Source organism: Shewanella sp. POL2, from assembly GCF_000282755.1.
GTDB lineage: Bacteria > Pseudomonadota > Gammaproteobacteria > Enterobacterales > Shewanellaceae > Shewanella > Shewanella xiamenensis.
The window spans coordinates 1-57671 of the sequence record NZ_AKZL01000021.1 but is presented as its reverse complement, the minus strand read 5'-3'; the positions used below and the strand labels follow the sequence as shown (position 1 = coordinate 57671).

Annotated in this window: 52 protein-coding genes, 4 tRNA genes and 1 riboswitch (1 of these 57 running past the window's edge); of the genes, 39 read left to right on the top strand and 17 right to left on the bottom strand. The window is 45.9% G+C overall.

The window, feature by feature from the left end; genetic code table 11:
• From SHEWPOL2_RS07790 to purM, 4 genes are all read right to left on the bottom strand, one after another.
• On the bottom strand, positions 1-917 hold the 5' portion of the coding sequence (locus SHEWPOL2_RS07790) for a M28 family metallopeptidase (RefSeq protein WP_037427508.1). Its footprint begins 757 nt before the window's first position; 917 of the gene's 1674 nt are visible here — the first part of the coding sequence; it begins with the start codon at positions 915-917; the stop codon falls past the left edge of the window.
• 185 nt (positions 918-1102) lie between these two features.
• Positions 1103-1849 (bottom strand): HAD-IIA family hydrolase, encoded by a 747-nt coding sequence (locus tag SHEWPOL2_RS07785; RefSeq protein ID WP_037419391.1) that lies wholly within the window; start codon positions 1847-1849, stop codon positions 1103-1105.
• A gap of 139 nt (positions 1850-1988) precedes the next feature.
• Complete coding sequence (gene purN, locus SHEWPOL2_RS07780; protein WP_037427506.1) at positions 1989-2633, bottom strand: phosphoribosylglycinamide formyltransferase; 645 nt, start codon at positions 2631-2633, stop codon at positions 1989-1991.
• Positions 2633-3670, bottom strand: a complete 1038-nt coding sequence (gene purM / locus SHEWPOL2_RS07775; protein WP_023267860.1) for a phosphoribosylformylglycinamidine cyclo-ligase — start codon at positions 3668-3670, stop codon at positions 2633-2635. Before purM ends, purN begins: the two co-directional genes overlap by 1 nt.
• Positions 3671-3997: 327 nt before the next feature.
• Between purM and upp the strand changes: the two genes are divergently transcribed.
• Positions 3998-4624 carry a uracil phosphoribosyltransferase gene (upp, locus tag SHEWPOL2_RS07770; RefSeq protein ID WP_023267861.1) on the top strand — a complete coding sequence of 209 codons (627 nt, stop codon included), beginning with the start codon at positions 3998-4000 and terminating at the stop codon, positions 4622-4624.
• Positions 4625-4813: 189 nt separating this feature from the next.
• A complete protein-coding gene (locus tag SHEWPOL2_RS07765; RefSeq protein WP_086024005.1) occupies positions 4814-6217 on the top strand; it encodes a GGDEF domain-containing protein in 1404 nt (467 codons plus the stop codon).
• A gap of 88 nt (positions 6218-6305) precedes the next feature.
• On the opposite strand, the gene SHEWPOL2_RS07760 is transcribed toward SHEWPOL2_RS07765, so the two are convergent.
• Positions 6306-7625, bottom strand: a complete 1320-nt coding sequence (locus SHEWPOL2_RS07760; protein ID WP_037427504.1) for a Na+/H+ antiporter family protein — start codon at positions 7623-7625, stop codon at positions 6306-6308.
• Positions 7626-7993: 368 nt separating this feature from the next.
• On the opposite strand from SHEWPOL2_RS07760, the gene SHEWPOL2_RS07755 reads away from it, so the two are divergent.
• Entirely contained in the window at positions 7994-8599 is a 606-nt protein-coding gene (locus SHEWPOL2_RS07755) for a peroxiredoxin C (RefSeq protein ID WP_011623136.1), read from the top strand.
• A gap of 75 nt (positions 8600-8674) precedes the next feature.
• Here the strand turns inward: SHEWPOL2_RS07755 and rnt are convergent, their stop codons facing one another.
• Complete coding sequence (gene rnt, locus SHEWPOL2_RS07750; protein WP_037427503.1) at positions 8675-9343, bottom strand: ribonuclease T; 669 nt, start codon at positions 9341-9343, stop codon at positions 8675-8677.
• A gap of 142 nt (positions 9344-9485) precedes the next feature.
• On the opposite strand from rnt, the gene motY reads away from it, so the two are divergent.
• The 13 genes from motY (at position 9486) to SHEWPOL2_RS07690 (ending at position 19216) form a co-directional block, all read left to right on the top strand.
• The gene (motY, locus tag SHEWPOL2_RS07745) at positions 9486-10355 is read left to right on the top strand and encodes a flagellar protein MotY (RefSeq protein ID WP_037419408.1); all 870 of its coding nucleotides are present in this window, start codon (positions 9486-9488) and stop codon (positions 10353-10355) included.
• Between the two features lie 689 nt (positions 10356-11044).
• Positions 11045-13225: a prolyl oligopeptidase family serine peptidase gene (locus SHEWPOL2_RS07740; RefSeq protein ID WP_037427501.1), complete on the top strand. Its 2181-nt coding sequence runs from the start codon at positions 11045-11047 to the stop codon at positions 13223-13225.
• Between the two features lie 169 nt (positions 13226-13394).
• Entirely contained in the window at positions 13395-13796 is a 402-nt protein-coding gene (ybgC, locus tag SHEWPOL2_RS07735) for a tol-pal system-associated acyl-CoA thioesterase (RefSeq protein ID WP_037427499.1), read from the top strand.
• On the top strand, positions 13786-14472 hold the full coding sequence (tolQ, locus tag SHEWPOL2_RS07730; RefSeq protein WP_037419415.1) for a protein TolQ: 687 nt from the start codon (positions 13786-13788) through the stop codon (positions 14470-14472). The genes ybgC and tolQ overlap by 11 nt, the downstream gene beginning before the upstream one ends.
• Positions 14472-14906 carry a protein TolR gene (tolR, locus tag SHEWPOL2_RS07725; protein ID WP_037419420.1) on the top strand — a complete coding sequence of 145 codons (435 nt, stop codon included), beginning with the start codon at positions 14472-14474 and terminating at the stop codon, positions 14904-14906. The genes tolQ and tolR overlap by 1 nt, the downstream gene beginning before the upstream one ends.
• The gene (gene tolA, locus SHEWPOL2_RS07720) at positions 14907-15941 is read left to right on the top strand and encodes a cell envelope integrity protein TolA (RefSeq protein ID WP_037427498.1); all 1035 of its coding nucleotides are present in this window, start codon (positions 14907-14909) and stop codon (positions 15939-15941) included.
• Positions 15942-15950: 9 nt separating this feature from the next.
• Positions 15951-17279 carry a Tol-Pal system beta propeller repeat protein TolB gene (gene tolB / locus SHEWPOL2_RS07715; protein ID WP_037419426.1) on the top strand — a complete coding sequence of 443 codons (1329 nt, stop codon included), beginning with the start codon at positions 15951-15953 and terminating at the stop codon, positions 17277-17279.
• A gap of 46 nt (positions 17280-17325) precedes the next feature.
• Positions 17326-17859 carry a peptidoglycan-associated lipoprotein Pal gene (gene pal / locus SHEWPOL2_RS07710; RefSeq protein ID WP_037419429.1) on the top strand — a complete coding sequence of 178 codons (534 nt, stop codon included), beginning with the start codon at positions 17326-17328 and terminating at the stop codon, positions 17857-17859.
• A 24-nt stretch (positions 17860-17883) separates the two neighbouring features.
• On the top strand, positions 17884-18633 hold the full coding sequence (gene ybgF / locus SHEWPOL2_RS07705) for a tol-pal system protein YbgF (protein ID WP_037419433.1): 750 nt from the start codon (positions 17884-17886) through the stop codon (positions 18631-18633).
• Positions 18634-18775: 142 nt separating this feature from the next.
• Positions 18776-18851, top strand: a tRNA-Lys gene (locus SHEWPOL2_RS07700).
• 54 nt (positions 18852-18905) lie between these two features.
• Positions 18906-18981, top strand: a tRNA-Lys gene (locus SHEWPOL2_RS07695).
• A 35-nt stretch (positions 18982-19016) separates the two neighbouring features.
• A tRNA-Lys gene (locus tag SHEWPOL2_RS22865) sits at positions 19017-19107 on the top strand.
• A gap of 33 nt (positions 19108-19140) precedes the next feature.
• Positions 19141-19216, top strand: a tRNA-Lys gene (locus SHEWPOL2_RS07690).
• Positions 19217-19492: 276 nt separating this feature from the next.
• Here the strand turns inward: SHEWPOL2_RS07690 and SHEWPOL2_RS07685 are convergent.
• From SHEWPOL2_RS07685 to acs, 3 genes are all read right to left on the bottom strand, one after another.
• Positions 19493-19753: a GrxA family glutaredoxin gene (locus tag SHEWPOL2_RS07685; protein WP_011072684.1), complete on the bottom strand. Its 261-nt coding sequence runs from the start codon at positions 19751-19753 to the stop codon at positions 19493-19495.
• 60 nt (positions 19754-19813) lie between these two features.
• Positions 19814-21586, bottom strand: coding sequence for a DEAD/DEAH box helicase (locus SHEWPOL2_RS07680; protein WP_037427496.1), 1773 nt, complete (start codon positions 21584-21586; stop codon positions 19814-19816).
• Positions 21587-21812: 226 nt separating this feature from the next.
• Positions 21813-23765, bottom strand: coding sequence for an acetate--CoA ligase (gene acs, locus SHEWPOL2_RS07675; protein ID WP_037427494.1), 1953 nt, complete (start codon positions 23763-23765; stop codon positions 21813-21815).
• A 175-nt stretch (positions 23766-23940) separates the two neighbouring features.
• Here acs and SHEWPOL2_RS07670 point away from each other — a divergent pair, with 175 nt between their 5' ends.
• Positions 23941-27378, top strand: a complete 3438-nt coding sequence (locus SHEWPOL2_RS07670) for a NahK/ErcS family hybrid sensor histidine kinase/response regulator (RefSeq protein ID WP_037427492.1) — start codon at positions 23941-23943, stop codon at positions 27376-27378.
• Positions 27379-27397: 19 nt separating this feature from the next.
• On the opposite strand, the gene bioA is transcribed toward SHEWPOL2_RS07670, so the two are convergent.
• Positions 27398-28756: an adenosylmethionine--8-amino-7-oxononanoate transaminase gene (gene bioA / locus SHEWPOL2_RS07665; RefSeq protein ID WP_037427490.1), complete on the bottom strand. Its 1359-nt coding sequence runs from the start codon at positions 28754-28756 to the stop codon at positions 27398-27400.
• Between the two features lie 122 nt (positions 28757-28878).
• Between bioA and bioB the strand changes: the two genes are divergently transcribed.
• The 4 genes from bioB (at position 28879) to bioD (ending at position 32911) form a co-directional block, all read left to right on the top strand.
• On the top strand, positions 28879-29931 hold the full coding sequence (gene bioB, locus SHEWPOL2_RS07660; protein WP_037427489.1) for a biotin synthase BioB: 1053 nt from the start codon (positions 28879-28881) through the stop codon (positions 29929-29931).
• A gap of 99 nt (positions 29932-30030) precedes the next feature.
• Positions 30031-31236 carry an 8-amino-7-oxononanoate synthase gene (locus tag SHEWPOL2_RS07655; protein WP_037427487.1) on the top strand — a complete coding sequence of 402 codons (1206 nt, stop codon included), beginning with the start codon at positions 30031-30033 and terminating at the stop codon, positions 31234-31236.
• Between the two features lie 97 nt (positions 31237-31333).
• Positions 31334-32161, top strand: coding sequence for a malonyl-ACP O-methyltransferase BioC (gene bioC, locus SHEWPOL2_RS07650; protein WP_037427486.1), 828 nt, complete (start codon positions 31334-31336; stop codon positions 32159-32161).
• A gap of 54 nt (positions 32162-32215) precedes the next feature.
• Positions 32216-32911, top strand: a complete 696-nt coding sequence (gene bioD / locus SHEWPOL2_RS07645; protein WP_037427484.1) for a dethiobiotin synthase — start codon at positions 32216-32218, stop codon at positions 32909-32911.
• A gap of 86 nt (positions 32912-32997) precedes the next feature.
• Here bioD and SHEWPOL2_RS07640 read toward each other — a convergent pair whose 3' ends face one another.
• The 3 genes from SHEWPOL2_RS07640 to pepE form a co-directional block, all read right to left on the bottom strand.
• Complete coding sequence (locus SHEWPOL2_RS07640) at positions 32998-33966, bottom strand: DUF3187 family protein (protein ID WP_037427482.1); 969 nt, start codon at positions 33964-33966, stop codon at positions 32998-33000.
• A gap of 666 nt (positions 33967-34632) precedes the next feature.
• Complete coding sequence (locus SHEWPOL2_RS07635) at positions 34633-36216, bottom strand: glucan biosynthesis protein G (RefSeq protein ID WP_037427480.1); 1584 nt, start codon at positions 36214-36216, stop codon at positions 34633-34635.
• Between the two features lie 371 nt (positions 36217-36587).
• Positions 36588-37298 (bottom strand): dipeptidase PepE, encoded by a 711-nt coding sequence (gene pepE / locus SHEWPOL2_RS07630; RefSeq protein WP_037427478.1) that lies wholly within the window; start codon positions 37296-37298, stop codon positions 36588-36590.
• Positions 37299-37583: 285 nt separating this feature from the next.
• Between pepE and htpX the strand changes: the two genes are divergently transcribed.
• Both htpX and SHEWPOL2_RS07620 read left to right on the top strand, forming a co-directional pair.
• Entirely contained in the window at positions 37584-38447 is an 864-nt protein-coding gene (htpX, locus tag SHEWPOL2_RS07625) for a protease HtpX (protein ID WP_037419467.1), read from the top strand.
• A gap of 325 nt (positions 38448-38772) precedes the next feature.
• On the top strand, positions 38773-39123 hold the full coding sequence (locus SHEWPOL2_RS07620; protein WP_037419470.1) for a cytochrome c3 family protein: 351 nt from the start codon (positions 38773-38775) through the stop codon (positions 39121-39123).
• A gap of 71 nt (positions 39124-39194) precedes the next feature.
• Here SHEWPOL2_RS07620 and SHEWPOL2_RS07615 read toward each other — a convergent pair whose 3' ends face one another.
• Entirely contained in the window at positions 39195-39941 is a 747-nt protein-coding gene (locus SHEWPOL2_RS07615; protein ID WP_037427475.1) for a cytochrome b/b6 domain-containing protein, read from the bottom strand.
• Positions 39942-40237: 296 nt separating this feature from the next.
• Here SHEWPOL2_RS07615 and SHEWPOL2_RS07610 point away from each other — a divergent pair, with 296 nt between their 5' ends.
• Positions 40238-40873: a LuxR C-terminal-related transcriptional regulator gene (locus tag SHEWPOL2_RS07610; RefSeq protein WP_011717426.1), complete on the top strand. Its 636-nt coding sequence runs from the start codon at positions 40238-40240 to the stop codon at positions 40871-40873.
• 171 nt (positions 40874-41044) lie between these two features.
• On the opposite strand, the gene SHEWPOL2_RS07605 is transcribed toward SHEWPOL2_RS07610, so the two are convergent.
• Positions 41045-42811 carry a PDZ domain-containing protein gene (locus SHEWPOL2_RS07605; protein ID WP_037427473.1) on the bottom strand — a complete coding sequence of 589 codons (1767 nt, stop codon included), beginning with the start codon at positions 42809-42811 and terminating at the stop codon, positions 41045-41047.
• A gap of 145 nt (positions 42812-42956) precedes the next feature.
• Between SHEWPOL2_RS07605 and hinT the strand changes: the two genes are divergently transcribed.
• From hinT to tsgA, 6 genes are all read left to right on the top strand, one after another.
• The gene (hinT, locus tag SHEWPOL2_RS07600) at positions 42957-43313 is read left to right on the top strand and encodes a purine nucleoside phosphoramidase (RefSeq protein ID WP_011623075.1); all 357 of its coding nucleotides are present in this window, start codon (positions 42957-42959) and stop codon (positions 43311-43313) included.
• Complete coding sequence (locus SHEWPOL2_RS07595) at positions 43310-43837, top strand: PaaI family thioesterase (RefSeq protein WP_037427471.1); 528 nt, start codon at positions 43310-43312, stop codon at positions 43835-43837. Before hinT ends, SHEWPOL2_RS07595 begins: the two co-directional genes overlap by 4 nt.
• Positions 43824-44288 carry a PaaI family thioesterase gene (locus SHEWPOL2_RS07590; RefSeq protein ID WP_037419481.1) on the top strand — a complete coding sequence of 155 codons (465 nt, stop codon included), beginning with the start codon at positions 43824-43826 and terminating at the stop codon, positions 44286-44288. The genes SHEWPOL2_RS07595 and SHEWPOL2_RS07590 overlap by 14 nt, the downstream gene beginning before the upstream one ends.
• A gap of 116 nt (positions 44289-44404) precedes the next feature.
• Complete coding sequence (locus tag SHEWPOL2_RS07585) at positions 44405-44797, top strand: YcfL family protein (protein ID WP_037427468.1); 393 nt, start codon at positions 44405-44407, stop codon at positions 44795-44797.
• Between the two features lie 289 nt (positions 44798-45086).
• A complete protein-coding gene (gene deoD / locus SHEWPOL2_RS07580) occupies positions 45087-45791 on the top strand; it encodes a purine-nucleoside phosphorylase (RefSeq protein ID WP_037427467.1) in 705 nt (234 codons plus the stop codon).
• Positions 45792-45841: 50 nt separating this feature from the next.
• Complete coding sequence (gene tsgA, locus SHEWPOL2_RS07575) at positions 45842-46996, top strand: MFS transporter TsgA (RefSeq protein WP_037427466.1); 1155 nt, start codon at positions 45842-45844, stop codon at positions 46994-46996.
• Positions 46997-47072: 76 nt separating this feature from the next.
• On the opposite strand, the gene SHEWPOL2_RS07570 is transcribed toward tsgA, so the two are convergent.
• Complete coding sequence (locus tag SHEWPOL2_RS07570) at positions 47073-47753, bottom strand: Crp/Fnr family transcriptional regulator (protein WP_037427464.1); 681 nt, start codon at positions 47751-47753, stop codon at positions 47073-47075.
• Between the two features lie 223 nt (positions 47754-47976).
• A riboswitch (TPP riboswitch) is annotated at positions 47977-48086 on the top strand.
• 53 nt (positions 48087-48139) lie between these two features.
• On the opposite strand from SHEWPOL2_RS07570, the gene SHEWPOL2_RS07565 reads away from it, so the two are divergent.
• The 8 genes from SHEWPOL2_RS07565 (at position 48140) to SHEWPOL2_RS07530 (ending at position 55606) form a co-directional block, all read left to right on the top strand.
• Positions 48140-50341, top strand: coding sequence for a TonB-dependent receptor (locus SHEWPOL2_RS07565; protein WP_037427462.1), 2202 nt, complete (start codon positions 48140-48142; stop codon positions 50339-50341).
• 102 nt (positions 50342-50443) lie between these two features.
• Entirely contained in the window at positions 50444-50704 is a 261-nt protein-coding gene (locus SHEWPOL2_RS07560; RefSeq protein WP_037427460.1) for a hypothetical protein, read from the top strand.
• A gap of 116 nt (positions 50705-50820) precedes the next feature.
• Positions 50821-51486, top strand: coding sequence for a nicotinamide riboside transporter PnuC (gene pnuC, locus SHEWPOL2_RS07555; RefSeq protein WP_037427459.1), 666 nt, complete (start codon positions 50821-50823; stop codon positions 51484-51486).
• A gap of 74 nt (positions 51487-51560) precedes the next feature.
• Positions 51561-52700 (top strand): phosphotransferase, encoded by a 1140-nt coding sequence (locus SHEWPOL2_RS07550; protein WP_037427456.1) that lies wholly within the window; start codon positions 51561-51563, stop codon positions 52698-52700.
• A 178-nt stretch (positions 52701-52878) separates the two neighbouring features.
• The gene (locus tag SHEWPOL2_RS07545; RefSeq protein WP_037427454.1) at positions 52879-53751 is read left to right on the top strand and encodes a DUF6279 family lipoprotein; all 873 of its coding nucleotides are present in this window, start codon (positions 52879-52881) and stop codon (positions 53749-53751) included.
• Positions 53752-53802: 51 nt separating this feature from the next.
• Complete coding sequence (locus SHEWPOL2_RS07540) at positions 53803-54396, top strand: DoxX family protein (RefSeq protein ID WP_037427453.1); 594 nt, start codon at positions 53803-53805, stop codon at positions 54394-54396.
• Positions 54397-54525: 129 nt separating this feature from the next.
• Complete coding sequence (locus SHEWPOL2_RS07535) at positions 54526-55074, top strand: NAD(P)H nitroreductase (RefSeq protein WP_037427451.1); 549 nt, start codon at positions 54526-54528, stop codon at positions 55072-55074.
• A gap of 34 nt (positions 55075-55108) precedes the next feature.
• Entirely contained in the window at positions 55109-55606 is a 498-nt protein-coding gene (locus SHEWPOL2_RS07530) for a GNAT family N-acetyltransferase (protein ID WP_037427450.1), read from the top strand.
• Positions 55607-55689: 83 nt separating this feature from the next.
• On the opposite strand, the gene astB is transcribed toward SHEWPOL2_RS07530, so the two are convergent.
• A complete protein-coding gene (gene astB / locus SHEWPOL2_RS07525; RefSeq protein WP_037419515.1) occupies positions 55690-57024 on the bottom strand; it encodes an N-succinylarginine dihydrolase in 1335 nt (444 codons plus the stop codon).
• Positions 57025-57355: 331 nt separating this feature from the next.
• Here astB and SHEWPOL2_RS07520 point away from each other — a divergent pair.
• Positions 57356-57671 (top strand): toprim domain-containing protein (locus SHEWPOL2_RS07520; protein ID WP_239642748.1); only part of this gene is annotated, 316 nt, incomplete at its 3' end.

Genomic DNA, 57671 nt, shown 5'->3' with positions numbered 1-57671 from the left:
GGAAGGGTGGCGACGACGTTATAGCTGTTGGCGTATTCCGCTTTGTTTTTAAAGGCGATGCTGGCCGTTTGCTCTAGGGATAAGCTAATTGGGCTATCGGCAGCGCGAGCCATGAGAGTAGGAAGTGATAGGCCAGCCTTTTCAAACAGTTTTGTGGCGGTATCTAAGGTTAACCAACCTTCAACTTGGACGCGGCTATCCTGCTCAGCTTTGCTGTGCACTAAATCCTGTTGTGGCCCCGTCCAACTGTTTTCGACAACAGACCAAGGATAAGATGCAGGCTCAGTATCGTGGATCAGCAGCGCGCCGAGTGCGCCTTGGCGGCTAGCTTCTTCAAATTTATAACTCCAGCGGCCGTAGTAGGTCATCGCTTTGCCATTAAATTTGCCTGAGTCTGGGCGGGCAAAACCGGGATCGTTCACTAAGATGACTGCGATTTTACCTTTCATATCCACATCTTGGTAATCGTTCCAGCCATATTCAGGTGCATTAACACCGTAGCCAACAAATACCAATGGCGCGTTTTCAATGTTAATACCACCGTTATCATGGCGACTACTGAGCACCAGATCTTGACGGTATTTAAAGGGTAATCCAGCTAGCGTGACTTGCTGTGCTTCATCTGCGGTATAGCTCACCATAGGCACAGGTTGTAAAAAGCTACCTTGGTAAGCACCTTTAAGTCCCATCTCTGCAAAGGCCTTGGATAAATAATCCAAGGTGAGTTTTTCACCCTGAGTGGTTGGGGCACGGCCTTCAAACTCATCGGAAGACAGGTTTTTAATATCGTCTCTAAAACGTGCTTCATTCATTTGCACGGGTTTCAGTGCGGCACTGCTGTTGGCATCGGGCTGGGCCGAGTTGGGGCTACAGGCACTGAGCAAGGCTAGTGCGCAAAACGGATACAAACGTCGCATAGGTTGATCCTACTGTTATTTTTAGGGCGTGTTTAACGCGAATATTGAAGGGGTATGTCGTGCCTTATCATGAAGCAAGCGACAATGGGGTACAAGGGAAGTCCAACGGCAAATATGTTACTTAATGTTAAGGTCAGTGGTGTTTCTCAGCACGCTAAGGTGCTGAGAAGCTGGCAGTTTGATGCTTAAACGACATCGATATCGCCGGCACAGGCGAAAACATGATTTGGGCGGAAAGGTTCTTTATCGATATCTTCAAGTTTACTTACGCCGCTGGTAACCAGAATGGTTTCAAGTCCGGCTTGGAAGCCCGCCAAGATATCGGTACGCATATTGTCGCCGATGATCACGGTATTTTCGGAGTGACCGTCAATATGATTGAGCGCCGAGCGGATAATCCATGAACTCGGTTTACCGACGTAGAAAGGCTTTTTGCCGGTAATACGCTCAATCGGTGAACACAGGGCGCCGCAGGCGGGGCTGTAAGCGGGGCCGTGAGTGTCGGGGTTGGTGGCGATAAAACGGGCGCCACGGGCGACAAATCCGGCGGCCTTATGGATCATATCCCAATTGTAGGAACGGGTTTCGCCAACAATCACAAAATCGGGATTAATGTCGGTAATGGTAAAACCAGCCTTGTAGAGCTCATGGGTGAGGGCGCCTTCACCGATAACAAAGGCTTTACTGCCCTCTTGGTGCTTTAAAAAGTCGGCGGTAGCCATGGCCGAGGTATAAAAACATTCCTCCGGGATGTCTATCCCCGCTGCGCTAAGGCGGTTTTGCAGATCTTTGCCTGTTTGTACCGGATAGTTAGTGAGAATGACAAGGGGATTGCCTTGCTGGAGAATGCGCTGGATAAATTTATCACTGCCGGGGATCAGCTTATTGTCGTGCAGGAGTACACCATCGATATCGCAGATAATATTTTTCATCTAATAATCTCTTTTATGCCGAACAAAATCACTTTTCGTTAGCTTATCTAATGCCACATTAGTCCATAAAACAATGGTTTTGTATGTCATAGCCCAAAAAAAAGAGACCTTTAAGGTCTCTTCTTCCAATATTCAGAGATTAATCGGGTGCGTAACCATTAGGTCCGATGAGCGTGCCATCAAGATAGGCTTGGCCGTCTTGCATTTTTAAGCGTTGATGGCTAAACCATTTCACCACTAGGGGGTAAATAGCATGCTCTTGCTCGTGGACACGCGCAGCGAGCATCTCTGCGGTATCGTCTTCATAAACTGGGACTTTCGCCTGTAAAATCACCGGACCAGCATCTAGCGCTGGGGTAACAAAATGCACACTTGCGCCATGTTCTGTTTCTTTGGCATCAATGGCACGTTGGTGGGTGTGTAATCCGGTAAATTTGGGCAGCAATGAAGGGTGGATATTGATCATGCGACCTAAATAATGATTCACGAATTCATCAGTTAGAATGCGCATAAATCCAGCCAACACGATTAAATCCGGTTGGTATTGTTCAATTGCAGCCATTAACCGTGCATCGTAATCAGAGCGAGATTCACCTGTGCGAGCAATCACGCAGCTGGTATCAATTTCACTATGATGGGCACGAACTAGGCCGTAGGCATCGGGTTTATTACTGATCACTCCGACAACTTCGGCTTGCAAATTATCGTCACAACCGTCGATAACGGCTTGCAGATTACTGCCATTTCCGGAAATTAATACAACTACACGACAGCTTTGGGGCATTACAGGATCTCCACTTGCTCTTCATTACCTTCGCGAGCAGCGATAGCACCGATAAGCCATGCTTGTTCGCCTTCCGCTGCAAGCAGCGCAAGTGCGGCATCCACTTTATCGGCTGGCAGCGCAACGATCATGCCTACACCACAGTTAAAGGTGCGGTACATTTCATATTCTGCAATGTTACCGTTTTCCATTAACCAATTGAAAACAGCTGGCCATTGCCATGAATCACCTTGGATAACGGCTTTGCAGTTTTCAGGCAGTACGCGAGGAATGTTCTCCCAGAAACCGCCGCCAGTGATGTGTGCCATTGCGTGCACGTCTGATGCTTCAATCAGCTTGAGCAATGATTTAACGTAAATTTTGGTTGGTTCTAACAGATGTTGGATCAATGGCTTGCCATTGAGATCCTGTTGAGGGTCCGCTTGGCTGACTTCTAATACTTTACGAATTAATGAATAGCCATTTGAATGAGGACCACTTGAAGCTAAGGCGATCAGTGCATCACCCGCGGCCACTTTACTCCCGTCAATGATGTCGGCCTTTTCAACCACGCCCACACAGAAACCTGCGAGGTCGTAATCTTCACCTTCATACATGCCTGGCATTTCAGCGGTTTCGCCGCCGATTAACGCACAACCAGATTGGAAACAACCTTCGCCGATGCCGTTAACAACAGAAGTTGCTGTTTCAACATCGAGCTTGCCTGTTGCGTAGTAATCGAGGAAAAACAATGGCTCAGCGCCTTGAACGATCAAATCGTTCACACACATGGCCACTAAGTCGATACCGACTGTGTCGTGTTTTTTGTAATCGATAGCTAAACGCAATTTAGTACCAACACCATCGGTGCCTGACACTAAAACAGGTTGCTTGTATTTAGTGGGTAATTCACACAATGCGCCAAAACCACCTAAGTTGCCCATTACCTCTGGACGACGGGTACGTTTAACAGCCGCTTTAATGTTATTTACCAGTGCATTACCAGCATCAATATCAACGCCAGCGTCTTTATAGCTCAGTGGGGTAGGAGTGCTCACGGAGGATCCTCTCGGGTACATCGTTATTGGATTTTTATGCGGCGGTATTCTATCAGCTTGTGCTAGGGGTCGAAAGTCATGATTTGGATTTATCAGTATCTCTGAAGTTTTTTTAGCTTCACAGGGGGATATTTCACATTTTCAATCTAGTGATTGGTCATAAAATAGTGTGTTAGTGGGCGTATCTTAAGCGATAAGTAATAATTCTTGCGATATTGCTCACGATTAGTCCGAATGGAAAAACTTTATGTTTTACCCAATAAACAAATCATCTAAAATCTGAAAAATTTGCCTAAGGTAATTCGCGAACAATAGTAGGAGAGAAAAATGAAAGTTGTCGAGGTTAAACACCCGTTAGTGCGTCACAAAATCGGCTTAATGCGTGAAGGTGACATTAGCACTAAACGTTTCCGTGAGCTAGCCGCTGAAGTCGGCAGCTTGTTAACCTATGAAGCTACCGCAGATTTCGAAACCGAAACTGTTACGATTGAAGGCTGGAATGGTCCGGTAGATGTGGATCAGATCAAAGGCAAGAAAGTGACTGTTGTGCCTATCTTGCGTGCGGGTTTAGGCATGATGGACGGTGTACTTGAGCATATTCCAAGTGCGCGTATTTCGGTTGTGGGTATCTACCGCGACGAAGAAACCCTAGAACCTGTGCCATATTTTGAAAAGCTGGCCAGCGACATGAACGAGCGTATTGCGCTGATCGTTGACCCCATGCTGGCAACTGGTGGCTCGATGATTGCGACTATCGACCTGCTGAAAAAACGCGGTTGCACGTCAATTAAAGCCTTAGTGTTAGTTGCCGCGCCCGAAGGACTCAAAGCCCTTGAAGCGGCTCACCCGGATGTTGAGCTGTATACTGCCGCAATCGACAGATGCTTAAACGAGAAGGGCTATATCCTGCCTGGTTTAGGTGATGCGGGCGATAAGATTTTTGGGACTAAATAATGTTCTGATGGCTTAAATGCTATCTCGATTTGACAAGGGGGCTTAGGCTCCCTTTTTGTTTTTTATGATTCCATTTTTGCCGACTCGTTCTACAGTTAACGATAAGATTAATTTTGACATAATGCGTTTTGCGCGGCGCAGTAGGTTTGCAATAAATCGATTTAACTCGGGTCATCATCGGGGATTATGATGGTTTCAAAACTAAGTTGGTCACTTGTTCGCCAATCTTGTTCATTGGCTACCTTGATATTTGTTGTGTTACTGCTGGTCCTTTTACCCTTGCGAATAGAGAAAGAACACAGGGCATTTGTCAAATTTGTACGGGCGAAACACGTGGTGCCAAGTTATTTAGAGTTGCTTGGTAAGAGCTTATCTTTACACGATATTATTGATTTTGATAGTGCGCTACTTACACCATTTAAGCTTGATTCCTCCCGCTTATTATTGCCTTCAGGCGGTGCTTTATCACCAGAAGAAGAGCTGATCCTGCGCTATTTTGACTATTTATATTCAAATAATAAGAATCCTGTCAGAAGTGCGTTTATATATATCGGTCTATACAAAAGTAATGCGCTATATTTTGCCTCCACGATTCCTGATGAGGTGAAAAGTCGCTTAATACACGAGAATTCTTTCACCAATGAGTTTTGCCAACGGCTGCATTATTGCAGTAAGGATGCCTCTGCTGACTCCTTAGTTGATGATATTGTGCTGTCCGTTCCTTATCGTGATGAAGTAACGGGAAACATTATTCTTTCTATGGCGGCGCCTATTTCATCCTCACATGCGCCTGAGCATCTTTGGGGAGATGTGATTGCTGATACATCATTTATGGCAACGGATTTTATGCAAAGAAAAGTGTTTGAAACTCAGAACTCGGCTTATGGCACTGAGATTGTCATTAGCGGAGATAGTTTTTGGACACGGATCACGCCCAACTTTCTGTTTTATGCTATGAGTAATCACTTAGATAATCAGAGTGTTTTAACATACAAAATCAGTACGTTAAGGTTTTTTATGCAATATCTGCCTCTTTGGTTATTGCTGTCGGGCTTAACAATTATTTTCCAACTTAAATTTATGCGTCTCAAGCAGTTACGTACTGAGCGTCAGCAATTTTCTGAAGCTATGCTGTTGGATCCATTTACGAAGACCTACAATAAAAAAATCTATGAAACACTTATTTTTAAGGCTGCAACTGCGTCTCAATATGCTGTGATTTGTATTGATGGCGATAAAATAAAAACGATTAACGACACCCATGGTCATCAATTAGGTGATTTGGCAATAATGCAAATTGTCGAAGCGATGCGAGCCGTTTTTCGAGAAAACGACATTATTATCCGTACTGGCGGTGATGAGTTTGTAGTGATTTTAGCCAACTGTCCTATTGATAAAGCACAACAACTTGCGGATAGACTTAAAGATAACATTCGGCAGCGACATTTTTTAAATATGCTAACTGTTTCTTGTGGTGTCGCAGATTCAATGGATTGCCTATCCTTTGAGGCGGTATTTCTGGCGGCAGATAAGGCGTTATACGCGGATAAGACACAAAAAAGATCCGATGATGAAAATGATGTTTTGCGGTAACGTTCTAATACTCAATGCTTAAATCCCTAGCATAAAAAAAGCGTGGCATTACCACGCTTTTGCTTATGTTTATATGTCTTTCCTACGCTTAGAGCACCATGGCGGCAATCCAACCAAATACTAACAGTGGAATATTGTAATGAATAAAGGTGGGGATCACGCTGTCGCGGATATGGTCGTGCTGACCATCGGCATTTAAACCCGATGTGGGACCCAATGTTGAGTCCGACGCTGGCGAGCCTGCATCGCCCAACGCAGCAGCAGTCCCGACTAACGCGATAGTTGCGGGTACTGAAAAGCCAAAACTTAGCGCCAAGGGCACATAAATGGTCGCAATAATCGGAATGGTCGAGAAGGATGAGCCAATACCCATAGTAATTAATAGTCCAACGACTAACATCAAAAAGGCGGCGAGGGCTTTATTGTCGCCAATCAGACTACTCAATGATGAAACTAGGGTGCCAACTTCACCAGTTTCTTTCACTACTGCGGCAAAACCTGCTGCGGAGATCATGATAAAACCGATATTGGCCATCATGCGTACGCCCTGAGTAAAGATATCTTGGTCAGCAACGTGTTTTAGTGCGCCAGAGAAACTAAAGATCATAAAGCCGACTAAAGCGCCGAAGATCATCGAATCAGTCTCAAGCTGTACAAATAAAGTTGCAAGAATTGCTAGCGCTGCGATAGCGATATTGCGCTTATTGAGCGTCTCTTCAGGCTCGGCACTGAGCACTTTAGTTTCATCGTATACCCTCGGCTTGCGATAGCTAACAAATACTGCGATCAATAAACCGACCACCATGCCCGCTGCGGGGATTAACATGGCAGGGGGGATTTGGTCACGCACAGCGACTAAGCCGTTGCTGGTGAGGTTTGACAGCAAAATATCATTTAAGAAAATACCGCCAAAGCCCACGGGTAAAATCATATAGGTAGTGACAAGGCCAAAGGTCAGCACGCAGGCGACCAAACGGCGGTCGATATGCAGCTTGGTCATCACATGCAGCAGTGGCGGCACGAGTATCGGAATAAAGGCGATATGGATCGGCAGGATATTTTGCGAGGCCATCGACATCACGAGCAGGGATAACAGCAGTAACCAGCGCACCCAATTAGTGTTGGTCGGATTAGGTTCTTGGCCAAGGCTTTTAATGATCGAGTTGGAGATCAGCGTCGTCAAGCCTGAATGGGATAATGCTACGGCAAATGCACCCAATAAGGCATAACTCAGGGCGATTTGTGCGCCGCCACCTAATCCTGTATTGAAGGCATCAATCGTTTGATGCAGATCCATTCCCCCGACTAAACCAGCAACGAGGGCGCTGATGGTGAGCGCTACCACTACATTCACCCTCGCCAAACTAAGGGCTAACATTAAACACACAGCAATGACGACTGCATTCATAGACAAATTCTTAATTCTGTAAACCAAAAGGGTTATTTTCGACTGCTAAGGCCGTGTCTGTCCAGTTTACCGAGCCTTAATCTGAAAAATATCTGAAAATGTGAATCCAGAGGGCTTTTAGTGTTAGATGAATGTGGGCTAAAGCGCTTATCAATGGCACAGATTGTTCTATCCTTAAGCAGTAACGTCAAAATGCCCTTGAAAAATGTGATATTGGTCTTAAATAGGTTGTAAGGCAAAACGCACGACTTATAATGCCTAAAGATTTGATTGGTAAGCGCTCTCAAATACACTCGCACAAATGTGCAAGCGTGTTTAAGGGATGTTTTACTTTTATAGTTAGTTCAACTCATAGATGGAGATATAAAATGAGCGTATTAGTAGGCCGTCCGGCTCCTGATTTTACTGCAGCAGCTGTATTAGGTTCTGGCGAAATCGTAGATAGCTTTAACTTAACTGCAGCCATCAAAGGCAAGCCTGCAGTGGTATTTTTCTATCCACTTGACTTCACTTTCGTTTGTCCATCAGAGTTGATCGCTTTTGATCACCGCATGGAAGAGTTCACTAAGCGTGGTGTTGAAGTGATCGGTGTGTCTATCGATTCTCAATTCACTCACAACGCATGGCGTAACACCCCAGTAGAAAAAGGTGGTATTGGCCAAGTGAAATACACTTTAGTTGCTGACGTTAAACACGACATCTGTAAAGCATACGATGTTGAGCATCCAGAAGCTGGCGTGGCTTTCCGTGGTTCATTCCTGATCGACAAAGAAGGTATGGTACGTCACCAAGTGGTTAACGATCTGCCATTAGGCCGTAACGTTGACGAAATGCTGCGTATGATCGACGCACTGCAATTCCACGAAGAGCACGGTGATGTTTGCCCAGCAGGTTGGGAAAAAGGCGACAAAGGTATGAACGCAAGCACTGAAGGTGTTGCGGCTTACTTAGCTGAAAACGCAAGCTCTCTGTAATTTGTAAACCTTTAGTTAGGTAAAAAGAAAGCTGCCTTTTGGCAGCTTTCTTGTTTTAGACAATTGTTGGTAAAGCTATGCTTCGCTATCCGAATCATCAGGTTCGTTGGTGGCTAAGAGTGGCCAGCCACCTAAAGATTTCCAGCGGTTGACGATATAACAAAAGAGTTCAGCAGTGCGCTCGGTATCGTAGAGTGCAGAATGGGCTTCTTTATTGTCAAAAGGGATGCCTGCCATAATACAGGCTTTTGCTAATACCGTATGGCCAATCGCTAATCCTGCCAACGTCGCGGTATCAAAAGTGGCAAACGGATGGAATGGAGAGCGTTTTAAGTCACAACGTTCAATAGCCTTACTCACAAAGCCATGATCAAAGGCTGCATTGTGCGCCACAATAATACTACGGTGACAATCAGATGCCTTTTGGGCTTTTTTAACGGCTTTAAATATTTCTAAAAAGGCTTCTTTTTCGCTGACCGCACCGCGTAATGGATTGGTGGGATCGATACCATTAAAAGCCAGCGCCTCGGGTTCTAAATTTGAACCCTCAAAGGGCTCAATGTTGAAATGCAGGGTTTTATCAATCCCGAGCACACCTTCATCATCCATTTTCAGTAGCGTGACGGCTATTTCCAGCAACGCATCGGTTTGAGAGTTGAAGCCCGCGGTTTCGACATCTATCACTACCGGAAAGTAGCCACGAAATCGGTGTTTCAATTTGTTTGCGTCGCAAATATCGCTCATTAAAGTACCCAAGAAAAATCACAGGGCGCTATTATGCTTAATGAACTAGGATGTGTCATGTTTGATTGCTGGTTTTATGAGCTAAAGGAACTAAAAAGTTTGCCGATAAAACCTCGTAACCGAATAAACACGAGTAAGGGCTATGTGGCGAAAACTGATATTAGTATCAATTTTATGCGTTCCAGCAACTGCAATGGCAGAGTTGCGCCACTATGTGGCCTCTTTGGGTGAATCCCAATGGCGAGTCAGTCAAAATAGTCCGATCGTGTGCCGTCTTGAGCATGATATTCCTTCCTACGGTAAAGCGATTTTTACCAGTGAAGCGGGTAAGCAATTAAATCTCAATTTCACTTTGGATATGTGGGTAAAACCTGATCAAGTGACCCAAGCCAAGTTGATGAGCCGAGCTCCCAAATGGCGACCAGGTGTGGTGTCAAAAGAAATCACTTCGTTACGTTACCAAAAGTATTTTAATGGTGAAGTGCCTAAACGCGCCGCGTGGTCCATGTTAAACGAGCTAAGCCGTGGTATGGAGCCGACATTTTACTATGCCGATTGGTATGATGAGTCCAATAAAATTGCTGTAGGGCTGTCGGCAGCGAATTTTGGCCGAAAATATGCTGAGTTTAAGGCGTGTTTATCGCACCTATTGCCTTATAGCTTTGAAGATATTGCTTTTACCGTGCTTAATTATGATGAAGGGGGAACGGATTTAACTCGCTTCTCACAGCAACAGCTTACGCGAATACAGGAATATTTGTCATACGATCCAGATGTAGAATTAGTATTAGTCGATGCTTATACCGATAGTTATGGTGGTCGTTCAGTGAATCAGAAAGTCTCGGACAAACGCGCTGAATCGGTAAAAGATTTCTTTGTCTCAAGTGGTATTCCGCAAGATCGAATTGTGACTGTGGGTCACGGCGAGCGGCGTCACGTGGCTTCAAATGATGATATTGAGGAAAGGGCGCTAAACCGCCGAGTTGTGATCCGCATTAGTAAGCCCCTCTAAATCAAAGCTTAACCTAACAATGCCAAGTCTACTGACTTGGCATTGTTGTTTATTGACGCTGTCTGTATTCGCCTCAAAATACTATGGCAATCTGTTGATTTAGATGGCAACACGCAGATAAGCGTCATTTATTGAGAGGCTCCAGTGGTTTTTATGTAACAAAAAATACTGAACGCCGATAAGTGTCGCTTGATGTTTGATTCTGGGTAAAAAAAAGCCCGCTTAATCTAAGCGGGCCGCAAAATAATGCATTTGCAATCAACAAATTGAAGGAAGGAAGTCAAGCATAAGAACCAGGGATGAACTGAAGTACTTAAAAGACATCAGTTTAAAAGTTCTTTGTTTTCAATATCCGCTAGCGGATATCTCCTGAAAACAAGCACATTTTAGTGTGTTGTTATTTGGCTAGCAAACGAGAAAAATTGCCTCGATACATTAGCAAAACTAATGATTGATTAAGTGATCTGCCTCACTTAAGTCACTATTTAGCATGATTAATAACTTGTCAGTCATAATTACTGCATAAAAATACACTTCAATAAGCTCATCATTGCTACCAGTTTGTTAAATCTTTCTTCTTCGCGAGAAAACCTCATCTTTTGCTACAGCATTGCCATGAAAAATTTTGCTTGTATAGTACTTGCTGCAAAAGAGCGTTAAGCCGGACATCACCAAAAGGACGATAAAAGATGGCATTAAGATTTCGCCTTGCCCAGCAAGGTTTATTAGTAGCCACATTGGGCATGGCGTTGGCCGCCTGCCAGAGTGGCAATACGCCAGAAGAGGCCGCACAGCAGGTCAGCGCAAACAAATTGGTTTACCCTGAAACGAGAAAAGACGCCTTAGTCGACACTCTTCACGGTGTTGCGGTGGCGGATCCTTACCGTCATCTTGAAGAAAACACGCCAGAAACCGAAAGCTGGGTAAAAGAACAACAGGCCTTTGGTCAGGCTTACTTGGCGAAGATCCCCAACAAACAAGCCGTGGTTGATCGTATCACTGAACTGTGGAACTACGAGAAGATTTCAGCCCCCTTCGAGAATGGCGATAACCAGTTTTATTACCGTAACGATGGTTTACAAGCGCAATCGGTCCTTTATGTAAAAGGCAAAGATGGCGTTGAGAAAGCCGTGCTCGATCCAAATAGCTTCTCAGCCGATGGTACCGTGGCGTTGTCTGGAGTATCGGTAAGTAATGACGGTAAGATTTTAGCCTATGGAGTGTCTAAGTCAGGCTCTGACTGGCAGCAGTGGCAGTTTATTGATATTGCCACGGGTAAAAAGCTTAAAGATGAACTCAGCTGGATTAAATTCTCCAGCGCGGTATGGGATAAGGAAAACCAAGGTGTTTTCTATGCCCGTTACGATGCGCCAGCGGGTGGGGATTTACTGGCCGATGTGAACTTTAATCAAAAAGTGTATTACCACAAATTAGGCACAGATCAGCGCCAAGATTTATTGATTTACGAACGCCCCCAAAACAAAGATTGGGGATTTGGCATCGATGTGTCTGAGCAGGGCGAATATTTACTGCTGTCGATTTCGCAGGGTACGGACAAACGTAATCGCTTTTTCTATAAATCACTGTTTGAACCTAAAGCACAGGTGGTGGAATTAATCCTTAACCTCGAAGCAGAGTATGAGTTTTTAGGTAATGACGGTTCGGTATTTTATTTTAAAACCGATTTAGATGCGCCTAACGGTAAAGTGATTGCCATTGATACCCGTAATAGTGAGAAATCGCAGTGGCAAACCATTATTCCTGAATCAAAAGATCCCATTAATAAAGTCGCCATTATCAATGACCATTTAGTCGTCAGCTATTTACACGATGTATTGGGACAATTATCGATTTTCAGTATGGGCGGCCAAAAGCGTCAAGATGTCACTTTACCAGGTAAAGGTAATGTCGCCGGGCCTTTCGGTAAGGCGAGCAAAGACTATTTCTACTATGTCTTTAACAGCTATATTCAACCCGAAACCACCTATAAGTTCGATTTTAAAACGGCAGAGTCGACCGTTGTGGCTAAACCTCAGGTGTCATTTAATCCCGATAATTATGTGTCTGAGCAAGTGTTTTATACCAGCAAAGACGGTACTCGCGTCCCGATGATGCTGTCCTACAAAAAAGGGCTGGTGAAGAATGGTCAAAACCCAACGCTTCTGTATGCCTACGGTGGTTTCGCGATTTCGATGACGCCGCGTTTTAGCCCCGCCAACATCGCATGGTTAGATATGGGCGGCATTTACGCCGTACCAAGTTTACGCGGCGGCGCGGATTATGGTGAAAGCTGGCATCAGGCAGGTATGTTCGATAAAAAGCAAAATGTGTTTGATGACTATTTTGCCGCTGCCGAATACCTGATCAACGAAAAATACACCAACACTACAAAGTTAGGCGCTTATGGCCGCAGTAATGGCGGTTTATTGATGGGCGCCGCGGTGACGCAACGTCCTGAGCTGTTTGCTGCTGTGCTACCAGCAGTGGGTGTGTTGGATATGCTGCGCTTCCATAAGTTTACCATTGGTTGGGCTTGGACTAGTGAATATGGCAGTGCAGATAATGCAGAGCAGTTTCCGGCATTATTAGCTTATTCGCCTTACCATAATGTTAAAGCGCAGGCTTATCCTGCAACTATGGTGATGACGGCTGATCACGATGATCGTGTGGTGCCGCTACACAGCTTTAAATTTGCCGCCATGATGCAAGAAAAACAGCAGGGCGATAAACCCGTGATAATGCGCATTGAGTCTAATGCTGGACATGGTGCGGGTAAACCAACCGCGATGAAGATCGACGAGTTTGCCGATATTTATAGCTTCCTGTGGCAAAGCTTTGGTTTGGCACTACCGCAAACCCTTGCAAAATAGCTAACTATGTTAATTAAATGGGGTCGTTTGACCCCATTGTTATTTACAAATCCCTCAATTGCGTTGAAACCCCTGCTATCCCTATCTATATCTTCATCGGGTCATTCACAAGTCTTGTTTCCCTAGGTATAGTAGCGTCAATTTTTCAACCAAAATCTACTGATTTCGCATGACGTTTAATTGGCCCATTTCAGTCTATTACGAAGATACCGACGCAGGTGGCGTTGTCTATCATTCGAACTATCTCAATTTTTTTGAGCGAGCGCGAACCGAATGGTTAAAAGCCTTAGGCGTAAGTCAGACTGCACTGTTGGCCGAGGACACGGCGTTTGTGGTTAAGCGGGCGGAATTGGATTTTAAAAAAGCCGCACGTTTTGAACAGAACCTTATTGTAGAAACTAAGGTCATAGAGTTGAAAAAGGCCTCGTTGGTATTTCATCAACGTTTGGTTGATCATCTGGGAGACTGTTATTGTGAAGGCACAGTGCTAGTAGCCTGTGTAGCCTTATCACGTATGCGGCCCCGAGCTATCCCCTTAAATATTGTGCAGGAGTTTGACAGTGCAAGCTGATATGTCGATTGTCGGGTTATTTTTACAAGCCAGTTTATTAGTGAAATTTGTTATGTTCACTTTACTTTGCTTGTCTGTAATGTCTTGGACGGTGATCTTACAACGCCGTAGTTTATTGACATCTGCAAAAAATAAATCGGCAAAATTTGAAGATAAATTTTGGTCAGGCGTCGATTTAAATCGTCTGTATAAAGAATTATCGGCTCGTCCAGATAATACGGGCTTAGAGTCATTATTTGTGACGGGTTTTAAAGAATATTCACGTCTAAATAAATTAAATAGCAAAGTGCCTGATGCGGTTATGGATGGTACTTCGCGGGCGATGCGTGTGACCTTATCCCGTGAATTAGAAAAGTTAGAAGCTAACTTACCGTTACTGGCAACCATTGGTTCGACTAGCCCTTATATCGGTTTGTTTGGTACGGTATGGGGTATTATGAATTCATTTATCGCAATTGGCTCGATGGAAAACGCAACATTAGCCATGGTAGCGCCAGGTATTGCAGAAGCACTGATTGCTACCGCTATGGGTCTGTTTGCGGCAATTCCAGCAGTTATCGCTTATAACCGTTTTGCGACTCAGGTTGAAAAGCTGGAAATCGGTTACGCTAACTTTATGGAAGAGTTTTCTAGCATCCTGCATCGCCAAGCATACAGTGAGAAGGAAGGCGTATAATGCAAGTCGGTTATCAGCGTAAACGTCGTCGCCCTGTTGCCGAAATCAACGTGGTGCCTTACATCGACGTCATGCTCGTGTTGCTGATTATTTTCATGGTAACAGCGCCGATTGTGACCCAAGGGGTGAAAGTGGAGCTGCCGCAAGGTGCGGCCGAAGTACTACCCGCGGATAGTAAGCCGCCGGTTGTGGCGTCTATTGATGCCGACGGTACTTATTTTCTTAATCAGGGCGGTTCCAATAACGAAGAAATGGAATTGGAAGAGTTAGCCACCGCCGTGGCGGCGATTATGGTGACTGAGCCTGAACGTCCAGTGGTGGTTAAAGCCGATAGAACTATTCCTTACGATAACGTGATCCAATTGATGGTGACCTTGCAACAGGCAGGCGTTCCCTCAGTCGGTTTGATGACGGATTCACCCAAGGAGAAATAGGTGGCGGATAATTCAAATGTTGCATTACCTCTGTCAATTTCAGCAGGTATTCATATTGGCGTGATAATTATTCTGGCCATTGGCATAGATTTCACCCATAAACCTGAACCTGTGCAACAAGTTAGCGCCCCTGCTGTAAAAGCTGTTATGGTTGATCAGCAACAAGTCGCTAATCAAGTTGAAAAGCTAAAGCAGGAAAAGCGCGATGCAGAGCGCCGAGAACGTGAGCGCCAAGCCGAACTTGAACGCAAAGCACAGGAAGCAAAGCAAGCCCGTGAGCGTGAACAAGCACAGTTGAAGAAACTGGCGGAAGAACGTAAGCAGCAAGAAATTGAGACCCAAAAGGCCAATGATGCCGCGAAAGCCGCGCAGGTGAAGCAGCAACAGGAAAAGGAAAAAGCACAAAAAGCCGAAGCCGATCGCAAGCAGAAGGAGCAAGAACGTAAACTTGCTGAAGATGCAGCTCAAAAAGCCGCGGAAAAACGTAAAGTAGAAGAGGCCGCTGCCGCGAAAGCTGAGGCAGACCGTAAGCAGAAAGAAACCGAAGCCAAGGCAAAAGCTGAGGCAGACGCTAAAGCCAAAGCAGAGGCAAAAGCCAAGGCTGATGCAGAGGCGAAAGCAAAAGCCGAAGCTAAGGCAAAAGCAGATGCTAAGGCGAAAGCGGATGCTGAAGCCCGTGCTCAGCAGGAGCAGGAAATGGCTGATGCGTTAGCCGCCGAGCAGGCAGCCTTATCGCAAACCATGAATAAGCAGATGCAAACGGAAGTCGGTAAGTATACCGCTATGATTAAATCAACGATTCAGCGTAACCTTGTGGTTGATGAATCGATGCGTGGTAAAACGTGTACTGTTTCTGTGCGTTTAGCGAATGATGGATTTGTGATTAGCAGTCAGACACAAGGTGGTGATCCGAATGTGTGTCGTGCAGCTAAAGCGGCGATTTTAAAAGCGGGTAAGTTACCAGTGTCTCCAGACCCTGCGGTATATAACTTGATGAAAGAAATTAACTTAATCGTTGAACCAACGTTTAATTAAAGGAGTCCCATGAAAATTTTGGCAAAATGGTTAGCATTGGCAGTTCTGCTTTGCACTATGCCGGCAAAAGCGGCGCTGGATATTGTGATTACCGAAGGTGTGGATGCAGCGCGACCAATCGCGGTGATGCCATTCCAATGGCAAGGTGCTGGTGCGCCACCACAGGCGATTGCCGATGTGGTTATGTCTGACTTAGTGCGCAGCGGTACGTTTAAACCTCTCGATGAATTAGGGTTACCTCAACGTGGTATTGGAGCCTTAGCACAGTTTGATGCCAATGCTTGGGCTAATGTTAGTGCAGAAGCCGTTGTGGTTGGTTCGGTTAAGCCTTACGGCACGGATCAGTTTTTGGTGAGCTTTGATCTTATTGATTTGGTTAAAGCACAAAACCAAGCACTAAAAGGTCCTGCAAGTCCAACTGAATTTTTGATGGATAGTCGTCAGACAGTGATTTCTGCGACCCAGTTTCGTCAGTATGGCCACCGTATAAGTGATATCGTTTATGAAAAATTGACCGGTATTCGTGGTGCGTTTTTAACGCGCATTTCTTATGTATTGGTTAACCACAGTCAAAAAGCGGCTTATTCATTAATGATTGCTGACTATGATGGTTACAATGAGCAGATGTTATTGCGCTCTCCTGAGCCTTTGATGTCACCCGCGTGGTCACCCGATGGCCGTCGTTTAGCTTATGTGAGTTTTGAAAACAAAAAAGCCGAGATTTTTGTTCAGGACCTATACACTCAAGTGCGTACTAAGGTGAGTAGTTTCCCTGGCATTAACGGTGCGCCTTCTTTCTCGCCCGATGGTAAATCATTGGCCGTGACCCTCTCTAAGGATGGTCAACCTGAGATTTATGTCATTGATATTGCCACTAAGGCGATTAAACGTATTACCAACCACTATTCCATCGATACTGAGCCTTCTTGGTATCCTGATGGCAAGTCATTGTTGTTTACCTCCGAGCGTGGTGGTAGACCACAGTTATATCGTGTAGATTTAAATTCAGGCAAAGTGACCCGTGAAACCTTTGAAGGTGAATGGAATTTAGGTGGTTCAATTACCCCTGATGGTCGCAGCATGATTTTTGTGAATCGCACAAATGGTAAATTTAATATTGCACGTATGGATTTAAGTACGCGCTTTATGCAGGTGCTGACATCGACACGTTTGGACGAGTCTCCAAGTGTGGCCCCTAATGGTACTATGGTGATTTATGGCACTACGTATCAAGGCAAGCAAGTTTTAGCAGCTGTTTCTACGGACGGACGCTTTAAAGCGAGATTACCGGTAGGTCAGGGCGAGGTGAAATCACCTTCTTGGTCTCCGTTTCTCTAGTGTATTAGTTTGATTTATTAACATTTAATTTTATAAGGAACAAGTAATGGATCTGAACAAGTTGTTAAAAGCTATGTTGGTAGCACTTCCAATTATGGCTATTAGTGCGTGTAGCTCAACTTCTGAATCAGAAACTGATGCTATGGGCTCTACAAGCGGTTCTGGTAGTGAACTCAATGGTGGTGTTCAAACGGGCGGTATTGGTGGAATGTTGTCGCCTGAAGAGCAACAACGTCAGCAACTCGAGCAGTTGAGAAAAGAGCACATTATTTACTTCGATTTCGACCGCAGTGAAGTTCAAACTGAATATGCAGCTGTCCTCGAAGCCCACGGTACTTATTTAGTTGAGCACCCAAGTGTTCGTGTATTGATTGAAGGTCATGCCGACGAGCGTGGCACGCCAGAATACAACATCGCATTGGGTGAGCGTCGTGCTAAAGCTGTTGCTAAATACTTACAAGGCATGGGTGTACAACCTAGCCAAATGAGCATCGTAAGCTATGGCGAAGAGAAGCCACTTGACTTCACTCGTACCGATGAAGGTTTTGCTAAAAACCGTCGTGCAGTTTTAGTTTACTAAGATTGAATTACGGAGAGTAACGAGATGAAACGTGCCGTCTTAATTACGGCAATGTTCTTCGGCGCAGGAGCTGCAATTGCAGCTCCTGCTCCTGTTGAAGACCTTGCTGGTGGTTCAGGTGATGACAGACTTGCTCGTTTAGAGCGCATTGTAAAATCGAGACAACAAAGCGAAATTGATATGCAGCGCCGTCTGGATACTTTGCAGCAAGAAGTTCTCGACTTACGTGGTTTGACTGAACAACAAAATTATCAAATAGAGCAGATGCAGCAACGCCAGCGTCAGCTTTATGATGAAATTGCTAATTTATCTTCTAAAGCAGCGACTCCAGCCGCTTCAGTGCCTTCCACTCCTGCCGCTGCAGCAGCAACCGCGAATGCGGCCGCCAGTAGTTTAAGTGAAACGGCCAGCTACGAAAGCGCAGTTAATCTCGTGCTGAAAGAGCGTAAGTATGATGATGCAATCCCAGCCTTTCGCGCTTTCATTAAACAATATCCAGATTCAGTTTATGCCGCCAATGCTAATTATTGGTTAGGACAATTGCTGTTTAATAAAAGTGAGTTTGCTGAAGCTAAGCAAGTTTTCAATACGGTCGTGACCCGTTTTAGTGATTCCAACAAACGTGGTGACAGTTTAGTGAAGCTTGGCATGATCGCAGAGAAAATGGGCGATAAAGCTGGTGCAACTCAATATTACCAACAAGTAGTAAAAGACTACGCCAACAGCGCTGCAGCACGCATTGCCCAGCAACAACTGGCTGCAATTAAAGCGTAATTAACTAAAAAACATACTCTTAGTCTGTTTTTCATGCAAACGACAAAAAATTGGGAATTTACGCTTGCATGGGGAAATGAAAAAGGTATTATAGGCGCCCTCGGAACGGCGAGGTCGTTCGGGGCGCAAAATACCAGTATATGGGTCGTTAGCTCAGTCGGTAGAGCAGTTGGCTTTTAACCAATTGGTCGAAGGTTCGAATCCTTCACGACCCACCACTTACTCTAGTAAATAGAATAAGTTAACGGTATTTGAAGTGTAGTAGATTAGATGGGTCGTTAGCTCAGTCGGTAGAGCAGTTGGCTTTTAACCAATTGGTCGAAGGTTCGAATCCTTCACGACCCACCACTTTTCTGGAAGTGTAAAATTCAGAATTTTTAGATGAGTCGTTAGCTCAGTCGCTTATGTTATAAAGCTAGGGCAGTTGGCTTTTAACCAATCAATCGAATGGTTTAAATCCTTCATGATTCACCACTTATTGAAGTGTAAAATCAGCGTTCACTAGATGGGTCGTTAGCTCAGTCGGTAGAGCAGTTGGCTTTTAACCAATTGGTCGAAGGTTCGAATCCTTCACGACCCACCACTCTTTATCTCTCCTAGTAAAAATCTTCTTTCGCTACTCATCACTAAAAATCTTAATTAATTTCACTGCATTTTCTAGTTTGCTCATAGACTTATTGTCAGTTTTTCTCACGTGTTAAATGCTCCATATTGGCTGCAGATAAATAATAACAACTGGGGAAACACAAAATGGAACAAGCAAAATTGAGGTTGCTTTACTCTGCAACATTATTGATGTAACAACTGATGCAAAAGTAAAAAAGGAGACCTCAGGTCTCCTTTTTATCTCGTATTAGGGTTAACCCAACAGATTGTTATCACGAACATATTGCTCGAAATCGGTGCAACCACCTACGTGTTTTTCATCAACGAATATCTGGGGCACCGTTTCGACTGGCTTGCCGACAGTCTTCTCGAGATCTGCTTTAGAAATCCCTTCGGCGTGGATATCTACATATCTAAATTTAAAGTCATCACGTTTTTCAACGAGTTGCTCTGACAGTTGTACTGCTCGCACGCAATAAGGACAGCCAGGACGGCCAAAAATAACAACGTACATAATAGCTCCTTAGGATTACTTTAAGCGTTTTATACCATAGCGCTAACCGAATTGATAATGTCAGATGTGTTTATTTTCAGTTTGATAGCGGCCTTGGTAATCGAAATAGCTTTCGAGCAAATCCCAGCCTTTTTTGTGCTTTTTAAGCAGTAACAGATCTGGCATCCGAAAGGCGGCACTATCGGCAATCAGCTCAGACACTTTTTTGTATTGGTTAGGTTTAATGCCTGGCGTGCGACTATGGGGGAAAATAAACAGCGCATACAAGGCACGCCATTGGGCGGGTGTTTGCAGCTTAAAGTGCCGATTAAACTCATTTCCGTCAATGTCTAGATATTGCACCTTAAGATCGCCTGCATCATCCATTAACGTCATATGCTGGCAGCGGAACAGATGATGGTGTTGCTTATTCAATACTTGCTTAAGGCGTTTATCGGGGTCGATTAAGGTCGAATGGCAATGCTGGCAAATACGCGCCGCAATGTCGTTCTCTTGTCCGCAATCGGGACAGGATTTAGACCTAAATCGAAAGTCACATTGTTGCTTTTGCCCATGATGCTCGACAATGCCCTGACAGCGACGGCCAAAGTGCTCGATAATATCGCCATCCTTGTCGGTTAATCCCCAAAAGATATTGGCAAACTGGCAGACAGGGCAATGCACTTGTACCGGAACCGACTTACTATTGGGCTTAGCTTGGCCGACTTCTGGAAAATACAAATCATAACCATTGGCCGCGTAATCAATCACTAAACAATCTTTTTTACCTTCACAGATCCTAAGGCCTCGGCCAATCATTTGCTGAAACAAACTCACCGATGCGGTGGGGCGTAAAATCGCAATCAAATCCACATGGGGCGCATCGAAGCCAGTGGTTAATACCGCGACGTTGACGAGGAACTTAAGCTCCTTCGCTTTAAAGCGCTCGATAAGCTCATCACGTTCATTATCTGGCGTTTGCGCCGTGACGATTGCTGTTTGCTCCCTGTGATCCTTGTTGAGCTGGCTGACAATTTCTTCAGCATGGCGCACTGTCGCGGCAAAAATAATGATCCCTTGGCGATGATGACTCAGTTCAATCAGTTGCTTCACAATCGCCGTTGTCGCGCGTCCGGCGTGGTTCAGCAGCGCATTAACTTGGGCCTCGGGATATTCGCTATTGTCATTGGGCTTGATTTGGCTGAAGTCATATTGGGCACTTAACCCATCGAACAAGGTGGGCGCAGTTAAATAGCCTTGCTTAATCAGCGGACGGATGGGAAGCTCGAAAATACACTGCTCGAAGACCCCAAGCTCGGGCGAGCCGACTTTGCCGTGGTAGTGGCGTTTATAAATCCAGCCAGTGCCCAGTCGATAAGGGGTGGCAGTCAGGCCTAATAATTTGAGCTTTGGATTACGCTGCTGTAAATGACTTAATATCTGCTGATATTGGCTGGTTTTTTCGAGGCTGACTCTGTGGCATTCATCGATAATCACTAGCGAGAAGGGCTCATCGAATTGAGTTAAGGCGCGCACGGCGGACTGGATACTGGCCACGACGGTTTTGCCGTCAGTCGATTTTTGATTTAACCCAGCGGAGTAAATGCTGGCCTCAGTCGTCAGTAATCCCACCTTTTGCGCGTTTTGGGCAACCAGTTCCTTCACATGGGTTAAAACGAGCACTCGTCCTCTGGCGATGCGGGCAAGCTCGGCAATAACGATACTTTTCCCGGCACCCGTGGGTAGGACTAACACGGCGGAATCGGTGCTTTTTTTGAAATGCGCGATGGCGGCATCGACGGCTTGTTGCTGATAATCCCTGAGGGTAACGCTTGGGCTGGAATTAACTGACACGCTGCTAGCTATTCTTGGTCGACTGAGTTTAGCGCCAAGCTTAACACAGAACAAAAAAATGCCCCTTGGTTGGAGGGGCAACTAAGAGAAAGGGGCAATCAGGCACTTTCTCAACAGGGTTTACTTGATTAAAAGGAACACTTGCTAAAACGGACAGGTGTTCAAATGAACAGGGGCTAAAGCCACACTTAACCGTGATAAATCACGATTAAGTGTGGGACAACGATTACTCGTTGCGATTCAAGCGAGTTTCAATCAAGGTTTCAATCACAGCTGGGTCGGCCAGTGTTGATGCATCCCCTAAATTGGTTACTTCGTTCGCGGCAATCTTACGCAGGAAGCGGCGCATGATTTTGCCAGAACGTGTCTTAGGCAATCCTGTTGCCCACTGGATAAGATCCGGTGTTGCTAAGGCGCCAATTTCCTTGCGAACCCATTGGCGCAGCTCTTGGCGAAGTTCTTCGCTTTCTTCTGTACCGCGGGTTAAGGTCACATAAGCGTAAATACCTTGGCCTTTAATATCATGGGGATAGCCCACAACAGCAGCTTCAGCGACCAGTTCGTGTGACACCAGTGCACTTTCCACTTCGGCGGTACCTAATCTGTGACCTGAGACGTTAATCACGTCGTCCACGCGGCCAGTGATCCAGTAATAACCGTCTTCATCGCGGCGAGCGCCGTCACCGGTAAAGTACATGCCACGGAAGGTTTTAAAATAGGTCAGCACGAAACGTTCATGGTCACCATATACGGTACGCATTTGGCCTGGCCATGAGTCGAGCAGCACTAAGTTTCCTTCGGTTGCGCCTTCTAAAATGTTACCCATGTTGTCCACGAGCGCCGGTTGTACCCCAAAGAAAGGACGAGTCGCCGAGCCGGGCTTAGTATCAGTTGCGCCTGGCAGTGGGGTGATCAAAATACCGCCTGTTTCAGTTTGCCACCAAGTATCGACAATCGGGCAATGCTCGTGGCCGATGACCTCGTGGTACCAACGCCAAGCTTCTGGGTTGATGGGTTCGCCTACAGAGCCCATGATGCGCAGTGAGCTGCCATCGTACTTATCAAAATGTTGTTTACCTTCGGCCATTAGTGCACGAATAAGCGTTGGTGCAGTATAGAGAATATTGACTTTATGGCGGTCAATCATCTCGCCTAAACGCGCAGGGCTTGGGTGGTTAGGAACACCTTCGTGGATGAGTACCGTTGCGCCGTTGGCAAGCGGGCCATATACCATATAGGAGTGACCAGTAATCCAACCCACATCAGCAGTACACCAGTAAATCTCACCGGGTTTGTAATCGAACACATACTCGTGGGTCATGGAGGCATACACCATATAACCACCAGTAGTGTGCAATACGCCTTTTGGATTACCCGTTGAACCTGAGGTATAGAGTAAGAACAGCGGATCTTCTGCGCCCATTTCTTCGACAGCGCAATGTTCGGATGCGGTTTCAACCAGTGAATGCCACCACACATCGCGACCTTCTACCCAGTCAATCTTGCCGCCAGTGCGTTGAAGCACAATGACTTTCTCAACACTGGTCACATCGGGATGTTTTAACGCATCGTCGATGTTGTGTTTGAGCGGAATGGCGCGGCCACCACGCATACCTTCATCGGAGGTGATGACGATTTTGGATTTACCATCGATAACCCGAGAGGCGATAGAATCGGGTGAGAAACCACCAAAAACAACGGAATGCACAGCACCAATGCGAGCGCAGGCCAGCATCGCGACGGCGGCTTCTGGCACCATTGGCATATAAATCGTGACGATATCGCCACGGCGTACGCCTTGGCTGCGTAGCGCGTTGGCAAATTTACATACTTGAGTGTGCAGTTCACCGTAGGTGATTTTGCGTTGTTCGTTGGCGTTATCGCCTTCCCAAATAATGGCAACACGGTCGCTGTGCGCCGCCAAATGGCGATCTAGACAGTTTGCCGATGCGTTTAGGGTGCCGTCATAGAACCAGTTAATCGATAAATTATGATCGTCAAAAGTGGTTTTTTTGATTTTAGTGTATGGCTTTATCCAATCGATGCGTTTGCCGTGCTCTCTCCAGAAACCCTCTGGATTGACAATCGACTCTTGGTACATTGTTTTATATTGATCGTTATTTACAAGTGCATTGGCAGCGATATTGCCGGAGACTTTGTAGAGAGACTGCGAGCTCATAGGGCTTCCCTTTCGAAAAATTGCGTGGTCTGAGTATGGTATGCAAGAGGGAGTCAACTCCATTAGACCTTGGTCTAGTTTTAAAATTTCCTTTATATTTAGGCTGTTGCACTCGAAAATCTGGCTAGATTTCAGCCATTATTTATCGCACAATAATGGAAAAAAGAGCAAAAATATGAATCTCACCTTAGTCGTCGCCGTTATTGCTATTTGTTATGTATCACTTTTATTCCTTTTAGCCTGGGGGGCGGAGCGCTGGTTTAGCGGCGTGACCAAGAAGCTGCAAGTGGTCATTTATGGCTTAAGCTTGGCGGTTTATTGTTCTTCTTGGAGTTTTTTAGGCACGGTTGGACAGTCGGCTAAGGATTTTTGGTCGTTCATTCCGATTTTTATCGGCCCAATTCTTATCTTCACCTTAGGGTTTGGCATGTTGCGCAAGATGGTCCTCGTGTCCAAGGCGCAAAATATTACCTCGGTCGCCGACTTTATTGCTGCCCGTTACGGTAAATCGCAAACCTTGGCGGCCATTGTTACCCTGATAGCGTTGTTTGGCATCATGCCTTATATTGCGCTGCAACTTAAGGCGATGGTGTTCAGCCTAAATCTATTTCAACCCGCGGATGACCCCTTAAATGGCATTATGATTGCGCTACTGATCACCGCGCTGTTAGCCATTTTTGCCATTCTTTTTGGCACTCGTAAGCTCGATGCTACCGAGCATAATCCCGGGATGATGCTGGCTATCGCGTTCGAATCTTTAGTTAAACTCGCGGCATTTTTGCTGGTAGGGATGGTGATTAGCTTTGGCGTATTTGACGGGTTTGGCGATATTTGGCAGCAGGCGAGTGATAAAGCGTTAATTCATCACCCAAACCCCCGTATTGAAACCTTGATGCCTGAACTACTTGTCGGTATGGCGGCATTTTTGTGTATGCCGCGCCAATTCCATGTGATGGTGGTGGAATGTGCCGATGAGTCTGTTTTGTCTAAGGGACGTTGGTTGTTTCCGCTGTATTTGGCCTTATTTGGTCTATTTGTCGGGCCACTGGCATTAGCGGGTAAATTGATCTTGGGCGATAGCGTTGCCGCTGATACCTATGTGATTAATTTACCGCTTGCGTTAGATCATCCACTGCTGGCGGTGATTGCGCTGTTAGGCACCTTATCTGCGGCGACGGGGATGGTGATTGTGGCCGTGGTGACAATCAGTGTTATGGTGAGTAACGAATGGCTTGTCCCTGTGATGTTACGTACTGGCAATATCCGCGAGAAAAACTTCAGCCAGTTTTCGCAGATGCTACTAAATGCCCGCCGCCTAGCGATTATCATCATCCTTGGGTTGGGCTACGGCAGTTATCTGGCGCTGGCTGACAGCGACTCGCTATCGCATCTGGGGATGCTGTCCTTTGGTGCTTTTGCCCAACTTGCACCCGCGTTAGTGGGTGGACTCTACTGGAAACACGGTAATCGTGCAGGGGTGTTTTTAGGACTCAGTGTGGGTTTTAGCTTGTGGTTTTACATCATGCTCAGTGGTATGACGGGTAACCAAAGCCCAGCGACATTAATGTCTAGTAATTTCGACCTATTAGATGCTATTACACCGAATGTGCGTGATGCGCTTACGGCGTTATTTGCCAATATTGCCTGTTATGTGTTGGGCTCGATTTGGTTCAGGGCCGGGGTGGCCGAGCGTATTCAGGCCAGTGCTTTTGTCAGCCCTGGTAAGCTTAAAAATAATGCCAATAAGAAAAGCGGCCCTATCTCGCAGCAGGATTTATTGATCTTAGCCAGCCGCTTTGTGAGTCCAACCCGCGCCTATGAAAGTTTTAGTCGATTCTCTACCGAAGCGGTTAAAAGTGACAGTTGGCATAAGGCCGCGACTCCAGAACTGATTGCTCATACCGAGCGTTTACTCGCTGGTGTGCTCGGCGCTTCGAGTGCTTCTTTAGTTATGGATTCGGTCTTACAAGGGCGTGACTTGGCCTTAGATGAAGTCTTTAGCCTTGTGGATGAAGCCTCATCCAAAATTATGCTCAGTCAAGATATGCTGCGCGGCGCTATCGAGCATGCCTACGAAGGGATGAGCGTGATCGACAGCGACCTTAACTTGGTTGCATGGAACTACAAATATGTCGAGTTATATCAATATCCTGAAGGCTTTTTACAGCAGGGTATGCCTATCAGTGAAGTGATCCGCTTTAATGCCGCCAGAGGTTATTGTGGTGATGGCGATATAGAGCAACAGGTTGAAAAACGTGTGCAGCATATGCGTAATGGCACACCCCATACTTCAGAGCGGCAACGTAAAGACGGTAAAGTGATTAAAATTCAAGGTAATCCCATGCCCGATGGTGGTTTTGTGATGACCTTTACCGACATTACCCAATATCGTGAGCAGGAACGGGCGTTGCTCGAAGCCAATGAAACGCTCGAGTCGCGTGTTAAAGAACGTACCTACGAACTAGCTCTGCTAAATAGTGAGTTACTTGAGGCCAAAGCACAGGAAGAAATGGCTAACGCCTCTAAGAGTCGCTTTTTAGCGGCGGTGGGGCACGATTTAATGCAGCCACTGAATGCGGCAAGATTGTTTACTGCGTCGTTATCCCAATACCCTAATTTGGATCGCGAGGCACGCACCACCTTATCCCATGTGAATAGCTCGCTCAAAACCGCTGGCGAGTTGCTCACCGACTTATTGGATATTTCTAAGTTGGATTCTGGCATGGTCGAAGTGAACCGCCGCGACTTTGCTATATCTGAGCTACTCAATGGCCTGTCGGTCGAATTTGAGGCGATGGCGGCGGACAATCAAATTCGCTTTAAGATGATCCCTTGCAGCGCGACGGTGAATTCTGATCCTTCTTTGCTCAGGCGCGTGCTACAAAACTTTTTAACCAATGCCTACCGTTATGCCCGTGGTGGGCGAGTGCTGTTTGGTTGCCGTCATCGCGGCAGCGAATTGGAGATCCAAGTACTCGATACGGGCTGCGGAATTGATGAGCATGAAACTCATGAAATATTTAAAGAATTTAAACGCTTAAATAATCCACGTAGTAAAAGTGTCAGCGGTTTAGGGTTAGGGTTGGCGATTGCCGATAGGATAAGCCGGGTACTTAATCACAGTATTCAGGTGTCTTCGCAATTGGGGCGTGGCTCGGTGTTTTCCATTACGGTTCCCTTAGGGGAAACCGTGCGTCAGCCGCAGGTGAAGGCATTGCCATCGTTATTACAACCGTTATCAGGGATTAAAGTATTGTGTATCGACAATGAGGAGGCGATTCTTGCGGGGCTTGAGAGCTTACTCAGTCGTTGGCAGTGTGAGGTGATTTGTGCCAAGGATTTAGCAGACGCGAGGATTAAGTTAGGCCTTAAAGGCGTGGCGCCCGATATCGTGTTAGCCGATTTTCACTTGGATGATGGTCAAAACGGCGTTGATGCGATGGATGGGATCCGCGCACTTTATGGCAAAGAGTTACCGGGCATTTTAATCACAGCGAACACTCGCAAAGAGCTGGTGGAAGATGTGCAGCGCCGCGGTTATCACTATATGGCCAAAATGATTAAACCGGCGGCGCTGCGGGCATTGATATCAAGCCTGGTCAAGAAGGCTTAATAACTTGCAGCCATGGCGATTAGCCATGGCTGATGCAGATGTTTTGGCCTCGACTTGCGTCATCCGAAGTGGTTTTCGGTGGTGTAATGGTGGCCGCGACTTGCTTCATCGCCTGAGTCAGCTGTGTGAGCTGAGCAGGGCTTATCACATAGGGCGGCATAATATAAATCAGGTTGGCAAAGGGTCTAACCCATACGCCTAGGTCGACAAATTGCTGCTGCAGCGCCGCGGTATTCACCGCTTGGTGCATTTCGAGCACGCCGACCGCGCCAAGCACGCGCACTGCTTTTACGCTGGGAATATCGATGGCATCGGCAAGCTCGCGCTGCATTTGCTGCTCGATGGCAGCAACCTGCGCTGGCCACTCCTGCTGATTGATCAAATCTAAGCTGGCGCAGGCGGCGGCGCAGGCGAGGGGATTGCCCATAAATGTGGGGCCATGCATAAAGACGCCTGCGGGCGATTGGCTAATGCCTTGGGCGACGTTATCCGTGCATAAGGTGGCGGCAAGACTGATATAACCACCTGTTAATGCTTTGCCTAGGCAGAGGATATCCGGCGTGATGTCGGCATGTTCGTAGGCAAATAACTTACCGGTTCGGCCAAAACCCGTGGCGATTTCATCGAGGATAAGCAGCACATTATATTCATCACACAGGGCACGCAGGCCGCGTAAATACTCGCTGCTGTAGAAGCGCATGCCCCCTGCGCCCTGCATAATCGGTTCGATAATCACGGCAGCAATGTCTTGATGTTGCTCGCGCAATATACGCTGCATGGGTGCTAAATCGTCTTGGTGTAACGATTCACCAAAGGGCGTTTGCGGCGCGTCAACAAAACATTGTTTAGTGACCGCCTCGCCAAACATGGTATGCATGCCACCTTCGGGATCGCAGACACTCATGGCAGCAAAAGTATCGCCATGGTAGCCCTTCTTCACGGTAAGGATGCGCTGTTTTTGGGCTTTTTGCGCTAAAGGTAAATCTTGCCCCTGCCAATATTGCAGCGCCATTTTGATGGCAACCTCAACGGCAATGGAGCCTGAGTCGCACAGAAAGATTTTAGTGAGGGGCTCGCAGGTCATCGCCAACAGTTTTTTACAGAGTTCAATGGCGGGCTCGTGGGTAATGCCGCCAAACATGACATGGCTGAGTTGGTGCAGCTGCCGCTCCATCGCCGTTAATATTGCCGGATGACCATAGCCATGCACGCAGGCCCACCAAGAGCTGGTGCCATCAATAAGTTTACGGCCATCGACCAATTCCAGCTCGCAGCCTTGGGCACTGTGTACCCCGAAAACAGGAAGTGCACGAGTCATGGAGGTATAAGGGTGCCAAATATGGGCGCTATCAAAATCCAAGTCGAGTAAATTGCGCATAAAAGCTCACAGTGTTGATTGAAAACTAATCAGTGGTAAACCTGTATCACTGGTTGGCGTTGACAGTTTAAGGGCTGAGGTTATCCTAGCCAAGGTAAAATACAAAAATAAAAGGGTGTTCAATGTCGCAGTTGCAAGTTCGTCATGATTGGAAGCGGGAAGAAATCGAAGCCTTATTTGCGCTGCCGATGAATGACTTATTATTTAAAGCCCACAGTATCCACCGTGAAGTGTACGATCCTAACGAAGTGCAGATCAGCCGCTTACTGTCGATCAAAACCGGTGCTTGTCCTGAGGATTGTAAATATTGTCCGCAGAGTGCGCGTTACGACACTGGCCTTGAAAAAGAGCGTCTATTAGCGATGGAAACCGTGCTCACAGAAGCGCGCAGTGCCAAAGCCGCGGGTGCTTCGCGTTTCTGTATGGGCGCCGCCTGGCGTAACCCGAAAGATAAAGACATGCCATACCTTAAGCAAATGGTGCAAGAGGTGAAAGCCCTCGGCATGGAAACCTGCATGACCTTAGGGATGTTAAGCGCCGAGCAAGCCAACGAGTTGGCCGATGCGGGCCTTGATTATTACAACCACAATTTAGATACCTCGCCTGAATATTACGGCGATGTGATCACCACCCGTACCTATCAAAACCGCTTAGATACCTTAAGCCATGTGCGCGCATCGGGCATGAAAGTCTGCTCTGGTGGTATTGTTGGCATGGGCGAAAAGGCCACAGACCGGGCGGGTTTATTGCAACAACTGGCGAATTTACCTCAGCATCCGGATTCTGTGCCCATTAACATGTTGGTCAAAGTAGCGGGCACCCCCTTCGAAAAACTCGATGATTTAGATCCGCTGGAGTTTGTCCGTACCATCGCCGTGGCACGTATTTTAATGCCTAAGTCCCGTGTGCGTTTATCGGCGGGCCGTGAAAACATGACTGACGAACTGCAGGCTATGTGTTTCTTTGCGGGCGCTAACTCGATTTTCTACGGCTGTAAGTTATTGACTACGCCAAACCCAGAAGAAAGTGATGATATGGGCCTGTTCCGCCGTCTGGGCTTACGCCCTGAGCAGGGCGCAGCCGCGACTATCGATGATGAGCAAGCAGTATTAGCTAAAGCTGCGGCTCACCAAGATAAAGCTGCGTCTCAGTTTTATGATGCGGCTGCGCTATAACCACAGTGTATAAATGCGCTTCGTTAAGCGTTGGAGCGCTTTACCTTCTAAAGGATTTATGGCGCTTACGTTTAGCAAGAAAATCCTGAGCAAGAGAATATGAGTTCACCACTCGCGTCAAAACTGGCTTCAAAAATCCGCGCTCGTCAGCAAGCCTTAGCAGGGCAAGGTTTGCTAAGGCAGCGTCAAGCATTATCAACCGATGCCGAGCTAAGTGACGCTGAGCCGCAGTTTTGCTTTGAGGGGCAAACTTATCTTAATTTCAGCAGTAACGACTACTTAGGGCTTTGCCGTGCGCCCGAATTAATTGCGGCGCTACACCGCGGCGCACAGCAATATGGTGTCGGCAGCGGGGCATCGCCACTGGTGACGGGCTACAATGAGGCGCATTTAGCGCTGGAAACCAAGCTGTGCCAGATAACCGGATTTGAGTCAGCGTTACTCTTTAGCTCAGGGTTTAGCGCTAATAGTACGCTCTGTAAAACCCTGTTCGATAAGCAAGATGTTGTGCTGGCGGATAAGCTGGTTCACGCGTCTATTATCGATGGTTTGCGCGATAGTGGCGCAGATTTTAAACGCTTTTTGCACAACTCAACTGAGAGTGCCGAGCGGCTGTTAGCCAAAAACACGGTTTCAGCGCTGATCACTGAAAGTGTATTTAGCATGGATGGCGATATTGCGCCGATTGCGGCGTTATCTGCACTTTGCCGCGCGCATAATGCGTGGTTGATTGTCGATGATGCTCATGGTTTTGGCGTGTCTGATATTTTTAATCAGCCAGCTGCCAACCTTATCGATATCCAGATAGTGACTTTTGGCAAGGCATTAGGCTGTCAAGGCTCAGCAATTCTGGGTAGTCGTGAGTTGATTGCGTTTTTAGTGAGTAATGCGCGGGAATATATTTATTCAACTGCACTGTCACCGGCCAATGCTGCGCTAGCTTTGGCCGCAGTTGAACACTGTGAAGCTCATCCTGAACTTAGGCAAAATTTGCAGCGTAATATCTCGATTTTTAAACAGTTATGCCAAGATGCCGATATTCCGCTTCTTGGTAGTGAGACCGCGATTCAACCTCTGATCATTGGCGATGCCGAGCAAACCTTACTGGTTTCGCAAAAGCTAAAAGCCATGGGGATTTGGGTTGGGGCAATTCGTCCACCAACCGTGCCCATAGGCTCAGCAAGATTACGTATTACTTTGAGTGCATGCCATAGCGAGGCGGCAATTCGGCGCTGCGTTAACGGGATTGCCCAAGTGCTGACCGAAGTTGCACTACCTAGGGTATCTGAGCGTCCTGCGCGATAAGCCAATGTTTTCGATACTGCTTATGGCCGACGATTCGATGGCTTAGTCTTGAGAGTTGAAAGATCAGCGTTTGATTTAAAAGTGAGAATAACCAGAGATGTCCATGCCGCTTGGCGTTAGCCTTAATCCCCATGAGCCCGCAGATCAGCTCTCGCATATTGCCGAGCGGTTTTCAGCAGCAGCCAAGAGCTATCAAGAGCATAACTGTTTGCAGCGTTTAAGCGGTGCGAGTTTGTTGCAGGGATTTGTAGCCAAGGGCGCAATTCTTGATATTGGCGCAGGGCCGGGGACTGATTTCGCTAACCGAGCAATGGGCGAGGAGATGAGGGTTTATGCACTCGATATCGCTTTGGGCATGCTGCAACAGCTTAACGCGACTTACCCTTATCAACAGTGTGTTTGCGGTAATGCCGAGCAATTACCCTTTGCCGATGCGTGCATCGATAATATTTACTCCAATTTAGCTCTGCAGTGGTGCCATGATTTTTCGGCGGCAACCAGTGAAATGGCCAGAGTCTTAACATCGGGTGGAGAAGCTCACCTGAGTATCGTGGCGGCAGGCAGCTTGGCTCAGTTATCTAATCTTGGTTTGAGGGTCAACAGTTTCTTATCTCTTGAAAGCTTACAAGCGGCATTTGACGACACAGATTGGCAATTTCTTGATGTGAAACTCATGCCAATGACCGTCTATTTTCAAGATCTTAAAGCCTTACTCTATTCCATTAAAGGCGTGGGCGCATCGGTGCAATCCTCAGTACAGAGCCTAACTTCTTCTGAATCCGATGCCCATTTAGGTAAATTGCGTGGCCGCCACGATTGGCAGGCTTTACAACAACGCGCAGAGCAATTTCGTGAGGCTCAGGGCCTGCCTTTAACCTATCAGATCGCCCAATTTCGTGTGCGTCGCCAAGGCGGCTCGGTATAAATCTCTAGCAACGGTTTGGCGCATAGTTGGCCAACAGATTAACAGGTAAAAGGCATGTTTTTTGTAACAGGAACAGATACCGATAGCGGTAAAACCTTAGTATCGACTGCACTCTTGACCGCATTCAATCGTGAAGTTCTGCGCGCAGGGTTTTCGCGCTCAAGTCTTGGGGTAAAGCCTGTTGCCTCAGGCTGTGAAATCACTGAAAAGGGTTTGCGTAACAGTGATGCATTAAAACTGATGTCGGCTTCATCCCTTAAACTGAGCTATGAGCAGGTGAATCCGATTAGTTTTGAACCTGCGATTGCACCGCATATTGCAGCAAAACAGCAGGGAGTTAATTTATCCCCCGAGGCGATTTTGGCCAAGCTTGATCGTGCGGCGTTTGCGCAGGCGGATTTTTGTTTAATCGAAGGAGCCGGCGGTTGGCGTTTGCCTTTAGGGGAAGGGCGCTACTTATCTGAGTTGGTACAACAGCTTAATTTACCCGTCATTCTTGTGGTGGGAATGAAACTCGGTTGTCTAAATCATGCGTTATTAACTCAAGAAGCGATATTAGCCGATGGCTTAACGGTCGCAGGTTGGGTGGCAAACTGTGTCGATCCCAATATGAGTGTGTTCGATGAAAACTTAGCGTCGCTTAAAGAGATGATGGTATCGCCTTTTCTCGGGTGTATTCCACATCTTAAGCAGGCGGATGCGGAGCATGCCGCCAATTTTATGAATATTCAGCCCTTATTGATGAAATAAGCTTATTCAAATAATAAGTTTGATATCAAAACAGAGGCAATATCGCCTCTGTTTTTGTTAGTTAGTGTAGATTTAATTTATTGTGTCTAAAACTTAACGCGATAGCCAATATTAAAGGCAATATCGGTGCTGTTATCCATATTGAAATAGTTTTCAACAATAGAGAATTCTATTGCACTGGTATCTAAATAGTAACGGTAGCCGAGTAATATTTCGTTCGAGGCTTTTGAAAAATCATTTTCGGTTTCGAGTAAGCCCTGATAGTGATGTAATTCAAGTAACCAGCCATGGCGACCCGTTAAATATTCATAACCGAGATTGACGGAATAAGCATGATTATCGTAGCTTATCCCCGAAAGAACCTCATTACCCTGCCTAAAACTAACAGCTGCGGTAGAATGAACATGATGTTTTTCATAACGAAAGCTGTAATTAAGCTGTAACGCTTGTTCAAAGCTTTCATCTTCAAAGGGGCCTGAGTCGACATAGTTATAATATAGGCTGCCTCCTAAAGATAAGCCCTGATATTGGTTTTCAAACAATTGGTAGCCAACATAAAGTATGACGACATTATTGAGGTTTTCGCCTGAAATATCTTGTTGATTAACGGCATCTTTAGAAAATATTTGATTTTGATGTTTAGCGGCATCTTCACGACCATTTTGACTAAAACCAAATGCATCATGAAACCACATAGTTACTGAGTCTAAGTGATTATCGCCACTAAAACGCCAGTGATAACTGGTATCTATCATCCATTTATCATTGACTTGCCAAGTCAGTCCTCCTTCAAGGGTGTTGTGATAGTAATCGGCAAAATAGTCATCGGTTTCAGCCCAAACACTGGCTGCACTTGCGGATAAGTGCAGCTCTTTTTGACCTTCAGGTAACGAAAACCCTGATCTTAACATCGGTGTTAAACTGCCTGCTTGGGCCGGTGATTGCGCATAGCTGCGTAAAGGACCATAGTCACTAAAATCGACGGCAGTTGCCAAGACATTCTGGGTAAACAGTAACGAAAGCGTGAGAACTGATTTCAAGTGTGAAAATGGCATAGCATAAATATCCGTCTAGATGATGAGTCAGCTAGATTTGATAGGTTGAAGAAACTTAGCATTATCAAGCGAGATTAATGGAGAATATTAAGATGAATGTTAACCTTTATCGCCATGTTAGCATCTTGTTTACATGTTAAATCAGCAAATAGCTGAGTAATACTAAGGCTAGCCAAAATGCTCGCCCAATCATTGGTAATAAATAATATAAGATAATTAACGTACTTGTAATTAACAATATTGTCGTTGGCTTACGAAAATACGCAGCATTTAATGTAGGTAACTTCATTTTTTCTCTAACATATTGATGATGCGAAAAATAACTAAACACTGAATAGGATGAGCACAATAGGTAGATATCTTATAAAAACGTAGCTTGTGTGAATATTCAGTTTTTTTGAGAGGCTAATATAACGTCGTAGGATTGGGGTGTAAATGTTATGAGACGCTAAATAGGATTCAAAAACAGGAACTGAAAATCCCTATTTTTGTTAGAGATAAATAATCCTACTTATTCCGAAAAATACTGTGGTAAGTCATCGGAAATATTAAACTGCTTAACTGTAAGGTTATTAATGTGAGTGTGGAAATATTGATTTTACCCATAAAAAACGCCGGATTTCCGGCGATTTTTATGGTGTTAAGCAAAAGTCTTAGTTTATCGGCCTAGGGCCAATCATCACTGTTCCAGCGATATAGCCAAGTAGCGGCGACAGGTTTTTCATCTTTACGCAATTGAATGCGCAATTCTGCCACATTGGTACTTTCAGGCTCAAACGTAATGAAGATCCGAGCACCATTAATTTCAGGGTGAGCTACTATCCGAGATGAGAGAATTTTACCCTTACTGATACTGGCATCAATTGTAATTTTTTCAATATCTTGTGGCTTGATATTGCTGTAGTCGATAAGGAGTTCTTTGCCTTTGGCCTGTTTTTGTCCCTTAGAGCTACGAATTACCCGTGCTTTGTTTGTAAAACTTGGGCTGTCATTAGACGCTGTAATGCGGTAGGAATAGCGATAGGGCTCAGCCTGCTTTAATCCCCCCTGAGGTTCCCAATAGGCGACGATATTATCATTGGTTTCGGCGCTTGATGGAATTTCAAGCAGTATTAATTGCCCTTTACCCCAATCGTTTAATGGTTCAATCCATGCAGAAGGACGTTGTTGGTAGTTCGCACCAAGATCTTGATAGTAGTCGAAGTTACGATGGCGTTGGATTAAACCAAAACCCTTAATATCTTCGTCACCAAAGGCACTGATTTGCAGTTTGTTTGGATTATTGAGTGGTCGCCATAAACGCTCACCGTTACCTCGATCAATTTGTAATCCTTCAGAGTTATGCACTGCAGGACGATAATCGGGTTTGTCAGGCGTATCTAAACCACCATAAAGAAACATGGAGGTCAGTGGTGCTAGGCCAACGTGGGCGATATCTCGGCGCGGAAAGAGGGTGACATCGACATCAACACGTGTCGGTGCTCCAGGATAAATACCAAAGCGATAGGCACCTGTAACACTCTGACTATCTAGCAATGCGTGTACCACAATCGCTGTTTGATATTTAGAGGGCCGCTCTATCCAAAAACGTTTAAATAAGGGATATTCTTCACCTTTAAGTTGGGCAACATCAATGGCTAACCCGCGGTTTGATAATCCATAGGTTTGGCCCTTGGATAATGCACGAAAATAGCTTGCCCCTTGAAACATAATGAACTCGTCTTTGACTTCATCGTCATTGATAGGGTAATGAAGTCGAACGCCTGCATATTGTCCTACCTGCGTGAGCAATTTCTCAATGGTATCATTGGGCACACTAAAGGAAGATTCTGTTAACTCGATAGGAAAAGCTCGGCTGTTTTCAACGACATCAATATCCACCAAATTTTTGTATAAAAAACCGGGCGCAAAAAGTTGCACTGAAAACTTAGTGGGTGTTCCGCCCCAAATCGCAGCGTTTTCTTGATAATTGATCTTGCCATAAGTGGCGTAATCTAAGTCGATCAGTTCCTTCGGAGCCTTTCTAGCTTCTTTGAAGGGTTTTTGAGCCAGTTGCTGTGCTAACTCAACGACGGTGTCATGGGAGAATGCCTTAGCTTTTTTATCATCGCTTGCATTGGCGGCATAGGCGGGGGCTAAACTACTGATGCTCATTATGCCGGCCAGTATAGACCCAAAAAAAAGTGTTAATTTGGTCTTTTTATGACCGTTCATCGGGGTTGAATGGTTCAATGTTGAATGCAGTCGCAAAATGAAAACTCCTCACTTGGATGGACCAAGGGTAAAAAAATACTCCTGTGCCTTGGTCATAACTCCCTAATTTTAAATAACTTAGAAAATTTGTTTCAGAATGTAGCTAGGGGTAAATGCAAAAATTAATCTTGTTTATCAAGGTGTTCGACAACGAAATTAGTGCAGATACTTAAGTGGTGCAAGTTTTTTCTCCTGCGGGAGATATGCCGATCCTTGCATGATGAAAGGATATTGATAGCGGGCAAGGTCAATAAATCAGTCTAGTTTTTGTCGCGTTCAACTCTTAAAGGAGCGGCATTTGCATGTTAAGTGGTTAGCTTAGTGTGAATGTTACCCTATTTACCACGATGAATGCCGCTAACGAGATCTTATTTTAGCAAATGAGATAAATCGCTACCTACGGGAATAGGGAGCTCCTGCTGTTCGCCACAGAATAAATAGGCAGGATTATCACCCAACATTGATAAAGTGTCTCCCTGTCGCCATAGCGCACTGCCTTCAACAATGCCAATGACGGGCGTGTTCGGATCGACACGGGTAAATTCGAGTAATCGCTGAGCCCGAGTTTCACCGTTATGTCCTGGAGCACGGTAGTTTGAATAATGTGGATTTACCTGAAAAGGCACTATGTTTAGGGCCGCGAATGATGGCGGTTCAATGATCGGCATATCGTTAGTTGTACGAATGCTTAATCCAGATACATTTGACCCTGCGCTCCAACCAATGTAAGGCTTACCGCTAAGGACTTCATTACGAATAAGCTGCACAAGATCGTACTTATACAACTCATGCAAAAGATGAAAAGTGTTGCCGCCACCAATTAAAATACCGTCGGCATCTTTAATCGCTTGGCGCGGATCAGGGTGTTGATGAATACCACTAATATCGAGTTTAAGCTCACTGAGTCCCGTCACTACAGAGGCTAAGTAGGTGTCGTAGCTCATGCTTACCCCTGCATAAGGAATAAAAATCCATTTTTGTGCGTGAGCGGTGAGTGGTTTGATAAAAGGCAGCGCATGGGAAAGATAAGGCGTGTCACCAACACGTGAACTGCTTAGCAGTAGGGCATTAACGGTCATTTTTTATCCTTAAATCTCAGAATGTGCAGGCATGTTAACAAAGTTTAATTACGATAAACATAGATAAACACACATGAATTTGGCTGTAACACTGACAGCGCCTAGATTTAAGTTTGGCTTAATAGACTGTCCCTAGACTCACGAGCCATGAAAGGCTGTGTCTAAATTGAGAGAAAAATAAGCGATTAGAAAAACTCTTACCTTTACCCCTTGAATTTCGATTAATTGGACATATTATGTCTTTGAACAAAATAAATGGCACCTTTGTGCCGTAAAGGAGCTGATATGAAGCGTATATTTTTATTGATTGCGACTAACCTAGCCGTGTTGCTAGTAGCCTCAATTGTAATGTCTATTCTAGGCGTGAATACGTCTACTATGGGTGGACTCTTAGTGTTCGCTGCGATTTTTGGATTCGGCGGAGCCTTCATCAGCTTAGCGATTTCAAAATGGATGGCGAAAAAGACCATGGGTTGTGAAGTAATCACCACCCCACGTGATAGCACTGAGCGTTGGTTAGTGGAGACGGTTGCCCGCCAAGCCCAGCAAGCTGGGATTAAAATGCCAGAAGTGGCAATTTACCAATCGCCGGAGATGAATGCATTTGCAACTGGCCCAAGTAAGGACAACTCATTAGTTGCCGTGAGTACAGGTCTGTTGTATGGCATGAGTCAAGACGAAGTCGAAGGCGTACTTGCCCACGAAGTAAGCCACGTCGCTAACGGCGATATGGTCACTTTGACCTTAATTCAAGGCGTGGTGAACACCTTTGTAATCTTCGCGGCGCGTGTTGTTGCAGGCATCATCAACAACTTCGTCTCGAGCAATGATGAAGAAGGCGAAGGTTTGGGCATGTTTGCTTATATGGCAGTGGTATTTGTTCTTGATATGTTGTTTGGTATTTTGGCATCAATTATCGTGGCTTACTTCTCACGTATTCGTGAATACCGTGCCGACGAAGGTGCAGCTCGCTTAGCGGGCAAGCATAAGATGATTGCAGCACTTGAGCGTTTACGCCAAGGCCCAGAAAGCTCAGCAATGCCAGCACAAATGTCTGCTTTTGGTATTAACGGCAAGCGTTCAATGGCTGAGTTAATGATGAGCCATCCACCTCTAGAGAAGCGTATTGCGGCTTTACAAACTCGTTAATTGAGTCCAAACGTTCACCAAAAGGAGACCTAGGGTCTCCTTTTTTATTAGGGCTTTTCTTTTGCTGATGATTAAGCTAGGGAGGCTTTTAGTTGTAATTGGTAGGTTGTGACAATGTAAAACTCTTATATAAGCATGTGGTTACATGATGCAGCGCACATTTTACCCTTGAGTATATTGATAAAGTTACTTTGCATAAGATTGTGTTGCTTATTACTCAATCCTTAGCTAAGTTAAATCGAGTCGTGCTATTTACATTGGTTGCAAGATGGAAGTCACCCCTGACAAGAATTTCCACTGTCAATCACCATTGGAGGATACAATTGTGAGCAAAAAACTATTAAGTGTGCTTTTCGGGGCAAGTCTTGCAGCGCTAGCGCTGTCGCCAACCGCATTTGCCGCGGATCAAAAATTATCTGACTTCCACGCTGAATCTGGTGGTTGTGAAAGCTGTCATAAAGATGGTACGCCATCTGCTGATGGTGCCTATGAGTTTGAACAATGCCAAAGCTGCCATGGTAAGCTTTCTGAAATGGACGCAGTACATAAGCCACACGATGGCAATTTAGTCTGTGCTGACTGCCATGCGCCACACGATATGAACGTAGGTCAAAAACCTACCTGTGAAAGCTGCCACGACGATGGCCGTACTCCGGCATCTATTCTGAAGAAGTAAGTTTGACTTCAGATTGAGCTTGATAAAAACGCCAGCAAATGCTGGCGTTTTTTATGCTCATTGAGTTGACCTCATTCGTCCTTCGGTTGTCCTTGAATAAGCTTTTTGCCTGAAAACATGGCTGAGATAATGCCAGGTTGGCGTTTGACTTCGGTGTAGATTACGGCAAAAACATGCAGCATGATCAACAGTATCAATAAATACACTGCATACACATGTACCTCTCCTACAAGACCTTTTATGGGTTTTATCACGTTAGCTTTATCGGTATCGACGCCCGTAGCATCGTAGGGTTGTAGGCTACTCGGATCAACATTGGTGGCCGCAAGGTACTGTTGGACTGCACTTCCCAGGGGTGGATAGTAAATATCGGTACCGGCGCGGATCAGCCCAGTAATCATAATTGTGACTAATAAGAGCATGATAGCGAGTACGGCGAATTTCCCCTTAGGATTGTGGCCTAGATACTGGGGATTTTTACCCGCGGCAAGTTCTGCTTTATAGGTTTGTAACTCGGCCTTGCTATTGGCATTGGGGAACATATGGCTAAAGCGGGCGTATTTATTGCCCATAAAACCCCACACTAAGCGGATCAGTAAATTAATCGCAAAGCCATAGCCAATGATGACGTGCAGGGTCTTAAGCCCGATTTTACCGGAGAGTTCGGTTATACCTAAGTCGCTGCGAAACATCATTATACCGCCCACGATAAGCAGGGAGAGTACGAGGATGACATTAATCCAGTGGAACAGACGCGTAGGTCTGTCCCAGACGGGGTAGGATTGTATTTCAATAGGGCTTGGTTGCTGGCTGGACATGGTATTTCCTTATGTTTTGTATTGATTTGATCTTACGCCTTTCTGTTAAAAATAGCGCATTATTTTCAGTTTAAATTAAGCCTTCTGCTTGACAATGATTTGTCCTAAAGTTGTAGAAGTTTTTGATTTGCGTACGGTAAATATTTTTTACGTAAGTCTTTTGAATCTGTTTTATCTAATGCTAATATCGTGTGCACGATAGACTTGGAAGTCTATTGAACGGATGTTGAAGTGGTATTGAGAGATGTTTCTCCTCTCAAAATAAATAATCGTTAACCAGACAGGGAGTGAGCAGGATGTTCAAAATATTACATTGGATTGTAGTGTCAAGATCGCAAGTTCTGATGGAATTGCTTGCAGGCCGCTGGCCGCAGGAGTTTCTGGTGAAGCTGTCGCAAGTCAGTCCAGATGAAATGTGCGATCAAATCAAAGATAACCAAGCCTCTATGGTGGTGATTGACCTTTCCACCGTCGATCTTCAAAAAGCCTATCAATTTCAACGCTTGCTTGCCCGTGAACACCCGAGTGTGCGAGTCGTCTACATTCAATTCCCTAAACAGGTTGATGCCCGTTTTTTAATGCAAGCCTCGACTACGGCAGGGGTGTTTTATCTGGATGCAGGACTGACTGAAATCAGCCTTGGCTTGTCTAACATCCTGCGTGGACACAGAGTGATCCCCATCCAATTGGTGAATGGGGTAAATGATGACTTTGGATTGTTCGAAGACACTGAGCCATTAACCATCCGTGAGCGCGAAGTGTTACAAGCCCTGCTGTCTGGTAGCACTAACCTCGATATCGCGAATCAATTATTTGTGAGTGAGAGCACCATTAAGACTCACTTGTACCGTGTGTTCCGTAAGATTGGTGTGTCAAGCCGTGGGCAAGCCATTGCATGGGCGCAAACCTACTTACACGATGTGGTGGTGTAACGCGTTGTTGATGGGGCCGCGAAGCCAATATTCAATTGAACAACTTAAGAATCAAATAAAAAGGGGCAATCGTCGATACGATTGCCCCTTTTGTGCTTTATGGGTTAAGGACTATTGCATTAAAAACTAATGCATTAAAAATTAGTGCATTAAAGGCTAATAGATTAAAGATCAACGACCTAACCAAGCCTGCAGTTTGTCTTTATCTGTGATACTTAAGGCAACCGTATCCTTAGGCGCCTCTGCAATAATCAGTTCTCCCGTCATCAATTCATCGCGTCTAAACCAATGCAGGCTTAAGCGTTGTCCGATTGGGTATTGCTGAAGCTGAGCTTCAAATTGGGCTGTTACCTGTAGATTATCCGCCGCAATTAAGATATCTCCGGCACTTAAGCCTGCAAGGTGCGCAGGGCTACCTTGGGCGACAGTCGTCACTTTAAGGCCCATTGGCGCAGCTTGCGTTTTAGCGCCAAAGGCAATCTCATACCCTTTGGCCGTACCACCGCCGACATCCTGCGCACCATTGCTCGCGCGTAAGGTCAACTCAACCCCAAACTCGGCAAGTAGCGGTGCCAGTGGGATATCGTCGGTATTGTCTAAAAAGGCGAAGAGATGTTGGCAATCGCGCCCCAGTAAGCGTTCAACAATCCTTTGATGGCATTCATCAGTGGTACCACGATTTTGCAGGGCATATTCTTGCCACAGAATGGTCATTAGATCATCGAGATTGTGTTTACTCTTAGTTTCGCTTCTTAGGGTTAAATCGAGATACAAGGCAAACAGGGCGCCCTTAGTGTAATAACTGATAATGGCGTTTTGGGCGTTTTCATCCTGTTTGTAGAACTTAGTCCAAGCGTTAAAGCTCGAGTCCTTAATGCTTTGTTTAAAGCGGCCTTGACTGCGATACACCCTTGTAAAGGTTTCGCTCAGCATATCTAAGTAGCTTTGTTCATCCACTAAGCCTGCGCGATAAGTAAGGAAATCATCATAATAGGAGGTGATGCCCTCATAGGCCCACAGCTGCGGCGTATAGGTTTCCGCCTCGAGTTGATAGGGCAAGAAGCATTCCGGCTTGATGCGCTTAACGTTCCAGCTGTGGAAATATTCATGGCTGCAGAGCGATAAATAAGTGCGGTAGTCGTTATTTATCGGCGCATCCATCGACAGCGGTAAATCTTTGCGTGAGCACATGAGTGCTGTCGATGCCCTATGTTCCAAACCACCAAAGCCATTGTCGAGTACTGTCGTCATAAACAGATAACGCTCAAAGGGCGCTGGCGTGCCAAACAGCTTGATTTGATACTCGCAAATCGCCTTTAAATCTTGGCAGAGTCTAGGCATATGGGCGCGGTGGCGACCGTTTAACACGATATCGTGTCTTACGCCGCAGGCTTCAAAACTGGCGTGGGTGAATAGCCCCATCTCAACTGGATGATCGATAAGTTCGTCATAGCTTTGCGCGCAAAACTCACCAAAGGCAAATTCATCACCGCTGTTGCGTGTCATGCTGGTGGCAAGGCGCCATTCATTTAGGCTCGGCTCGGTCGGCGCCGCCATAGTCACTGTGTGTAAGCCTGCCTCAAAGCCGTGGGCGGCTAAAAATACACTGCTGCCGTTAAAGAAACCGTGGGTCATATCCAGATGCGCAGTGCGTACCGACAGGTCCCAAGCATAAACTTGATAGGTTAAGATCAGTTGCGTGGACTGATGTTCGACCGACCAGGTTTGTTTATCCAGTTGAGTGAGGTGGAGCGCCTCACCATTATCGCCAGTGGCTTTAAGATCGATAATATTCTTGGCAAAATCCCGCACCATATAACTGCCGGGAAGCCAAGCGGGCAGGCTAAAAACTTGCTTAGGGTGGGGCTTTTGTACCGTCATGGTAACGGCGAACAAGTGCGCCTTGGGATCGATGGGAATGATGTGATAGTGGATCATAATTTATCCTGTAAAACCGCTGCGTTTTAATGGGCGTCATGCTGCCAAAAATACGCACAACAGGCAAATGAAACGCAAAATATCTGGAGACACAAAGTGTTGAATTGCTAGTATACTATCCCAATTAACCCAAGGAGGACTCCCCATGGCCGAAGAAACCATTTTCAGCAAAATTATCCGCCGCGAAATTCCCGCCGACATTCTGTATCAAGACGAGCTGGTGACCGCCTTTAGAGACATCTCGCCAAAGGCGCCAACCCATATTCTGATTGTGCCGAATCATTTGATCCCAACCGCAAATGATATGAAAGCCTCGGATGAACCGGCACTCGGCCGGATGATGACTGTGGCGGCTAAACTGGCTGCAGAGGCGGGGATTGCCAAAGACGGTTATCGTTTGATCATGAACTGCAATAAACATGGCGGACAGGAAGTGTACCATATCCACATTCATCTCGTCGGCGGAGAGCCACTGGGACCCATGTTGAGCCAAGGTCAATGAAGGTAAATCCTGAGTTTTTCCCGCTGACTCAAATGGCGCAGCGGTTTGTCGATCAGCTCGCCCAGTGCCGTCGCTTAGGGTTAACCGTGCTCGAAGCCAGTGAGCACCATGTACTGATTGAGTTGCCCTATAGCACTGAGTTAATTGGTTATCCCGATACTGGCGTTATCCACGGCGGGGTGATCACCACCCTGATGGACACCGCCTGTGGCAGCGCGGTGGTGAGTGCGATTTTTCAAAAATATCAATCCTTAGAGATTTCGCCCACCCTCGACTTACGGGTCGATTATATGAAGCCCGCGCAGCCCCATAAACCGGTTTATGGCTTTGCCGAGTGCTATAAATTGTCATCCAATATCGCCTTTACCCGCGCTATCGCCTATCAGGACAGCATTGATGATCCTATCGCCCATGCGGTGGGCTCCTTTATGCGTATCAGCCCAGAAATGGTCGGCGATGCCTTTAGACAAGCCTTGATGGGAGAAGCCGTACCGTCTTTAGGAGAGACAGATGAACTCAAATAAGCCGGCCGAGCCGAAAACCCTCGATGTGCAGGGAATTGTAAAACGCGCTACCGAGTTGAACGACTTTGGTCATCTGCTCGAACATGTCCCTTATGCTAAGTTTATTGGCATGAAGGTCGAGCGCTTTGGCGATGAGCTGATTTTCAAACTCCCCGCTAAGGATGACAATATCGGTAATCCCATCCTGCCCGCGATTCATGGTGGGGTAATTGCTGGTTTTATGGAAATGTCAGCCATAGTGCAATTAATGGTGTTTATGCAAACGGCAAAAGTGCCAAAAGTAGTCGATTTCTCAATTGATTACCTACGTGCGGGCCTGCATAAAGACAGTTTTGCCGAATGTCGTATCACCCGTCAGGGGCGGCGAGTCGCCAATGTGAATATTAATTGTTGGCAAACCAATCGTAAGCAGTTGATCGCTACCGCAAGGGCGCACTTTTTAATTGATTAATAATTGTCTTGAGTTGGACTGGAAATCGCGTTAAGCCTAAGTTCAGCTCGAGTCGATTAGTGTCATTGCCCATCCGTTGTTCGGCACCTTGGTTTTTGTGAGTGAGGGAAAACAAAATGAAAGCAATTTACAGTGGATTAATCTTGGCAGCAGCACTGACACTCGGCGCCTGCTCTAATACGGCGGGTATTTCGGTGAACTCACTGGGAGAAACACGCGTCGATAGCAAGAGTTTCGCCCGTGATATCAGTGTCGATGGGGTAGAGGCGCGCCGAGTCGGTGATCTTATCCAAGGTTCGGCCTTGATCGTCAGCAAGTCCTCAAGCGATATGCGAGTGCAATACAAGTTCACTTGGTATGATGCCAGCGGCTTTACTATCGAAGATGAAGCTACCAGTTGGAAATCGGTGAAATTACACGGCAAACAACAGCTGCAAGTATCGGCTGTGGCACCAAATGCCCAAGTGGTAAAATTTGACGTTTATGTGCGCGAGACCCATTCAAACTAGATGGCTGTTGGATTTGTTGAGTTTGTACCGAGTTTTCTGCATTTTTGAGATAAAAGATATTTTAATAAGACTTACTCTATTCGGGAGTGAGTCTTTTTTATTTGCATAAAATACAATGTGTTACGTTGCATTTTGTTACTGAGTTTTATAATGCTAAGTGTAAACGTTGCGATAAATCATCCACTTTTAACAAAAAAGGGGTTAAGCAAGAGAAAATCCGGACTTTAGTCCTAAAAATATTTCGTGTTTGAGCACTACTATCTGCATATTACCACATGAGGATAGACCTATGACGGCTCATATTAATGCACAACCCACTGATTTTGCTGAAACTGTTATTATGCCAGGCGATCCACTGCGGGCGAAATATATCGCTGAAACCTATCTTACCGATGCCGTAGAAGTGACTAACGTTCGCAATATGCTGGGTTACACAGGCTATTATCAAGGACAACGCATTTCGGTGATGGGCCATGGTATGGGTATTTCATCTATGGTGCTCTATGGCCATGAGTTGATTAATTTTTTCGGCGTTAAACGTATTATTCGTATCGGCAGTTTAGGGGCGACCCAACAGCATGTCGAAATGCGCGATGTGATTTTAGCTCAAGCCGCTGGCACAGATTCCCCAACGAATGCTAAACGCAGCAGTGGCTACCAAATGGCGACCTCAGCCACTTTTTCCTTACTGCACAAAGCCTATACCAAAGCCAATGAAAAAGGTATTAGCGTGAAAGTTGGCAACGTATTTAGTGGCGATCTTTACTATGATCCCGACGAAGATATGATCCCGGCGCTTGAGCGTTTCGGGGTGTTAGGTATTGATATGGAAGTGGCAGGACTTTATGGCTTGGCACATCAACAGGGAATTGAATCCTTAGCCATTCTGACCGTGTCGGACCACTGTTTAACTGGTGAAGAAACCACGGCGCAAGAGCGTCAATTATCCTTTAATAATATGATCGAGCTCGCCTTAGAAACCGCGCTTAATTAGGGTTAACGCTATCCTTTGTACCCTTAGCATTTCACTGATGGAATGACAAAATGAATAATAAAATCACCTTAACCGCAATTAGTTTTCTCGCTAATTTTATAATGGCGGGCTTTGCCACTCAATTTGGGATGCTGATTGAACCCATAGCGGATAAATTTGCAGCAAACGTGAATGACGTTGCTTCAATATTCTCCTTGCTTAATGGCGGCGCACTGGCGGGGACTATTGCCGCTTTTTTCTTTATTGAAAAATTGGGTATCAAGCGAATTACCTTAATTAGTTACAGCCTAGTGGCATTGTGTGCTGTCGCGTTACATCTTACCGCTTCGCTACAAGTGGTGATGATAGCCATGACCTTGATTGGTTTTTGCGGCGGTGTGGGGCTATGTATTGCGGGAACGATAGTGGTATCAGTGTGGCAAGAGAAATTACAAAGCACCATGCTCGTCGTGCAAGATGCCACATTTAATATTGCGGGAGTTATTTTTCCTTTAATCACAACTTACGCACTCACAAGTTCATTGTCTTGGAGTTACAGTTACTTAGCCGTAGGTTTAGTCGCGTTAGGAACCGTGATTATTACTTTGTTCACTAATTTTTCGCTATGTGAGCAATCATCGAATACGGAAGATAAGCAACAATCTGAATGGAATTTCGGCATTATTAGCGGTGGCATTGGGTTATTTTTAGGCATGTTGGCGCTGTATACGTTTTTAACCTGGGCCCCTTTATTTGTTAAGCAAAAATTTGATATTCCATTTGAAGACGCGGGCAATATTATTACTCAATATTGGTCAGCTGCACTGATTGGTGCGTTAATTTCGACGCTGATTGTGACTCGGGTAAAAATCCACCATTTTCTAGTCGCAATTATCGGTCTTGCTATGGTCATCACCTTTATGATTGTGACAACTGATAAGCTTAATTGGATCGGTTATTTAACCTATGGTTATGGCTTTGTGTGCGCAGCTCTTTACAACGCATTTATTGCTTATGGTGTGTCTTTTGTTAAAAAGGCGAGCAGTAAAAATGTGTCTTATATTCTGATCAGCGGCAGCACGGGGGCGATGTTTAGTCCCGCCATTAGCTCATTCTTTGAACGTATTATTGGATTGCAAACGGTGATGTATGTTATTCCGCTACTTTATGTTGCGATATTTATCATGCTGATTGTTTCAGGCCGAATGAAACCTGCTGCGGCCTAAAGTCCATTTGCGACGTTAATTGATTTGGCCCACTCTTGCGAATAAATAACCTCGAGAGTGGGCTTTTTTTATTTGGTTATATCGCCGCTTCAACGAATTGTTTAAGGGCATTGAGATCTTTAATCCTTATGCCTTCTTTATTGCGTTCAATCAGGCCACGTTCTTCAAGCAACTGTAGTGCCCGTCGGTAAACGCGATCGGTTGTACCAAATCGCTCCGCTTCTAAATAACGCTTACTAAAGCCATCAACGGGTAAATCATTTAAATATTCGTGGTAAATATCATATGCCACGTTATAGCTGATGGGATACAGCAGGCGCCGGGTAAAAATATCGACGGTGTCTTGGTAGTCAATAGCAATGGCGCTGGCAAAAAATAACGCTAGCTGTGGGTGCTGGCCGAGGGAATGTTGTAGTTTTTCGGCGCTTATGACCATGATTTCTAAGGCTTCATTAGCAATAATATCCAACTGGCAGTGATACTGAGTAAAAAACTCCATTTCACCAAAGAGTTGCGAATCACAATCGATAGTCCCCAATTGAAAACATCGACCATTTCTGGCGGTATGGCCAAGCGACACGCGCCCTTGTTTTACCAACACCAGTGAGGTCATGGCTTCACCTTGTGTCATTAGATGGGCGCCTTTTTTAAGCATTTTAACTTCGCTGATACAGCTGAGTATCACCGCTTCAATAAGGGGATAGTCTTGCTCCCATCGCTGGCTATAACGTCCTTTGGCTAACGGTTTTAGCTGCATTGAGTGTGATCCTCTTATCCTATGTAAAATGGCGGCCTTCTATAACATTATCGTGATAAACGGTCAAATGGGCCAAAGGAGTTGACTGGCGATTTTAGGCATTGGGATTGCGGGCGTTTGGCATAAGATTTTTAACATTGTGTAGAAAGACACGGTTTTAGTGATATTTCAGGATATCGCCGGCACAAGTGTGTCTACTTTATTATTTTCGTCATGTATACTAAGCGCCGCCAAGGGGTGTTTGCCAACATTCGGCAGACTGAGATGTCATCAGACGAACCCTTAGAACCTGATCCGGCTAATACCGGCGTAGGAATGGGCCAATCAACAGCACACTTCTGAATCGCTTATTCGTTGCCGGATCTCAAACATGTATTTGAGGTCCTATGTCTAACAAAAAGTCTAACAACCAATCTTCAATCTTCACGATATCGTTAACTCGTACACCATTAGCGCTGGCCGTCTCTGCGGCGTTAAGTGCGTCGGCATGGGCACAAACTGATGCTATCGACAAACCTGATCCCAATAATGATATGGAAATCATGGTGGTTACGGCGGATTTTCGCAGTGCCAGTCTAGAAAAAATGCCTTCAAGCATTACCGTTATCGATGCCCAGCAAATTCAAGATGAAAGCGCCCAGCACTTTGAAGATGTGATGAACTCCATCGCTAACTTTAACTGGTCAGGTGGTAGTTCACGCCCCAAGTATTTTCAGATCCGTGGCGTGGGTGAGCAGGAGCAATATCAAGGCGCGCCTAACTCATCCGTTGGTTATATTGTTGATGATATTGATTTATCCGGTATCGGCATGGTGTCGAGCATGTACGATCTGCAGCAGGTTGAAGTGTTACGCGGCCCGCAGGGAACCCGTTATGGCGCCAATGCGTTAGCGGGCTTAATTTACCTTAAGAGTAATGACCCAACCGATGTGTTTGAACATGGCGCAGAGGTTTCTTTAGGTAATGATGATCTACAAACCTTTAGCGGTTTTAGCTCTGGTCCCTTAAGCGACTCAGGCAAATTGCTGTACCGTGTGGCACTGCAGCAACATCAGCAAAACGGTTATCGCGATAATCTGTATTTAAATAAAGAAGATACCAATGGCCGCGATGAATTTACTGGCCGCGCGAAATTGCGTTGGTATGCCACCGATGATCTGCAACTGGATTTAACTCTGCTGCATGCCGATTTTGATAACGGTTATGATGTGTGGAGTTTGACCAACGATCCGACAAACACCCTATCTGATCAACCGGGTGTCGATAGCCAGCGCACCACCGGCGCAGGTTTTAAAGCGACATATTCGGGGGCAGAGCAGTTTGAGTTGACCTCGCTGACCTCATTTGCCAATACCGATCATCATTATAGTTACGATGGTGATTGGGCCAATTCTGAGTATTGGGCATCTAAACAATGTGAAGAGGGCGGTAATGTATCGCCTTGTCAGTATGATTACTTTTGGGACAAAACCGGTCAGCGTAAAACCTTATCCCAAGAGTTTCGTTTGAGCTCGACCGACCAAGGCCGTATTTTTGCAGATTCAACGGATTGGTTGCTTGGGGTTTATGCCATGAACCTTAAAGAAGATAACCAACTGTATTCTGAATATAATACTTGGCCAGATGAGGTGTTAGATTCCGAATATGAAGCAACCAATTACGCCGTATTTGGTCAGCTGGATACGGATTTAGGTGCTGACTATGCCTTGTCTATGGGGCTGCGTGTTGAGCGTCGTAATAGTCATTACTCCGACACTAACAATGATAATTTTGACCCGAGTGAAACCATGTGGGGCGGCCATATTGCGCTGAGTAAAGTGCTCAATGAGTCCCACAATGTCTACGCCCGTGTGGCGCGAGGTTACAAGGCTGGTGGTTTTAATATGACCTTGCCAGTCGAACTCAATGATAAAAAAGAGTTTGATACGGAAACCTTATACAACTACGAAATCGGTTTAAAATCCCATTGGTTTGAAGGGCTTATCGATACTAATCTGGCGCTGTTCTATATGGATAGACAGGATCAGCAAGTGGCGGCTTCCCAGCAAGATCCTAATAAGCCACAACGGTTTATTCTCTACACTGAAAATGCGGGTAGCTCAAACAACTACGGTGCCGAGCTGGATGCAACTTGGTATGCCACGGATAATCTCCAGTTTTACTCAAGCCTTGGTTGGTTACAGACTGCTTACGGTAATTACCAATATCAAGATAAATACGGTACTGATGTGGATTTAACGGGGCGCGATCTGGCCCATTCACCGCACTTAACCTATAGCCTAGGCGGCACTTATCGTGCGAATTCGGGTTGGTTTGCCAACTTGAATATGAGTGGTAAGAGCGAGTTTTACTACTCAGACAGTAACGATTCGCGCTCCGAGCCATATACTGTTGTGAATGCGCGTTTAGGTTATGAGGCAAGTGCGTGGTCAGCGTATTTATGGGGCCGCAACCTATTTGATGAAGAATATGGCGTTCGTGGCTTCTATTTTGGTAATGAGCCCGATAATGGCTGGGCGGAAAAACAATATATCCGTTACGGCGATCCACGCCAAATTGGGGTAACACTGAACGTTAAGTTTATGTAGTACCCAAGCTAGCCGCGCTGTGGAGAGATACTTGAAGTGCTATGCTATACCGTTTCACGGTGCGGCTATTTTTATAATAAGTATTTGAAATAAGGATTGAAGATGAAACTGACCGCCGAAATTAGCATGTATCCTTTTAATGAAAACTACCTCGATCCAATTAAATGGTTTATTCATCGTTTAGACAGTTATCCCACGATTCAACGTGTTACCAATGCGATGGCGACCCAAGTGTGCGGCGACTATTCGGACGTGATGGCGATGCTGGCCACCGAAATGCAAGCCGCCCATGAGAAGTGGGGCAAAGCCGTGTTTGTGTGTAAGTTTATTGGTGGCGAGCTAAATTTAGCCCACAGCGAGTAGCGCCTTTAATGAGCTAAGCCACTGCGCGATATCAGTGGTTAAGCTAAGGCTGACTCACACAATTACGGCTCAAGCCTACAGGTTTTTAGAATGCGATTTATCGTGAGAGTAAGGCAATGACAGATTTATGGTTAACGCTAGTCAATAGTGTTAATGCCGCCCTTGGGGAAGTCCATGTGATGACCGCGTGGGAAGCACTTGCTGTGGTATTAGCCATGGCGTATTTGCTACTGGCAATGAAGGCAAGCGTATGGTGCTGGGCCGCGGCATTTACCAGCACTGCCATTTACACTGTGTTGTTTTGGAAAGTAGCATTGCTGATGGAGTCGATGCTGAATATCTATTATATGGGCATGGCACTTTATGGCTATTGGCTTTGGACTCAAGGTGGTGATAAACATCAAGGCGTTAAGGTGACCACTTGGCCGCTGAAAACCCATTTAAAGTTGATTGCAGCTACGGCGCTAGTTTCCCTTGGTATTGGTCATGGTATGGCGACCTTTACTCAAGCTTCTTTTCCTTATCTCGATGCTGCGACCACCTGTTTTGCGGTGATGACCACCTATTTAGTCGCCAAAAAAGTGTTGGAGAACTGGCTGTATTGGGTCGTTATCGATCTGGTGTCGATTTACCTCTACTTGAGTAAAGGCCTTATGCTGACCTCATTATTATTTGTGCTTTATGTGGGGTTAGCTGTTGTGGGCTATTTCCTATGGCGCACCGCACTGGCCGAGAGTCGTCTCAATCTTAATGGCGAACGTGCCGCTAAGTTACTTGGTTAAGTGATGACAAATACTGATATGGACCAACTGCCAACACCTAAGATCTTAACTGCAACATCAGTGGTAAGCCGTTAATGCAGCCGTTATCTGCTGAGGTGTTTGCAAGGCTGGTTCCGATATTACGCCAGGCAGGGCTAAGCCATATCACGCATATCCATGAGTTGGCGGGTGGATTAAGTAATCATAACTATCATATTCAAACACCTGCGGCACAATACGTGTTACGTCTTAATGCCGATGCCGCCGACCGGTTTTGTTCTCGAGAGCAGGAGTTGTTTTATTGGCGTAATCTGGCTAAGGCAAAGCTTGCGCCTGAGCTGATATGGGCCAGTTGCGATCATCGTTACTATGTAAGTGCATTTATCGAATCACAGGAGATTGCCTGTCGAGTTAACGTTTCTCGGACGCCGGATATGCTCGGCGACGGGGCTGATTTTTATCACGCGGTTAACTGGAACGACTTGGAATATCAGTGTAGTGCGGCCGAATTCATCCATGGAGAACTGTGGGTGCAAAGGTGGCTGCAAGCGCATGCTGAAAATCTTGAGTGCGCATTATACGAGACTCCCACGCCTCAGTCTTTCGCCGCAGAGTTCACACCGCTGACATTACTTGAATTCCAGTGCCCAAATTATGCACATTCTCTATTGCAGCAATTATTGCAACAGCTACGCTTGCAATCCGCTGGGCCTTATCACATCAGCGTGACAGAGCAGTGGCAGCAATATCATCAGCAGTTATTAGCCTTTGCTGAAACCGATAAAGGTAGCGCTTGGCAGACGCGGTTGGACTCATTGTTGGGCTTACAACCGCAAATTCATCGTTGGACAAACGCGTTAGCCGATTGTTTGGTGGCGGCGCAATTTTGCCATCGAGACTTAAATCCGCATAATCTGCTGCTAAAGGATAACCGGCTGTATTGTATCGACTTTGAATACGCCACTGCCTCTCATCCTTTATGTGAGCTGGCCGCTGTGCTGGCAACCCACAGATTAACACCAGCGCAGCGGCATATTTTAGTACAGCAATATCTTGCAAAACATCCAGGCCTCACATCCACCGCGATCACGGCGATTCCAGCTGCAATTGAAATGTATTGGGTGTTTGCGCTTTACTGGGCGCTACTGATGGCGGCGCAAACCGATGTAGAGCGTCAGCAGGCGTATCTTGCTTGGTTTGATAGCTTTTGGCCGCTGGTAAGCCAAGACGCTTAAACACATCTTTACGCTTCCACACTTAGTCAAAGATGCTTGCACCCATAATCCTCTGTAAAACCACTTAAGCAAAACAGTTAAGGTCAAACACTGCGTGATGTTTACTGCTATGTTATTGATGCAACTTTTTGTTAACTTGGGTGTCGTAGGATGACAAAGAGAGAAAGGACGCAAATTGATGAAAAAAACCTTGTTGCTGTTGGTATTGGTGTTTGGGGTATCCGCGTGTTCGACTAAGTTTAGTTACCATTTTCTGGATTGGGCTATCGGTTGGGAATTAGATGACTATGTCACTTTAGATAAAACTCAGCAAAAGAGTATGGATCGGCTTATCGAAAAGTTTGTGCGTTGGCATCAATCTGAAGAGCTTGCTCACTATGTGGCGCAGTTAACCGAAGTTGAACATCTCATTCAAACCAATACCTTAACCCCTGCGCTTTGGGCTGAGCATGTCACACTCGCCAAGCGGCATTGGTTTAGGTTATTTGAGTTTGCGCTACCTGACATGTTGCCGATCATCGCATCATTAACGGATTCTCAGGTAAAGCAAATTCTTACCCAGTCTCGAAAAGACGAGCAGGAATTGATTAAGGAATTTGCCGGTAAAACTCCAGAGCAGTTACAACAAGAGGCTGATGAGAATATTATCGAGCAATTCGATGACTGGCTGGGGAGCGTAACGGATGAGCAAAAAGCGCTTATCCATCAATATAATCAACAGCGGCTATCCACCCTAGATATGTGGCTCGACTACCGCCATGAATGGCTGCGCCAATTTGAGGTTGCCCTTGGGCAGCGCAGCGATATTCCGCTGCTGACCGAGCGTTTGACGTTGCTGATGACACAGCCAGACGAGCTTAAATCAGAAAAACACCGCGCTATTTTAAGGCAAAACACCGAGGCCTTTGGGGCGTTATTGCTGGCCATTAATGCTAGTTTGACACCTAAGCAGTCGAAACATTTTTATAAGAAGCTGAACAAGCTTATTCAAGATCTTCGCGAATTAAATCAAGAGGGAATCGAAAAGGCTGTTAAGACTATGAAAGATTAATCCTGGTGACAAGGTCTATTGAGCAACGTCATTTTGTTGAAGATATAGCCCATGTCCCTCGTTTCATTTTATCAAAAATCACTCAATGCTAGCCGTCTGTTTGATGGACTCGCACCCTTAGCCCTTAGGCTCTATCTTGCACCTGTACTGATGCAGGCGGGGTATAACAAACTCGCACATTTTGAAGACACCGTCGCTTGGTTTGCGAATCCCGACTGGGGGCTGGGTCTACCAATGCCGACATTAATGGCTGCGCTGGCGGCGGGCACTGAGTTTTTTGGGGCGATTTTGTTATTACTCGGATTAGCCACGCGACTGATTTCTATCCCGATGATGATCACTATGCTGGTGGCCGCTTTTACCGTGCATTGGCCGAATGGTTGGCTGGCAATTGCCGATGGCAGTTCATGGCTGGCAAATGAGCGGGTGCTCGAGGCGGGTGACAAGCTGGATAAGGCCAAATCCCTGTTGCAGCAATACGGCAATTACGATTGGTTAACCAGTTCAGGTAACTTGGTTGTATTGAATAATGGAATTGAGTTTGCGGTGACCTATTTCATTATGTTGCTGGCACTCTTAAGCCTAGGAGGTGGGCGTTATACCAGTCTTGATTACGTTATCGCTAAGCGTTATGGCGTAAAGTAAGCCGAGCGACGTTGCCTATAAACGCTTTCAATCCCACTTTTACGTGGGATTTTTAGTACCTCTTTAGCCGCAATTTGCTATGCTTGAGCCAATTTATACGCACCCATTTATAAGAATAGGGATAATCACTTGGACGCTATCGAACTTTTACTCACCCGCCAATCTACTCCAAGATTAACCGCGCCAGCACCCAATGAGCATGAGCTTAAAATCATTTTAGATGCGGCGATTCGAGTGCCGGATCATGGCGCGTTAGCGCCGTGGGAATTTATTATTGCCTCGGGCAAGGGTTTAGACACCTTAGCGGATATCTATGTTAATGCCGCCAAAGCCAGCGGCGCCGATGAAGATTTTATCAACAAAGCCAAAGGGATGCCGATGCGTGCGCCCATGGTGATTACGGTTGTAGCGAAAACCCAACAACATCCTAAAGTGCCAGTGCTCGAGCAGCAAATTGCAGCGGGCTGCGCTACGATGGCAATGCAGCAGGCCGCGTTTGCCTTAGGATTAGGCGCAGTGTGGCGCACGGGAGATTTTGCCTTCGATGCCAATGTGAATGCAGCATTAGGCTTAGCGCCAGAGGATCAAATCGTCGGCTTTTTATATGTTGGCACCCCAGCGGTAGCCGCACCGAAAAAACCGCAAAAGGATGGCAGCCAGTACGCCCGTTACCTATAACCTAGTTTATCCCCTCTGAATGGGAGTCCTTAGTATGCAAGTTGCCCAAACCCCAAGATTACTGCTGCGGCAGTTAACGCCCGATGATGCGTCATTTATTTTGGTGCTACTCAACACCCAAGGATTTATCGACAATATCGGCGATAAAGGAGTGCGTAGCTTGCAGGACGCCAAGGATTATATCGCTAATGGGCCTGCTATCAGCTATCGCGAGCATGGTTTTGGGTTATTTGCCGTGGTACTGGCCGAAAATGGTTTTCCGATTGGGATCTGCGGGTTAATTAAAAGACCCACGCTGAAGGATGTGGATTTAGGTTATGCTTTTTTGCCTCAATATTGGGGCAAAGGCTACGCGTTTGAAGCCGCTAGGGCATCACTGGAATTCGGTAAAACCTTAGGGATTGAACGGATTGTCGCGATTGTCAGCCCACATAATCAGGCCTCTAAGTCGCTGTTGAATAAATTAGGCATGTCGTTTGAAACCGAGTTGCAGCTAACGCCTAATGCCCCCCCAGTTGAATTATTTTCCTGATAAATTCGAAGCACTCAAAAAATGAGGCCCCAACATTGGGGGCCTCATTATACGATTAACTAACGTTACTTTTTACTGAAACACTATCGCTGGAATGGATATACGCTCCCGAGTTTCATAATTTGAGTGAGCTCATCTAGCGCGGTGCGTGATTCGATAACTAATTGCGGATCGGCTAAATCCTGGGTCGATAAGCGGTCGCGATAGTGCTTATCTACCCAAGCGTTTAAACGTGCAAATAAAGCATCGTTAAGTAAAGTGTGTTGATTTACTGCGGCAACTTCGCGCTCATTCATGGCTACCCGTAAACGTAAGCAGGCTGGGCCGCCGCCATTTTGCATGCTTTGTTTCACATCGAAATACAGCACTTGTTTGATTGGCGTATTTAAGGTGAGTAGCTCATTTAAATAAGCATAAACAGCGGGGTTTTCTTGGCAGTCGGTTGGGGCAATGATCGCCATCTCTCCTGAGGGGAGAGTGATGATTTGGGTATTAAATAGATAACTTTTCACCGCATCGTTAATCGCCACTTTGGCGGTTGGAACTTCGATAAAATATAACTCGGTATCGAGTTTGCGTTTTATTTCATCCAATTTTGCCTGTGTATTTAAAAATGCTTGCTCGTGGTAAAAAAGCACATTTTGGTTACCCACGGCAATCACATCATTGTGAAATACGCCTTGATCAATCACGTCGGGATTTTGTTGAATAAAAACGCAGTTATCCTCTTCGAGTTGATGCAATCTTGCTATCGCCATCGAGGCCTCGAGGGTTTGTCTTGCCGGATATTTCAGTGGTTTAGGAGCATGAGGATTTGTCGCCTCTTGTCCATAAACAAAGAGTTCAACCCCAGCATGGCCGTATTCCTGACACAGGCGAGTGTGGTTCGCTGCGCCCTCATCACCGAAGCTATTATGCTCAGGTAAATGATTATGGTGATGAAAATAGTGGGGATCATTGAAAGTTGCTGTTAAGATGCGCCCCGTTGTGATGGGCTCGATGCTGCGATGCAACTTATCGACTAGATTAGCGGGCGTGAAATGCAGTTTACCGTCACGGGTGTCGGCACTGGGTGACACGGTAGCCGCATTAGCCGTCCACATGCTTGAAGCACTGCAACAGGCATTAAGTAGTGCAGGCGCGGTTTTAGCGGCTTGTTGTAAAACTTGGGCATCGCTGCCAGAAAAACCAATTCGGCGCAGCGTGTTAAGGTCGGGGCGCTCTTGTGGCGCTAACATGCCTTGGATCATCCCTAAATCAGCGAGTGCTTTGGCTTTTTGCAAACCTTGTTTAGCGGCGGCTTTAGGATTAGAGACTAAAGCGGCGTTGTTGAGTGAGGCCACATTGCCAAAAGACAAACCGGCATAATTGTGGGTTGGCCCAACGAGTCCGTCGAAATTCGCTTCAAAGTGCTTCATTGCATATCCTTGTGATAGGGAAGGTTATTATTTATTCAAATGGTCCCTGAAGCGACCCAGTATACTGAAGGTTTTTGTGGGCACAAGCGCACGGTTTTGTGCTCAAAGCGACTTTTTCGTGATAAATGCATAACTATTTCTTGCTTGCTGGCAAATAATGAAATATTAGTTTTTAATTACGCAATATTATTTTTTTACATTTTTTCAACTTTGATTAAAAAGTGACTCGCTGGTACATATAAAAGAGGGATTAGCTTGAAACTCTCAATGCAACCCTCTATATATGGAGCCAATTTCCACCTTCTTGAGATTTTTTGGCGCAAATCAAACTATGGGTAAATCGCTAGTTATTGTCGAATCACCGGCCAAAGCTAAGACCATTAATAAATATCTTGGCAAAGAATTCATCGTTAAATCGAGCGTAGGTCATATCCGTGATCTGCCTACATCTTCTATATCTGACGGCACAGATAAGGTGAAACCTGCCGCCGAAGTAAAGAAGATGTCGCCAGAAGAAAAGGCGCGATACAAAAAGATGAAAGATCATCAAGCGCTGGTATCGCGTATGGGCGTTAACCCTGAAAAGGGCTGGGCGGCTAAATATCAAATTCTACCGGGTAAAGAGAAAGTGGTTAAAGAGCTGCAAG

Bases quoted from the DNA above. Each gene is read 5' to 3' on its own strand.
- SHEWPOL2_RS07685 (WP_011072684.1), bottom strand. From the start codon at position 19,753: ATGTACGTTGTTATTTTTGGCCGTCCTGGCTGTCCTTATTGCGTGCGA.
- ybgC (WP_037427499.1), top strand. From the start codon at position 13,395: ATGACGTTTAATTGGCCCATTTCAGTCTATTACGAAGATACCGACGCA.
- SHEWPOL2_RS07570 (WP_037427464.1), bottom strand. From the start codon at position 47,753: ATGCAGCTAAAACCGTTAGCCAAAGGACGTTATAGCCAGCGATGGGAG.
- SHEWPOL2_RS07540 (WP_037427453.1), top strand. From the start codon at position 53,803: ATGTCCCTCGTTTCATTTTATCAAAAATCACTCAATGCTAGCCGTCTG.
- pal (WP_037419429.1), top strand. From the start codon at position 17,326: ATGGATCTGAACAAGTTGTTAAAAGCTATGTTGGTAGCACTTCCAATT.
- SHEWPOL2_RS07565 (WP_037427462.1), top strand. From the start codon at position 48,140: ATGTCTAACAAAAAGTCTAACAACCAATCTTCAATCTTCACGATATCG.
- deoD (WP_037427467.1), top strand. From the start codon at position 45,087: ATGACGGCTCATATTAATGCACAACCCACTGATTTTGCTGAAACTGTT.
- ybgF (WP_037419433.1), top strand. From the start codon at position 17,884: ATGAAACGTGCCGTCTTAATTACGGCAATGTTCTTCGGCGCAGGAGCT.
- tolR (WP_037419420.1), top strand. From the start codon at position 14,472: ATGCAAGTCGGTTATCAGCGTAAACGTCGTCGCCCTGTTGCCGAAATC.
- SHEWPOL2_RS07545 (WP_037427454.1), top strand. From the start codon at position 52,879: ATGAAAAAAACCTTGTTGCTGTTGGTATTGGTGTTTGGGGTATCCGCG.
- acs (WP_037427494.1), bottom strand. From the start codon at position 23,765: ATGAGCTCGCAGTCTCTCTACAAAGTCTCCGGCAATATCGCTGCCAAT.
- rnt (WP_037427503.1), bottom strand. From the start codon at position 9,343: ATGAGCGATATTTGCGACGCAAACAAATTGAAACACCGATTTCGTGGC.
- SHEWPOL2_RS07590 (WP_037419481.1), top strand. From the start codon at position 43,824: ATGAACTCAAATAAGCCGGCCGAGCCGAAAACCCTCGATGTGCAGGGA.
- SHEWPOL2_RS07755 (WP_011623136.1), top strand. From the start codon at position 7,994: ATGAGCGTATTAGTAGGCCGTCCGGCTCCTGATTTTACTGCAGCAGCT.
- pepE (WP_037427478.1), bottom strand. From the start codon at position 37,298: ATGACCGTTAATGCCCTACTGCTAAGCAGTTCACGTGTTGGTGACACG.
- SHEWPOL2_RS07530 (WP_037427450.1), top strand. From the start codon at position 55,109: ATGCAAGTTGCCCAAACCCCAAGATTACTGCTGCGGCAGTTAACGCCC.
- bioD (WP_037427484.1), top strand. From the start codon at position 32,216: ATGTTTTTTGTAACAGGAACAGATACCGATAGCGGTAAAACCTTAGTA.
- upp (WP_023267861.1), top strand. From the start codon at position 3,998: ATGAAAGTTGTCGAGGTTAAACACCCGTTAGTGCGTCACAAAATCGGC.
- SHEWPOL2_RS07785 (WP_037419391.1), bottom strand. From the start codon at position 1,849: ATGAAAAATATTATCTGCGATATCGATGGTGTACTCCTGCACGACAAT.
- bioA (WP_037427490.1), bottom strand. From the start codon at position 28,756: ATGCGCAATTTACTCGACTTGGATTTTGATAGCGCCCATATTTGGCAC.
- SHEWPOL2_RS07615 (WP_037427475.1), bottom strand. From the start codon at position 39,941: ATGTCCAGCCAGCAACCAAGCCCTATTGAAATACAATCCTACCCCGTC.
- SHEWPOL2_RS07760 (WP_037427504.1), bottom strand. From the start codon at position 7,625: ATGAATGCAGTCGTCATTGCTGTGTGTTTAATGTTAGCCCTTAGTTTG.
- SHEWPOL2_RS07595 (WP_037427471.1), top strand. From the start codon at position 43,310: ATGAAGGTAAATCCTGAGTTTTTCCCGCTGACTCAAATGGCGCAGCGG.
- tsgA (WP_037427466.1), top strand. From the start codon at position 45,842: ATGAATAATAAAATCACCTTAACCGCAATTAGTTTTCTCGCTAATTTT.
- SHEWPOL2_RS07670 (WP_037427492.1), top strand. From the start codon at position 23,941: ATGAATCTCACCTTAGTCGTCGCCGTTATTGCTATTTGTTATGTATCA.
- astB (WP_037419515.1), bottom strand. From the start codon at position 57,024: ATGAAGCACTTTGAAGCGAATTTCGACGGACTCGTTGGGCCAACCCAC.
- SHEWPOL2_RS07610 (WP_011717426.1), top strand. From the start codon at position 40,238: ATGTTCAAAATATTACATTGGATTGTAGTGTCAAGATCGCAAGTTCTG.
- SHEWPOL2_RS07585 (WP_037427468.1), top strand. From the start codon at position 44,405: ATGAAAGCAATTTACAGTGGATTAATCTTGGCAGCAGCACTGACACTC.
- pnuC (WP_037427459.1), top strand. From the start codon at position 50,821: ATGACAGATTTATGGTTAACGCTAGTCAATAGTGTTAATGCCGCCCTT.
- SHEWPOL2_RS07740 (WP_037427501.1), top strand. From the start codon at position 11,045: ATGGCATTAAGATTTCGCCTTGCCCAGCAAGGTTTATTAGTAGCCACA.
- SHEWPOL2_RS07765 (WP_086024005.1), top strand. From the start codon at position 4,814: ATGGTTTCAAAACTAAGTTGGTCACTTGTTCGCCAATCTTGTTCATTG.
- htpX (WP_037419467.1), top strand. From the start codon at position 37,584: ATGAAGCGTATATTTTTATTGATTGCGACTAACCTAGCCGTGTTGCTA.
- SHEWPOL2_RS07560 (WP_037427460.1), top strand. From the start codon at position 50,444: ATGAAACTGACCGCCGAAATTAGCATGTATCCTTTTAATGAAAACTAC.
- purN (WP_037427506.1), bottom strand. From the start codon at position 2,633: ATGCCCCAAAGCTGTCGTGTAGTTGTATTAATTTCCGGAAATGGCAGT.
- SHEWPOL2_RS07640 (WP_037427482.1), bottom strand. From the start codon at position 33,966: ATGCCATTTTCACACTTGAAATCAGTTCTCACGCTTTCGTTACTGTTT.
- tolB (WP_037419426.1), top strand. From the start codon at position 15,951: ATGAAAATTTTGGCAAAATGGTTAGCATTGGCAGTTCTGCTTTGCACT.
- bioB (WP_037427489.1), top strand. From the start codon at position 28,879: ATGTCGCAGTTGCAAGTTCGTCATGATTGGAAGCGGGAAGAAATCGAA.
- SHEWPOL2_RS07605 (WP_037427473.1), bottom strand. From the start codon at position 42,811: ATGATCCACTATCACATCATTCCCATCGATCCCAAGGCGCACTTGTTC.
- SHEWPOL2_RS07550 (WP_037427456.1), top strand. From the start codon at position 51,561: ATGCAGCCGTTATCTGCTGAGGTGTTTGCAAGGCTGGTTCCGATATTA.
- hinT (WP_011623075.1), top strand. From the start codon at position 42,957: ATGGCCGAAGAAACCATTTTCAGCAAAATTATCCGCCGCGAAATTCCC.
- bioC (WP_037427486.1), top strand. From the start codon at position 31,334: ATGTCCATGCCGCTTGGCGTTAGCCTTAATCCCCATGAGCCCGCAGAT.
- motY (WP_037419408.1), top strand. From the start codon at position 9,486: ATGTGGCGAAAACTGATATTAGTATCAATTTTATGCGTTCCAGCAACT.
- SHEWPOL2_RS07655 (WP_037427487.1), top strand. From the start codon at position 30,031: ATGAGTTCACCACTCGCGTCAAAACTGGCTTCAAAAATCCGCGCTCGT.